Here is a 44,024-nt window from a genome sequence, read left to right as displayed (position 1 = left end):
TAAAGTTTCACTTTATTAGGGAAGGGAGTTTTGCATATATATTCGTTATAAATTGTTTTTATAATATGGTTTATATAGCTTTTTTTTGATAATGTAATGCAGGCGGTTATAGTGTTATTAAGTTATTAGGAACATTTAATGCTGTTTCATAACTGAAAGGGAATTGAAAAAAAACTGAAACTTTTCTCATAAAAATTCAATCTTACTTAAAAAATGAAAGGAAAATGAAATTTTCCAAAAGATATTCTTTGTTAAGATAAAAAGCATACATACAAAAAGTATTGACATATCTTAAAAATGTATTTTCAAGATATAGTGGGGGAAAAGATGAGAGTAGAAAAACAATTAATAAAAAAGATGTATTATGAAACATTCCTAATGGAGAATGAAACAAAACCACCGCTTGACGTGCTTGGAGAAGTTTATGTAAACGAAGAACGAAATGAGATTTCTGATGGATCTTATATTCGTTTTGCACAAGGTGAATTTTATTATCGCCATCAAGATTTTGAAGCAGCTATTTTTAAATGGGAGAAAGTTAATAATGAATTAATACCATGGGCACAAAAAAATATTGCGGATGCTTATTTCGAGCTTAATCAATTACCAGTTGCTGAAAATGTTTATACTTCCATTACTACTGATAATATAATATTGATGACAGAAATTAGACTACAATTACTTTCTCTTTACATAGAGCAAAATAATTTTGACTCTGCTTTCGCTGTTATTAAAGAAGCAGTTGCTTTAAATCCGGATTATCCAAATGTCACAAAAATTGCCCGTTCTTTTTATGAGGAGCAGCAAGATTTTGATAGTGCAGTAGAGCTTGCTGTGAATGAGTTAATCCGAACAGAATCTTATCCGTGGTTTGAAGTTTTAAAAGGATATATCGATAAAAGATTTACTAAACATATTTCACCAGATTATTTCTATGAAGTATTAGTTACGTTAAATAATGTAGATCAAGTACAATTTACGCAACTGGTTTCATCACTTTGGAATAGTTATAAAAATGAACAAAATTATTTATTATGGCTTAACACAATAAATGAATTTTTCTTACATATTGAAATAGAGTCGTCCGATATATGGGACAAAATTTCTTCTCTTTACGAAGAAACGTACTTTGAATTAATTCAAGGTCAATATATGCTTAAACAATTGCACGATATCATTCCAAACTTGTTAACAAATTGGCTAAAGGTAGTTAATCCGTCATATGCTGTATTTCCATCTGCCGCTGTATTGGCATGGGATGAGATCTTCCCATCCAAAATAGATTCAGTAAATATAAAACATGCGGAAAACCTGTTGTTATATTCTATTAATCATGTGAATGGCTTAGAGTATAGTTTGCATCTTTTTGAATCTATTACAGAGTGGGCACAAAAGCATAATATAGAAATGGGTCACCGATTTAGATGGTTAGTTGGCGAGCTCGCAGATTTAAGCACAAATCGTATTTTAGTAACGGGAACTTCAGGGAACGGAAAAACTACATTTATTAACTCGATATTAGGAGAAAATATAGTAGAAAAATCAATTTCAAACGTAGTAGTTTTAAAAAATGATAGTCATGCAAAAATTAACGCCATAACAGACTCTGCAATTACAACAACGGAAGATATCTCTGATTACCATAATATGATGTCTCAGCACCATCAAACATATAGAGATAGAGCATGTGTTGAATTTAAATTACCATGTAGATTTTTAAATGAAAATAAACTTACATTTGTAGTTACACCTGGATTTAATAGGAATAATGACACTAGGGATGAGGTATTTGAATATCTAAATTCAGTGGATGAATTATTGTTTGTATTGAATGCGGATTCACCGTTTACTGATAAAGAGCGTGATATTTTATTAAGCATTCAAGAACATACACCAAATTTACAAATTCATTTCTTATTAAATAAAATAGATAACATTTACAGTGAAGCAGAAGTGAAAAGAGTATTACAAGATACGGCAGCGAGAATAAACACATATTTCCCGCAAGCGAGAATTTTTCCTTATTCTTCGTTATATACAAGTAGTCAACAATTAAATGAGTTAACTGAGTTTATTCATTTTAACTTTAATCATAAAAATATTGATGCAGAACGTACTGAAAAGCTATTGTTCTTCATCCGAAAAACAATCACATATCTTTTAGATAAACGCGTTGAAAAAGAAAACAATCTCGTGGATGCTATTAAGTGGAATGAAGATATGCTAGTGAAACTAAACGGTAGTATTAATAATTTTACTGTATTTGAGAGGGAGAAAATTCATTTCATTACACAGTCATATCGTACAATGAAAACGGAAATTACAAATGATCTTACTGAAAATATACCGAAGATATTACAGAGCTGTTCTGATTTAATGAGTGAAGAAAGTGATTTCGGTCATATGGATACGGAACTAAATAAAGCAATGAATGAAAGAGTGCATAAATATTTAGAACAAACTGTATTACCTCATCTTGCTCTTTCTATGCAAAATTGGATTGCAACTTCTCATAATGAGCTCCTTCAAAGTCAGTCTTACTTAGAAGAACTTAGTGAAGGACTTAATTCTTTATTTGGAGAAAATCGAATCCAGTTAGAATGTGACTTTAAAGTGCTTGACGATTGGCGCAGAGATGCTGACAGAATGACGACTAGCATACAAATGGATGAAGTAAATATTTTACGTCGATTTACGCCAGCACAATTTTTACTGAAAAGTGCCGGTAAATTATTTGGAGTTCTTCCTAAAAATAAAACTATGCTGTATAACAAATACAAACAGCATGTAGAAAATGAAGATTATACCGAGGTAACGGATTCTATTATGAAGAAATTTTTCTTGCAATTTGAGCTATTTGAAAACACACAAGAGCGAGATATTCATATATTCTTTAGGAATCCATTTAACTGTTTGAAACAAACTGTAGAAAATATGCAATTAGAAATACAAGAAAAACAAGAGCTGTTACATAAGATGAAATCAAATCCTGAAGTCTATCATGACTCTATCATGCTCTTTGAACTGAGATTACGTCAATGTGAAGTGATTTTACATATAGGTGATGATTATACTTATGCAGATGTAACTTTAGAAGCAAGTGCAGAATAAAAGTAAAATATATGAGATTTTTTATTTGAAATGGCATCACGTGTTAGAAGAGAATAAAAGGGAGCAACTGTAATGAGTTGCTCCCTTTTCATATTTACATTATTTTTCTGTTTCTTTAATTTTAGTTTGTACTTCGCCAGTTTTCATTTTATTACTTTCTGAGAAACGTAATAAATCGCCTTCAATAATTTTGTCAGACATTCGTAATTCATTTTGTGCACGCTTAATGAGTGCTTGTGCTTCATTTTTGGGTAAATCTACAATTTCACCTGTTATGCGGTCATAGAAAGTATTGTTTGTATATGCATACTTGTCTGTAACGAAGCTACCATCACGTAAAACAACAAAACCAGTATATTTATCTGAAAACATATCATGACCAAAACGAATATCGTTCGTAGTATCAATCCCTAATAAATTGAGAATAGTAGGTTTTATATCGATTTGGCCCGTAGGTTTTGAAATCGTTTCACCTTCTGTTTGTCCAGGGATATGAATATATAAAGGTGTACGTTGTAAATTTAAAGTGTCAAATTCTGTTATTTGATCTTTTTCTAAAAACTGTGCCATTGCACGATTATGTTTTTCAGAAATGCCATAATGATCACCATATAAAACAATAATAGAATCATCATACATTCCCTCAGCTTTTAAACGCTCAATAAATTTTTTAATGGATTCGTCTAAGTAACGTGCTGTTACGATATAACGATCAAATACGCCATTACCAGAGTTGTATGGTTCAATGAATTTTGTATCTTCATCATACGTAAATGGATAATGGTTTGTTAAAGTAAGGAAACGAGCGTAAAATGGTTGATCAACAGTTTTTAATATATCTACTGATTGATCAAAGTACTCGATATCTTTTAAGCCCCAATTTAAATTTGTTTCAGGTGTAATTTTGTAATCAAGTTCATTATAGTAACGATCATAACCGAGAGCAGAGTACATAATGTTACGATTCCAAAATGTTGCATTATTCGCATGGAATACAGAAGTGAAATAACCTTGCTGACGTAAAATTTCTGGAGTCGCAGTATAATCATTGTTACCGTGTGTGAAAAATACAGCTCCTCGATTTAATGGATACAACGACGTATCGATTAGAAATTCAGAATCGGATGTTTTTCCTTGCCCAGTTTGGTGGAAAAAGTTATCAAAGTAATAGCTTTCATTTATGAATTCATTCAAAAATGGTGTAACTTCTTCTCCGTTCACTGTTGTGCCTATTAAAAAGGTTTGTAAGGATTCAAGAGTAACAACAATTACGTTTTTTTCTTTCGCTACACCAAACATGTTAGGATTCGGTTCACTTTCGTTTGCCTTCACGTAGTTTTCTGTTTCTTGTAATTTGCTACTATCAGCAAGTGCCTTTTGTGATCCTGCTTTTACTTGCAGTGTTAAATCATATACTTGATGAGTGTATAGTCCTAAATTTTTAACAAGCATAACTCGGTCAAATGATCTTGTTAACAGTTCAGGGCGTTCTTTTTCTGCAAGATGTAGATTTGCAAAAAATACACCAATCGTTAAGAGAAAATATAACAAACGTGCCGGATGAGTTACACGTCCTGTTTGGAAGACTAGTGCCTTCTTCTTTAACAAAATAAAGAAGAAAATAATGTCTACGAAAGCGAGTATAATTTTATAGTTCAATATTTCTAAAATACTGCCGCCTAATTGACCAAAGTTTGATGTTTGTCCAAGTACTGGTAACGTTACGAAATCACTATAAAAATCATAGAACATTACATTCCCAACGAGTACGATTGTTAATAAGAAATTAATACATAGCGCTATATAATTTCGCTTTTCACCGGTTGCAAATAATGCTAATCCGACAAAAGCTAATGATGTAGCGAGTGGGCTAATAAATAAAATAAGCTCTTGTGTAGAAGACTCAATTTTTAAATCAAAACTGAATCTTGTAATAAGATATGTTTTTAACCATACTGCTAAAGCAATTATTAAAACAAAGCTTATATTTTGCATTTGTAAATTAATTTTATTTTTCATTGTTACATCTTCTTTATACAATTTATTTAACTTATGTTATATATTATATTTTCATAACTATATGAGTATAATTAACCATTCAGCTTATGCTTTCTAAAGGTCATAATATGAAGTATTCATATACGTACAATGGGGAATTTTAAAGCATAAATCTATTTTTTAGAACAGAGCAGAAAAAGTCATGACTGTAGTAAAAAATACTTATAGACATCCTAACATAATAAACACTATGATGATGTTACAAAATATCGAACAAATGAAAGGTGAAATGAATAGAGGTTTTTAAAACTGTTGACATTCAATTTATTAGAATTGAATGTCAATAGTTATGTTAAATATGTATCGCGTAAAATCCTGATTCTTTGTGGGGAAATAGTAAGCTATTACTATGGAAATTAAATGTGAGATAAATATTTTCCAACATACAACCCACTTGCAGCAGCTTGAGATAAGGAATGAGTGACACCGGAACAATCTCCAACTAAAAATAGTCCATGTACACTTGTTTCAAAAAAGTTATTGATTTTTATCGTAGGAGCATAGAACTTTCCGTCAATTGCATATAACAAAGTATCTTTATCAATCGGTTCTTGGATAAATTGTTCTAAGCGTAATAAAAACTCTTTAAGCCCTTCAATATATAATGGAGGAATTTCTGCATGCAAATCGCCATAATCTCCTTGTAGTGTAGGATGTATACGGTTATGTTTCATGTTGTTCTCTGTTGTCGGTTGTTTATTTAGTAAGTCCTCTAAGCGCTGAATAACAATCCGATCTCGTCCTTGGTTAATGTTTTTAATAATTGAACTTGCGTATACATTTGCTTCTTTGAGAGTCGAAAAATAGCGCGGGATAAATAAAGTGAAATTTAAGTTAGGTGTGCCAGTTACTTTCTCGCGAAAATTTTGACCGTCAGGCATAACTAAACCTTCTTCGTACTTTCTAATAATGCGTCCTTTCGGATTCATACAGTACGTAGTTGCAGTGAAGTGTTCATGCTCATAAGAAAGTTTAGTCTCAAATGTATCTTTTAATATAGAACGTAATTGGTTTTCGTTCATCTCTACTCTAATCCCTAAATCTACACGAGTTTGTTCCTGAGAAATATTGAGAGAAGTGCACATTTCTTTTAGCCAATCCGCTCCGGAACGTCCAGTTGCAAATACTAGTTGCTTAGATTGAATGGTTCCTTCATTTGTCTCTATTGTAAAATGATCTTTCTGTTTCATAATATGATGTACATCTATATGAAATTGTATATTTATTTTCGTAAGTAAAAATTCGTAGAGCTGCTGAAAAATGTCACTTGAAAGGGTAGTACCAAGGTGCCTTACTTCTGTTGTTAGCATCTGTAAACCACACGCTTTAGCTCTCTTATTGAGAGTTGGATTTTCTGTAGAATATTTTGAAACAGAACTTCCTCCGAACTGACATAGAATTTCATCTACTTCAGTCATGAGTTGTATAAAGCCCTCTTTACCGACTTTTTGCTCGAGTTCTCCCCCAAATCCGTTTGTATAATTAAATTTCCCTTCAGATTTTCCTAAACCGCCAAACCCAAAATATTTATCACATGTAGTACAAGTACACACTTTTCCTTCGTCTAAAGGACAATGACGATCTTCTAGTGCTTTACCTTTATCAAGAAGTAAAACCTTTTTGTTACTTTTAGCTAGTGAATAAGCCATAAAAATGCTACTTACTCCAGCGCCGATAATTGTAACATCATACATATTCTTTCACCTGCTAACGAATAGTTTGTTTTTATTTCTTTAGTGTATAACAATTTTATGAAGTTAAGAAATAGCTTGTATTAATAAAGAGGGAGTTTTTGAACTCGATGCTTCTTTAATTTTTCGGAGTGATGAAGTAAATACAAATGTCTTTATTTAAAAGAAGAAATAGTTTTCAAAGATCACTATGTCATATGGTAAATAAACTCTTACATATAAAAAAACAGACCTTTTAAGTGAGAAGGCCTGTTTTTTATACGTTATTTAGCGAAGACGTGGTTACCGATTACTGCTACTGTTTGACGTGTCGTAATCCATTTGTCTGTTGATGTTTTCGGATTATAGAAATAAAGCCAGTCGGAATGTATTCCATTTGTGGAGATAGCCTCTTCTACTGCCATTTTTGCTTCTGGGCTTGCAGGATGATTAATTCTTCCATCTGTAACAGGAGTAAATGCATAGCCGTGTTTAATAGGTTCATAAATAACACCTGTTATTGTATTTGGAAAACCTTTTGCGTTTAAACGATTTAGTATAACCTTTGCTACAGCTACTTTACCTTTATAGGATTCGCCACCTGCTTCAGCGGTAACTAAGCGTGCCATTAAGTCTTTTTCTTTTTCTGAAATGCTTGAGTTAATTTTTAAATGTTGTCCTGTATAAAGCTTGTTTCCGATTGTATTGTTAATTTGTTTTATAGATTGAACGGTAACGTTGTAACGCTTTGCTATCGTTTCTAATGAATCTCCCTGTTGTACTTGATAAATAATTTGTTCAGAAATGTTCGTAGATTGTGCGTTTTGACGAACGGTGATTTCCTTTGAATTCGTGGACCCTGGAATATGTAACTGTTCACCAATAAAAGTTTGATCGTTTCCTTTATTGTTAGCCTGTTTAATGGATTGTATTGAAACCCCGTATTGTTTACTAATGCCCCAAAGTGTATCATTCTTTTTTACTGTATGAATGGTAGACGCCTCAGCTGTACTTTGATGACATACGAATGTAATTACAGCTGCAGATAAAGGGAGTATATGTTTTATTTTTAATAATTTCATTATAAATCCTCCTAGGAAAAATAAGGTGAAACTGTTAAGTAATGTAGTTCAGAACTCCTATATTTAATATCTTAATGTAAGTATATTAACACATAAGGAACAAACAATCATCATAAGCTTCTTATTTATGTAGTGTAGAGTCCGAATATGAAATATTGCATATGAAAATACATTGAAGTTCATATTGCTGATTACTATAATCTATTTAGTAGAAAGGGGATATGTTATATAAAAATCATAATAGATTAATATAATAATTAAATGTTATTAATAAGAGGAGTGATGTAATGAGTATATTTAAAAGAATATCTGTTTCAGCTGTAATCATTTCAACATTTTTAGGAATAGGGGAAACTGTCAATATTGTAAATGCTGATTCTATAGAACAACAGAGTAAATTAGGGATAGAACAAGAAACAGATAAGCAAATCATTGTAAAATTCAGAGCAGATTTGAAATTGCCATATGAAGATGGTATTGAAAAACAAATACAATCTCAAACGAACGATAAAGTACTAGAAGATTTTTTTGCAGAATATCCAGATGTAACATTTAATCGTTTATTCACATCTGTAAGCCCAGAACAAATACAAAACCTTGAAGTGAAAGCACCTAATAATGTATCTACAAGTTTATCAAACTACTATATTCTTCAAACTCAAAATGGTGAGCAGGAAGAAGAACTAGTAGATAAGTTAAAGATATCTTCTTTAATAGAAGATGTGTATGTGAAGAAACAAGAAAAAATAACGCCACCGGAAGTACAACCATTAAGTGTATCTTTTAATCCTAATAACAATCCTAGATATAAAAAACAAGGTTACCTTGATGCGGCACCATACGGTATTAATGCGCCTTTTGCCTGGGGAGTCCAAGGTGGTAATGGAAGTGATATAACCTTTGTTGATATGGAATATGGATGGCTATTAAATCATGAGGATTTAGTACATCAAAATATTGAATTAATGTCTGGAAGAAATATAGATCAGCATGTTGGACATGGAACGTCTGTACTAGGGATTGTATCCTCTGAGGATAATGAGGTTGGGAATATTGGGATTGCGCCAAAAGCGAAAACGAAAGTGATTTCTCAAATAAGAGATAACGGACAGTATAATACAGCTGATGCAATATTAAGTGCTGTAAATCAGTTAGAAGCTGGGGATGTTTTATTATTAGAGGCACAAGCTTCCTTTGATGGATATGGTGATAAATATTTACCTGTTGAAATACAACCAGATATCTTTGATGCGATTCGTGCTGGTACAGATAAAGGTGTTGTCATTATAGAAGCTGGAGCAAATGGGTGGAATGATTTAGATCAATTTAAAGATAGAAATGGTAAACAAGTCTTAAATCGAAATAGTAAAGATTTTAAAGATTCAGGTGCAATTATGGTAGGCGCGGGCTCTTCCTCTTTCCCTCATGAGCGTATGTGGTTTTCAAATTATGGAAGTCGGATTGATGTGTACGGTTGGGGAGAAAATGTAGATACAACTACAGCCGAGCAAAGTCGAAGTGCTGTAAATCTTTATACTTCAAGCTTTAGTGGAACATCTAGTGCTTCACCCATTATCGCAGGAGCAGCGACTTTAGTACAAAGCATTGCTAAAGAAAATTTAGGACAACCATATAGACCAAGTGAATTAAGAACGATATTAAGTAATCGTAACACTGGAACGAAATCTAAAGATCCATCTTCAGATAAAATTGGTGTTTTACCAGATTTGAAGTCTATACTAGTAGATTTAGGATATGAACGAAGAAAACCGAACGGTGGGAATGAGTTACAAGTAACAGAAAATGAAGCAAATAATGAACTCAGACAGGCAAATAAAGTCTCCTTTCATATACCAATGAAAGGAAAACTAGATAATCGTGATAAGGTAGATGTATTTACTTTCCAAATTGACTCACCAGAAAATATTAATATTTCTCTACTAAATGAACAAAACATTGGAATGACATGGGTACTTCATCATGAATCCGACTTAAACAACTATGTAGCATATGGTGAAAATGAAGGGAGTGTAGTTAAAGGAACTTATCATGCAAAGCCAGGTAAATATTATTTATATGTCTATAAGTATGAGAATAAAGATGGTTCATATGTATTGAACATAAAATAAACGAAAGGAACTTCAGATGAAGTTCCTTTAAATATTTCTAATTCAGTATATATGAATGCTTTTTTAACTTTACTTCTATGCAATATTTCATATTAATAAAATGTTATTTATTTTTTATGAACTAACTTATATTATATTCAATAAGTTTGATGTGAAAAAGAAAAAGGAGGAATAGTAGTGAGCAATAATAATTTTATTTTGAAATTATTCATATGCATTATGATATTTAGCACATCTTTATTTGCTTTACATGATAAGCGAGTTGTTGCAGCTAGCTCTGTTAATGAGCTTGAAAATTGGTCAAAATGGATGCAACCTATACCTGATAACATCTCATTGGCACGAATTTCAATTCCGGGAACACATGATAGTGGTACGTTCAAATTACAAAATCCAATTAAGCAAGTATGGGGAATGACGCAAGAAGATGATTTTCGTTACCAAATGGATCATGGAGCTCGTATCTTTGATATAAGAGGACGTTTAACAGATGATAATACGATAGTTCTTCATCATGGGCCATTATATCTTTATGTAACACTGCATGAATTCATAAACGAAGCGAAACAATTTTTAAAAGATAACCCAAGTGAAACGATTATTATGTCTTTAAAAAAAGAGTATGAGGATATGAAAGGAGCAGAAGGTTCCTTTAGTAATACGTTTGAAAAAAATTATTTTGTTGATCCTATCTTTTTAAAAACAGAAGGAAATATAAAACTTGGAGATGCTCGTGGGAAAATTGTGTTGTTAAAAAGGTATAGTAGTAATGAAAAAGGAGGATATAATAATTTTTATTGGCCAGATAATGAGACATTTACGACAACTGTAAATCAAAATGTAAATGTAACAGTGCAAGATAAATATAAAGTGAGTTATGATGAGAAAGTAAAATCTATTAAAGATACGATCAATGAAACGATGAACAATAGTGAGGATTTAAATCATCTATATATTAATTTTACAAGCTTGTCTTCTGGTGGTACAGCATGGAATAGTCCATATTACTACGCCTCTTATATAAATCCTGAAATTGCAAACTATATAAAACAAAAGAATCCTGCAAGAGTAGGCTGGATAATGCAAGACTACATAAATGAAAAGTGGTCACCATTATTGTATCAAGAAGTTATAAGAGCGAATAAGTCATTAATAAAAGAATAAAGATGATGAGAGTAAGAAGCGATAACATACGTCGATTCTTATTGAAAATACAGTGTATCTTGTAAACGGAACAATTATCGAGTTATTTCAATCGATGTTTCATTATGAAAAGACTAAACTTTTAAGTTGGATTAATTTCAAGTGAAAAATGCGTATAATTAACAATAAAAAAGCAACTGATCCTAAGTGATTAGTTGCTTTTTTATTGTTAAAGTGGATGAGCAAAAAAACACAAAAGTGGTTGGTCCGTTTTTTATAAACATCTATTATGATAAGAGAAGAAAGGTAGTATATTATCAACATTTTAAAGGGGAAGTTCATTATTAAAATAGATTGTCTGTAGAGAGGTGAAAATACAATGATTTTTGCAATTTCACTAGTCGTTATTATTGTAATTGGATCGCTGTTTGGGACCGTGCTAGTTGCACGAAATGTGGAGGAGAATTACGGCAAGTCTACAAAGAGAAATGTGAAAAATTTATCAACTATTTATATTCTCCTTCTTTTCGTACTACTAGTTGGGGTAATGTGGTATGCGGTAGTGATTTAATCGTTTTGAAAGAAAAAGGTTAATATTGTATATGATGGGAGCATTGCAAGTACATGCCTCTCAATTTGCGAAGAAAGTAATGGAACTGAAAAGAGAGTATGAAGATGGTGTACCAAAAACAGTCGAATGGTTAGAAGAAGAACCGTTTTGGATATATCCATTTAAGGATAAGAAAATGTGACTGATTCATACTATGATTACTTGACTAAGGGATAGTTCGTTTGAGGGGGGACAACAGGGTGGAATGGAAACCAAATCGTGCAGATAAGACGCCTGTATATAAACAAATAGCGGATTATATTGAAAGGGGTATTTCTTCAGGTGAGTTTCCTTCTGACAGTAAGTTACCTTCTGAGCGTATGTTAGCGAAAGAATTACAGGTGAATAGGAGTACGATAGTAGCTGCGTATGAAGAATTAAAATCACTTGGAGTAGTAGAACGGCAAAAAGGAAGCGGAACACGGGTGAATACAGACATATGGGGTGTTTCACATAAACGAATACCAAACTGGGGTAGGTACGTCGAGGATGGGTCGTTCTTACCTAACGTACCACTCGTTCAACAAATTAGAACGGAAACACAAAAAGACGACTTAATTAATTTAGCGAGTGGTGAATTGTCACTAGAATTGATTCCGAGCGATAGATTCCGAACGATTTTGTCGGAGAAAACATTTATGGAAAACCTCGGTTATGACCATCCACTTGGGAATGAAATGTTGAGAAAAACAATTGCAGCACATGTTCAGCAATATAAACAAATTGAAGCAGATTCAAATTCTATCCTTATTACATCTGGCGCACAACAGGCGCTTAACCTTATCGTGCAATGCTTATTAAAACCAGGAGACGCGATTGCAATTGAAGATCCGTCGTATTGTTTTTCATTGCCGATGTTTAAATCTGCTGGCTTAAAAATATTCCATCTACCTGTTGATCAGCATGGCATGAATCCAGATGACTTAATTGATTTGCATAAAAAGCATCGTATTCGCATGGTATTTTTGAATCCAGATTATCAAAATCCAACGGGAACTGTGCTGTCATTAGCAAGGCGTAAAAAGATTTTAGAACTGTCTTCTGAATTTGGTATACCGATTGTAGAAGATGATCCGTATAGTTTAACTTCATTTAATGGAGAAGTGAATCCTACATTAAAATCAATGGATCAAAACGGGAATGTTCTTTATATAAGTTCATTATCAAAAATTGTTGCATCAGGATTACGTATTGGCTGGGTAATTGGCCCTACGCGTGTAATAGAACGTTTAGCGGATGCAAAACAGCAAGTTGATTTTGGCCATAGTGTATTTACGCAGTGGGTGGCAAATCAATTTTTAGAATCAGAAGATTTTCATACACATATTACAATGCTCCGCAGACAATTGAAAGAAAGAAGAGATGTGTTAGTCAGAAAGCTTGAAGAAATATTAGGGGACCAGGTTGAATTTTTTGTTCCAGAGGGTGGAATACATTTATGGTGCAAAGTGCAAGGAACATTTGGTGAATATCACTTATTAGGCGAATCTATACGAAATGGTGTAGCGTTTGTCCCGGGAAGTGTTTTAGGTACTAAAAATGAATATATTCGTTTTACTTTTGGGAGAGTAGATGTCGAACAAATTCAACTGGGAATTACGAGGTTTGCGGAAACGTTACATGAGATCTCATGATAGTGATGCGTAATATTGAAATGAGGGAAAGAAATGAAGTACGTGGCGCTTTTACTGCAAGTAGGCGTGCTATATGTATTTAGCTTAGTTGGTACGTGGATTCAGGGAGTATTCCATCTATGACTTCTAGTTTTGTAGTTGTTGCAGGAATAACAGGTGCTATTATCGGACCAACAGTACTTAAGTTTTTCCGAATAACAAGTACGATCGGAAAAGGAGTAGGAATGGGCTGCGCATCACATATTATCGGTGTGAGTCGTCTCGTGAAGGAAGGCGAGAAAGAAGCGACAATCGGTTCGGTGACGATGATTGTAACTGGAATACTTATTAGTATATTCATACCGTATGGAACGAAATTTATATTTTAAATTATAATGGAGATGATGAAAATGACAACATGGTTTATAGTTACATTATTTATTTTTGGAGCTATTAAAGTACTTGTTTCTAGTATGCCGACTTCTGTTGTAGAATCAATTATTAGTAGATTTGAATTACATCAAAAACTTGAGGAAGAGAATACCTCTATATCGATAGATGGAAAGAATATAGAGGGAGAAATGAAACGACAAGTTATTCATGAATTTAATGAAGCTTTATTTTTAGATAAACATTATTTCCCACCACATGGTGAAGGAACACCACTTGTTATTGATACGAAGAAAGGGAATAAAGAGATTAGATTTTCTCTATATAGTCATGAGGAACATGTTGATGTAATCAAGCAATATAAGAAGAAAATCGTTGCTTATCGTTTACGTTCAAAAAGTCTTCAAAATCCTACATCATTAGCAATAACTGAAGATTATGCTTAGGAAGAGATCTATAATGGTCTCTTTATTTTTGTATGAAATGATATACTTTCCAAATAAAAGAAAAGAAAATCATATAGCCGAATAAAGAATATGTATGATTCCAATCTATACTATGAATAAAGAAACCGAAACTTTCAGCAACCTGTTCAAAAATGCTAGCACAAATACCTATTGAAATAATAAGTAGACTTCTAGAAATTGTAGATAATGTTTTGGAAATTTGTATAAAAACAGTTGTTAAAATCGGTAGTACAAACAAAGTAAAGCCAATGTTAACTGAAAATATGGATGAGAATGGTCTAACGGGAAAGGAATAGATTTGGTTCGCAACAAAGAAAGCATCTAAGCAAGTTCCGATAATAGAAGAGAGTAAGATTGTAACTGCTAATGCTAGAAAATCATTCTTCTTCTCGAAGGAGGACGTTTTTCTTTGCAAGAATGGCAAGTTCAATTTTTTCGAGTGTTTTACAGTAGTCTTCTGTAATTTGTCCATTTATATTTTCCTCCTTATCTACTAAGTAATTTACAACTTGCCAGTCCGTAAACCAATCTTCATTGTCAACTTCTTCATGCTTCATATCTCGCCATGCATAGATGAGTGCAGGACTGTATATACGATAAGCACCACTACGCAACTGGCATTTCTTTATTCGACGCTTATAAAAATCACGGGAAAAAGATTCATTGACACTTGAAAATAAATGAGGCCAGTAATCTTTCCTTGATCCTGTATGCGGATGGTGCTGGGCCCAGCTTATTATTTGAGATAAAACATGTGTGTCTCGAAATAATAATGAATACAACCTTTTTCCAATTAAGATTCGTTCGTGTAAGGAAGTGAAATGTTTCATTGTATCACCCAATAGTAATACTTTGTGTTTCTTATCATTTTCGTAGAATGGGAAAATAATATGATTAAATTGAAAGAAATCAAAGAGTTTAAATCCAATACTATTAAGTACAGTCTTTTTAAATTGTATATTTTGAATCACTCTTTTTTCTAAGTAGTTTTGTTCATTAATAATAGTTGCAATGGCTAATGTTTTTTTGTTACCTGTTTTCCAAAAATCGTTCCACATTGTTTCCATAAATGTAGAAACATTTAGGTGAGGGAGAAGGTGAAATAGCTTTTGTGCTCTTTTTACACTTTGTTCATAAAGCAGAAATTGAGGATATACATCTTGGAAAATAAGCCAATTCCCTCTTTCTAAAAAAGAAAAAAATGTGATTTGCTCTTTTTCTGATAAAATTTTCGTATATAAATCGCCCTTCAAATCAGTCATATTCCAACCGCCGTTACGTGATACCATATGCCCAAGTAGTGCCCAATGTATTTCTGGATATTGAATGTAAAATTGGTAGTATGCGCGTGTTCTTGTCACATTATTTTTATTTAGCTGTTCTGTTTGTATTTTTATGTTGTTGATGATGATTTGCTCCTCTTTCGTTAATTTATACATCGTGCCAGAATGAATGAGCTTGCTTTTTTGTTTCAATTCATTTTTTACATCGAATAGGGAGAGAGGCAGGGCTTGGGAAGGTCCGTTATATGTATGGTTTGAATTACTTCGGTACATTCCATTACCTCCCTTTTTCATAAAATTAAACAGGATTACTGGTTATGAATCATTCTATTTATTTTATTACGAGTATAAGAAATAAATGAGCGGTGTTTTTTACAAGAATTTAGCTATCATGCAAAAAGTATAAAAAATCTTACTGTTGTAAGGTGAAATAAAAAACAGAAACTATGTTTAATAGTTTCTGTTTTTTATTTTTGTCAATTAAATGTAACAAACGATGATTATGATTTAAATCAATTGAAAATAATTCAATAAATTTTATGGTGTGGTAGGAGGAAAAGAAATGCTAAATAAAATAATTTTAATTACTGGTGGTACAGGTTCGTGGGGACATGAACTTATAAAACAACTATTAGAAAAATCACCGAAAGAAATTAGGGTTTTTTCAAGAAATGAAACGATTCAGTTTGAAATGCAGCAACAGTTTATAAATGATGATAGATTAAAATTTATTATTGGAGATATTCGTGATAAAGATCAACTAGCATATGCTTGCCAAGGTGTACATTATGTATTCCATCTTGCAGCTTTAAAACATGTTCCAGTATGTGAGTATTATCCTTATGAAGCTATAAAAACCAATATAAATGGTACGCAAAATGTAATTGAAGCATCTATACAGATGCAAGTTGAGAAAGTTATATATGTTTCAACGGATAAAGCAGCTGACCCATCAAATACGTATGGGATGACAAAAGCAATTGGTGAGAAGTTAATGGTTCATGCGAATAGGCAAACGAAGAAAACAAAATTCATTTGTGTCCGTGGTGGAAATGTTTTGGGGACGAGCGGAAGCGTGGTACCACTTTTTAAAAAACAAATCAAAAAATCTTCACAAGTAGGGATTACCGATGCAAATATGACTCGATTTTTCTTAACGATTGAAGATGCTGTTGGATTGTTATTTAAAGCCTTATATCAGGGGAGAGGTGGAGAAATCTTTGTTATGAAAATGCCGGCATGTAAAATAACAGATTTAGCAGAAGTGTTAATTGAAGATTCGAAAAAGGGAAACGTGAAGGTAAAAGAAGTAGGGATAAGACCAGGGGAAAAATTAAGTGAAATGCTTTTATCTGAGGTGGAGAGTAAAACAAGTATAAGTTTTGATCAAAATTATTTTGTGGTACTACCGACTATTCCTATAGAAGGGCTTCAAGAATATTATGCTAGCTATCCGCTTGTGGATGTGAAGAGTTTTAGTTCTCAACAAGACTTACTTGCAAAACATGAGGTGAAACAAATGTTATTAAAAGGAGGGTTTTTACGATGAAAAAAAATGCGAGCCTTTTAATAACTGGTGCAAATGGTTTCACAGGACGCCATGCTTGCCAATATTTTTTAGAGCAGGGCTTTCATGTAATTCCTATGTTTCAAAATCGTGCACATAGAGAAAGCATTGGGAATGGTATTACTTGTAATTTAACTAATAAGAGCGAAGTAATGAGGATAATGAAACAAATAAAGCCAGATTATGTATTGCATTTAGCAGGAAGGAATTCGGTCATAGAGTCTTGGACAGCTGCTCTTGAATATGTAGAGGTTAATGTAATAGGAACATTATATTTATTAGAAGCAATTAAGCAAGAAGCACCTCATTGTAGAACATTGGTTATAGGATCTGCTTTGCAAGCAGATTGTATGAGCAACATAAAAATTTCAAATCCATATAGTTTAAGTAAAACGATGCAAGTCATTATTGCAGAGGCGTGGAGTGAATTCATGAATTCAAATATTATCATTGCAAAGCCCACGAATTTAATTGGTCCAGGAATATCGAATGGCATTTGTTCGATTCTCGCAAAAAAAATGATAGATATAGAATCAGGTAGAAGTAAAGCTGTTATTGAAGTAAACAGTTTAAAAGATAGTAGGGATTTTTTAGATGTACGTGATGCAGTTAAAGCGTATCATGTGTTATTACGAGATGGGATAAATGGAAAGCAATATAATATTGGTTCAGGAGTGAAACGATCTTTATTAGATGTACTAGAACAATATAAGGAATTAACACGATTGAATTTTTTTATAGATGAAACAGAGAAAAGTGGGAGCGAATCAAATGAGAGTTTAGTAATAGAGGATATAAGAAGGTTAGGGTGGATCCCAGAAATTCAATTTCATCAATCATTAAAAGATGTACTTGAGTATGTGAAGTGCAGTGACATTCGCATTCAATGAAAAATAAAAAGGGTGTAAGAAATATATGAATGGCTATAAAACAATAGATAATCAAAATACGCTAGTTCTTTTAATTGTTGATATGCTGGACTGGAAAAATGAAGAAGAGCATGTTTTGCGTATCTATGAGGCGATAAATAAATGTCGGGCTTATGTGGAAGGAAAAAAGGATGATAGGAAAAATCTAGTAATAAATACGGGAACTAGGCTTGTAATCCAAGTCTTTGCTCAGTATGAATGTAGTGAGTATGGAAATGATTTTTATGATCTCATTAAAGACTTTTTGCAAGATATAGGATTTGAATTAAATGTTTATATAAATAATAGTAAGTTTACTTACATTTAATAGATTAGTATAAAACAAGATTTTTAATGATAAAGGTGGATATAAATTATGAATAAAAAGATTCTCTTTACTGGGGGCGGTACAGCCGGACATGTAATGATTAATATGGTATTGATTCCTAAATTCATGGAAAAAGGATGGGGAGTTGAGTATATTGGATCTCAAAATGGAATTGAAAAACTATTAGTTCAAAATGTTAAATACAATAGTATTTCAACGGGGAAGCTTAGGAGATATTGGGATTGGGAGAACTTTAAAGATCCTTTTAAAATAATAAAAGGTTGCATACAAAGTTATAAATTAATGAAACGGATAAAACCAGATGTTATTTTTTCGGCAGGAGGATTTGTTTCCGTTCCTGTAGTAATAGGAGCGTGGATGAATAAAGTACCCGTAATAATACGTGAACCGGACAGTACGTTAGGATTAGCAAATAAAATAGCATTACCATTTACTACAAAACTATGCACAACATTTCCTCAGACAGGAGAAAATGTAAGTAATGAGAAAAAGGTTTATGTAGGACCAATTGTAAGAGAAGAAATTGAGAGGGGCAACGTATTGCGGGGAAGAAGCTATTGTAAATTTCAGCAAGATAAACCAGTATTGTTAATTATGGGTGGGAGTCAAGGTGCTCAATGGATAAATGATATGGTAAGGAGAAGTTTGGAAACATTACTATTAAATTTTAATATTGTTCATATGTGCGGTAAAGGGAAGGTTGATTCATCTATTGGCATGGAGGGCTATATACAATTTGAATATATAGGGGAAGAGTTGCCGCATATACTAAATATGGCGAGTGTTGTAGTTTCGAGAGCGGGTTCTACTGCTATCTTTGAATTGCTATTCTTGAAGAAACCGATGTTGCTTATCCCGTTAACTAACAGTTCCAGTAGGGGAGATCAAGTTTTAAATGCTGAATATTTTTCTCGGCAAGGATATGCGGAAGTTATACTCCAAGACAGAGTAAGTACGAATACATTTATCCATGCAGTAAATAAGTTGAATACAAATAAGGAGAGATACATTCAAAACATGAATGGCTATACGAAAACAAATGATGAGGGGATTCATCAATTAATAGATATAATAAATGAAGTGGTGAAGTAATAGAAATTTAAATAGAAAAAACAAAAGGAAAGAAGGTATCTTCTTTCCTTTTTACTATAGTTGTTCAAATTCATTATTACTTATCCCGATTAACTTGTACTATGGGTGAATCCCACTTTTTAATAGCTCAGTAAATGCATTAATATGAATAGGTTTACTATAATAGTAACCTTGAATAAACTGACATTTGTTTTTTTGAAGGAAATTTACGTGTTCTTTCGTTTCTACACCTTCAGCAATGACAGACATTCCTAATGTATTTGCTAATGTGATGATTGTTTTAATAATTTCCATTCCATCGTCACATGTTTCAGACATTGTAATAAATTCTCTTGGAATTTTTAACGTATCGATTGGATATAAAGGTAAGTAAGCTAGTGAAGAATAGCCTGTACCAAAGTCGTCGATTGAAATGTGAATCCCTAAACTTTTTAGTGTACGCAATTTTATCAATGTTTCTCGCTCATCCATCATCGCAATTCGCTCTGTTAGCTCAAGATCGAGAGAACTTGCTGGTAAACCTGTATTTGCTAATGTAGAAGAAATAGACTTTACAAAATCTTCTTGTTCAAATTCTTTAGCGGATAAGTTTACACCAATTTTTAAATGAGAATAGCCCAGTGTGTGCCAACGTTTCATTTGCTCACAAGCCTGCTCTAATGTCCATTTTCCTATTGGAATAATTTGTAGTGTTTCTTCTGCAATCGGAATAAACTCGTATGGAGAAATAACGCCTAATTCAGGATGATTCCACCTGATTAGAGCTTCTGCACCGATAATTTTATTAGATTCACTATCAACTTGAGGTTGATACAAAAGGAACAATTCTTCATTTTGTATTGCATTTGGTAAGTCTTTTTCTAATCGTAATCGTCTTTCAATTTTCTTAGCGATAACATCATCATAAATAGAGATGGAGTTAAGTTCTTTTGCTTTCGCATCATACATGGCAACATTAGCGTTTTTTAGAAGTGTAGCGGTATCGATTCCGGAATGTGGATAAATAGCGATGCCGATACTAAGTGATAAAGTTAATGTATGCTCATGTATGATAAACGGTTTTTCTATGCTTTCAAATAATTGGTTACATAACTCGAATAAGGAATCTTCGTCAGTATAATTTTCAATTAAGATAGTAAACTCATCACCACCGATTCTTGACAGATGAGTATGTGATGGAAGACAGGATTGGAATCGCTTTGCTACTTCTTCTAATATGTAATCTCCTGACGAATGTCCAAGTGTATCGTTAATTGCTTTAAAGCGATCTAAATCTAAGTATAATAATGCGAACTCACTATCTGTTGTTTTCGCATTTTTGATAACCCTTTTTAATTTCTTATGGAAAAAGGCACGGTTCCCAATTTTCGTTACAGTATCATGGAATGCTAAATATTTTATTTCTTCTTGCTGTTTTTTTAGTGCAGTAATATCTTTCACCATAATATAGCTTCCTGAAATTTGTCCGTCTATCATAATAGGGACGATGGTAACGTATAAAAAATAAGTAAAGCCATCTTTATATTGAGAACTAAGTTGTAAGGATGCCGATTCTTGTTGTTTCACTTTTTCTAATGCAGATGCTAGTTTATGTTTATCTTCTTCTAAAATAATCGAAAAACAAGTTTCACCGAGTAATTCATTCGTTGGTGCTCCCAGTAACATACTTCCAGCTTTATTTACATTTAAGAAGATTCCATTTAAATCAATTGTAAAAATAGGGTCAGGATGATATTCATATAGTGATTTGAATTTTTGTTGTTTTTGAGATAGAGCCTCTGATTTATAAACTAAATCGGAAGTTCGTAAAGTAACTTTTTCTTCTAGTTGAGCATTAAATGCCTGTAAACGTTTTGTTAGGGAATTGTTTTGCAGACGTACAATAGAATGACGAATGAGTACGAAAATAAAAGTCATACAATTTCCTGTAATGAGAGTTGAAGATGCTGTTTGTTCTTTTAATGTAAACCCGATTAGTATTGCAACAGCAAGATAGGGAAATACAACTAAAGCCTTTTTACCTAGTATAGGGTTTACAATGAAATAAATTTTATGGCTATTATGGTCTTCTGAAATAGATCCAGCTATTGCCATAAGTAATATAGGTATTCTATATAAAAGACGTAATAATGTTATCGTTTCAGTCGATAAATGATTATTTAAGTAAAAATAAATATAGTTAAAAGTTGCGGAACTTATTAAGACAAAAATAAAGATGTAAATTTTCCGTTTGGAATTAAAAATTGTTGGACGGAAAAAAAGACTAACACCTAGTAGAAGAAATAATAAATCTGCAATTGGATATAGAAATGAAAGGAAAACATCTCCTAGTGAAAGAGAGAATATATGTAAATTTGGTTGATTAAATAAATACCACTCCAATGTGAATATGGAAGTAAGTACGATGCATATATCACAAATAAAGAACGCTTTTTCCCATTTATCGCATTCTTTTAAAATTTTATAACAGAAAGCGATAAGACAGAAAAATAAGAAAAACATGTAAAACACATCAGAAATAGTAAATCGATGTATTGGAATTTCGAAGAAGCTATCCTCATATGTGTATACTATTTTCCCTAATAAAAAGCTACCAATTGCTATTGTGATACATACCCAAAACGGATTTGAACTAACTTTTTTAGAATATATAGAGTAAATGAGTGATACAAATGTAATGGCTTCAACGATAAGTGAAGCGAAGCGTACATCCGAATTTGAAAAATGAGTAGGGAACAGATAAAAACATATAAAATAGATGGAATAGCATATTAATGTTCCAATTAATATATATAGTTGTAAATTTTTATTTAATTTCAATAAAATCACCTTCTTTAATTATGCACTTTATTCGTAATATCTATACATAATAATATTATTTAAGAATTGTATCAGATTTCCTTATAAAAATCATGTTTATAAGGAAAGTACTGAAAAGTGTAATACTTCTTGAAATTAAAAAAGTATTGTTTTTAATAATATGTACTTCATCAAGATGTTAAATGGGAATTGTATATGTAGTCATCCTTTGAATTTTATAGATTTTTTAATAGTTCGCAAGTGAATATGCATAATTGCATGAAGATAATACATTCAATGTTATAAAGTATGAACTAAACTTTTGTATATATTTATTCTCATACTAATGAGGGATTTCAAAAAGATGTTGCGTATATACAATAATATGTAAGCATGTATAAAATTTTTAGTATGGGAGGAAGAGCATGAAGAACTGGGTAAAGTTTCGAATAGCGCGTCCAACTGATCAATTTGCAAAGGTTATAGAATTCTATGAAAAAGGATTAGGCTTAAAACGTATAGGTGAATTCTACAATCATGAAGGCTATGATGGGGTCATGTTTGGACTCCCAGATGAAGAGTATCATTTAGAATTTACAAGACATATAGATGGGAGCCCATGTCCAGCTCCGACAAAAGATAATTTACTCGTATTTTATATGCGTGAGGATGGTGAAATGAAAAAGGTAAGTAAAAGGCTACATGCATTGGGTTATGACGAGGTCGAACCTGAAAACCCATACTGGAAAGACAAGGGGATAACGATAGAGGATCCAGATGGTTGGAGAATGGTGTTGATGAAATTAGAGGAATAATGTGTAATGATGCTTGAAGTTCAAGTAGGAGGAAATAAGTAAGAGGGCTTTCTTTTGAGGGGATACACTCATGGAAAGCTCTTTTATTTATAATCTGAAAAATAAAATTTGAAATTATGTTCTGAAAAAATATAAAATAAGAACATATATTCCTTTTGGTTTGAGAGGAGTGTCTGTAAAGATGAAGAGAACACTAGGGGGGCTTTTTTATGATATGCCGGATTAAGGATGCAGAAATATATTATGAAACCATTGGCGAAGGAAAACCAGTCATTATTATACATGGCTGTGCACCTGATCATAGATTAATGAAGAAATGCATGGAATCAGTATTTCAAAAATATAAAGGTCACCAAAGAATATATATTGATTTACCTGGCATGGGGAAATCGAATGCTCCAGATTGGATAAATAGTTCAGATCATATGTTAGAACTGTTACTTGCATATATTGAAAAAATTATTCCAGCCAAAAACTTTTTATTAGTAGGGGAGTCCTATGGCGGATATTTAGCTCGAGGTATACTCACAAAGCTGTTTGAAAGAGTTAATGGATTACTATTAGTATGTCCTGTTGTTGTAGCGGAGCAAGAAAAAAGGACCCGCCCGAATAAACAGGTAATTGTACAAGATAAGGAGTTTTTAAATAAGCTTACTTCAACTGATAGAGAAGAATTTTGCGAGTTAGCAGTGGTCGCGAATGAATATACATATACGAGATTTAAAGAGGAGATTAAGCCGGGACTAGATATTGCTAATTATGAATTTATTGAAAGATTGCAACAGAATTATTCTCTTACTATGAATTTGCATCATAAGAAATATGAGAAACCGGTTCTTTTATTAGCTGGAAGACAAGATATATCGGTAGGTTATCAAGATATTATAGAATTTATTGATGGTTACCCAAGAGCGACATTAGCGGTGTTAGATAAGGCAGGGCATAATTTGCAAATTGAACAGCCTGAATTGTTCGAGAGTTTAGTAGGAGAATGGATTACACGAACAAATCAGCAAAGTTTATAAAAGACGAATGAATATTTTCAAGGAGGAATTATGAATACATATATTTATATGGTTAGGCATGGTGAATCACCAAAATTAGAAGGAGATGAAAGAACACGTGGGTTAACTGAGAAGGGAAGTTTAGATGCTCATAGAGTAACTGATATATTAAAAACAGAGGGAATCGATACTTTCATTTCAAGTCCGTATAAGAGGGCTGTGTTAACGATAGAAAAAGCAGCCAATTTCTATGAAAAAGAAATAGTAATATATGAAAATCTTAAAGAGTGTATGTTTTCCAGTGGAGATCAAGTTATATCAGATAAGGAAGTGTATCCACTTGTAAAGAAGATATTCGCTAATCCGGACTTTGCACGAACCGAAGGAGAGTCATATGCGGATTGCCAAAGAAGAGTAGTGAAAGTGTTAAAAGAAATATTAATGGATTTTCAAGGGCAAAAAATTGTAATTGGTACACATGGGCTTGTCATGACATTAATAATGAATTACTTTGATAATCAATATGGATTTGAATTTTTAATACATACATCGAAGCCAGACATATATAAGTTGGAGTTTAAAGATGAGCAATTAATGAATGTAGAGAGATTATGGAAAGCGGAATAAAATTGGTTGTATGGATTTTTTTGTGAAAGTTACTTTTATAGTAAAATATTCTTATTTGAATAGAATGTATTTTTATCAACTGTTTTTAGAATGTTAAATCAATAAGTAATTATTCAGTATTTGAATAAATTATGTGGAATTTGGTTTAGGGAAACAATTTTAAATGTGACAAAATTCCAAACAATGGATTTATATTCAATTGGAGAAAAAGATGTAGAATTTTGTCTTACGGTCTCCGTTTACTTTTCATTTCATTACATATAGGCTTTGTGGTGTAAAGGGAAAAATCGCCTTTACACAAAATCTATAAGGGGGACATTGTGATGAAGAAGATTAAAAAGTTTGCGGGAGTAGCTTTAGCGGGAATGATTGGATTAAGTGGACTACTGTTTTTAGAACCAAGTGTAAGCGCTGCGGAATCACAGCAAGTGAAAGAGGAGAATTTCAATGCAATTGATGTATCGATGAATCTAAATGAATTATATGTATTAAGTGGCAGAAGCATTGATGTTCTTTCTGGAGATAAAGAAGCAATTCAGCTAAATAAATACACAATTCGTTTTAGTAAACCCGGGAAGTACGTTATTAGGGTAAATGGTTGTATTTATAACGATGTATATACTTTTATTGTGAATGAGTAGCATATATTCTTAAATTGTGAGATGAAAAAGAAACACCCTATTTGCGGTGAGAATCGTAAATAGGGTGAATTTATTTGTATTAAACTGTACTTTAAATATGTTCACTAATTTTCTTTTTGCTATGTAAAGTATGTAAAAGTGTTTGAAACATCTTAAATGATTGCTGAAAGATTGGACTTTGAATAAAGGTGTATAGAAAAGTTACGATGAAAACAGGACCTCCTAGCATAAAACCGATTACTAGTACAACACATTCTACTATAATTCTAGCATGGCTAATAGATAGTCCTGTTTTGTCGGAAATAGTAAGCATGAATCCATCGCGAGGTCCAGCACCAATCCCAGCCGCAACATACATCCCTCCCCCAATACCTGTAATGGCAATACCAGAAAATAAAATGAGGAAGTTTATCCATAAATAATTACTAGCGTTTGGAAGCATATTTGATTGTAAGAAAAAGTCCATAATAGGACCGATAAGTAGTACGTTTAAAAATGTACCCACATTTATATATTTTCGATCTACTAGTAAAGAAATGAGAACGAGACATAATCCGCATATGACACTCCATGTACCGATGCTCCATCCAAATCTTTGGTAGAGAGCCATATTTAAAACTTCCCAAGGATGTAAACCGAGAAATTTTACTTTGACTGCAAGAGCATTTCCAAGGCCAAAGAAAATTAATCCTAAGAAAAAAAGAAAATAGCGAAAGAGAGTTAGCCTCATTTTTAAAACCTCCTATATTGTATAATTATGTATATTACATGTAAGAGTTTTAATGTACAAATATTACGACTTTTTATCTGTTATTTAAAATTTTAAAAATAAAAATGAAATATATATTAGCAGTCAAAAAAATTAAAATATTTCGTCTCAAGGATTATAATAGAGAGAGAAACATAAAAGGGAGTGGATAAATTTGAAACAGGAACTTATTGAAAGATTTACGAGATATGTAAAAATTGATACACAATCAAATGAAGAAAGTCATACAGTACCAACAACACCTGGACAAATTGAATTTGGTAAGTTATTAGTGGAAGAGTTAAAAGAGATTGGGTTAACAGAAGTGACGATGGATGATAACGGGTATGTAATGGCAACACTTCCTGCTAATACGGATAAGGATGTTCCAGTAATCGGCTTTTTAGCACATTTAGATACGGCAACAGATTTTACAGGGAAAAACGTAAAACCACAAATCCATGAAAACTTTGATGGAAATGCAATTACGTTAAATAAAGAGCTAAATGTTGTGTTAACACCAGAACAGTTCCCAGAGTTACCAACTTATAAAGGGCATACAATTATTACAACTGATGGTACGACACTTCTTGGGGCAGATGATAAAGCGGGTCTTACAGAAATTATGGTTGCAATGAATTATTTAATACATAATCCGCAAATTAAACATGGGAAAATTAGAGTTGCATTTACGCCGGATGAAGAAATTGGCCGTGGACCAGCGCATTTTGATGTAGAAGCGTTTGGTGCATCATTTGCTTATACGATGGATGGCGGTCCATTAGGTGGTTTAGAGTATGAAAACTTTAATGCTGCAGGTGCAAAGTTAACGTTTAATGGAACGAATACACATCCTGGAACAGCGAAAAATAAAATGCGTAACGCAACTAAACTTGCGATGGAGTTTAACGGACATTTACCAGTAGAAGAAGCACCGGAGTATACTGAAGGATACGAAGGATTCTACCATTTACTTTCTTTAAATGGTGATGTTGAACAAAGTAAAGCATATTATATTATTCGAGATTTTGATCGTGAAAACTTTGAAGCGCGTAAAAATACCATTGAAAATATTGTGAAACAAATGCAAGAGAAATATGGACAAGATGCAGTTGTTTTAGAAATGAATGATCAATACTATAACATGCTTGAAAAAATTGAACCAGTGAGAGAAATTGTTGATATTGCATATGAGGCAATGAAAAGTTTAAATATCGAACCAAACATTCATCCGATTCGCGGTGGAACAGACGGATCACAATTATCCTATATGGGATTACCAACGCCGAATATTTTCACAGGTGGTGAAAACTATCACGGGAAGTTTGAGTATGTTTCGGTAGATGTTATGGAAAAAGCTGTTCAAGTTATTATAGAAATTGCAAGACGATTCGAAGAACAAGCTTAAAAAGGAACCAAGTAGTGCAAATGCGCTACTTGGTTTTTTAGTATAATACTCGCCACAAATAAAAAGTTGCGTAAGACTCCCAGTTGGTCCAATTTGCCGCAAAATCTTTTATTTCCTGTTTAGTCGGTTTACTTTCAGAACCTGTTATATATTTAATTGCATTGTGTAAGCCAACATCGTCAATTGGAAAAGCGGAAGAAAATCGTAAACAGCGCATTAAAACATAGTTGGCAGTCCACGGTCCTATACCATGTATAGCAGTTAATCTTTTTTCAGCTTGTTTCACGTCTTGTATTTGCAGTAAAGATTCTTTTGATAGTTTTCCTTCTGTAATTAGCTTTGCAATACCGATTAAATATTCGCACTTTCTAGTCGTCATTTTTAAGTTTATGAGATCCTCTACATGTAAATTGGCAATCGTTTCAGGAGAAGGGAATATCCAATGTTTTCTATCATTCCACTCTACATAATTTCCAAAGTGTTCGACTAATCGTCTTTTTAGTGTATAAGCATATGTGAGGTTAATTTGCTGACCGATAATTCCCCAGGAAAGTGCTTCAAATAAGTCTGGAATACCTAAAGTACGAAGACCATAAAACTGTTCAATTGGTCTTTGAAGGAGTACATCATGTTTAGCTAATGTATAAAAGGGAGTTAAATCAGTAGTTAAATCAAACCACTCTTTCACATAGTTAGCTACAGCTTTGTGTACCGATTCTTCAGATGTATATAATTCTTCTAAAAAACGTATTTGAATATGTCCATCCGTATTCATACTAATTTCAACTAAAGGATTTACATCGTGAACAGGGATAACTTTATAAATTTTGTTATCTTCAATGTGGAACATACATTCATTGTTAGAACGCGATAGATAGCGTAAATTTTCTTGAAAACTAAATTCTGTTGGAACTGTTAAAGTTAATGAGCTAGTATGTTCTGCTGTCATATACATTTTACCCGCGACTTTTCTACTGTAAGCAATTCTTTCTTCATTTCTAATCCACCTCTAAATCCGGTTAGTTTACCATTCTTTCCAATAACACGGTGGCAAGGAATCGTAATAAGAATGGGGTTAGCGGCAATAGCAGTAGCAACAGCACGTACAGCAGTAGGTTTTTGTATTCTTTTGGCAATTTCTGAATAAGAATATGTCTTCCCATAAGGAATTTCACGTACCGCATTCCAAACAGATAATTGAAAGTCAGTTCCGTAAGCATCGATAGGGAATGTAAAAGTTTCTCGCTTACTTTCTAAATACTGGATAACTTCTTTCGTATATGTTTGTAGATAATCTGGATTACAGGTTAATATATGTCGTGGCAATTTTTTTCTAGCCCATGCATTTAATTCTTCTAAGCTTTCGTCTTGAGATCCAATGAAACATAGTCCATTTTCAGTTGCAGCAATATGAAATTGCCAATTCTTATGTGTAAGTAGCATCCAATATATAAATTTATTTTTGTAGGAATTCATTATTGTATCCCTCTTTCATTTCGTTCTTTTTTCGATATTCAGTAGGCGTAAATCCGGTTTTCTTTTTAAATAAAGTTGCAAAATACTCGGGATTTTCTACTCCGATAGCAGTACTAATTTCTTTAATGGATTGATTTGTTTGTAATAGCTGTTCTGCCGCTTTAACAATCCGGAATTGTTGTATATATTCTATTGGGCTTATTCCTGTCATTTTTTTGAAAGTACGTTGTAAATGAAATGGGCTACCATGGCACATTTCAGCAAGTATGTCGAGAGTTAATAACTCATCAAAGTGTTTCTCGATATAATCTTTAATTTGTTCTACCCACTCTTCATTAGGTAAAGTGATTCCGTTTGGCTTACAACGTTTGCACGGGCGAAAGTTTTCGCTTAATGCTTGCTCTGCATGATGAAAAATTCGTACATTGTTTCTATTCGGTATTCTTGATTTGCATGACGGCCTGCAAAAGATTCCGGTTGATTTCACAGCATAAAAGAATTTGCTATCATAGGAAGAATCATTAAGAATAATTGCTTGCCAATGCTCATTTGTTAACATAACTTCTTCATTTTGCAAAGAACATCACCTCTGAAATTAGTATAACCTGAATAAAGTACGTATGTATGTATTCACAAATGTAAGAGCAAGATTACAAAGGTGAAAATATGATTGTTTTTCTATTTTGTGATAGCATGAAATTTGGAAATAAACATCAAGAGGAGGACTATAAGTGAAGTTAATTTCATGGAATGTAAATGGTTTGCGAGCAGTTATCGCAAAAGGTGGATTTTTAGAATATCTTGAGGAATCCAATGCTGATATATTTTGTTTACAAGAGATTAAATTACAAGATGGGCAAATTGATTTAAAGCTAGAAGGATATTATACATACTGGAATTATGCTGTGAAAAAAGGCTATTCAGGAACGGCTATTTTCACGAAAAAAGAACCACTTTCTGTTACATGCGGTTTAGGTATTGAAGAGCATGATCAAGAAGGACGAGTTATTACTTTAGAGTTCGAAGATTTTTATATGATAACGTTATATACGCCAAATTCAAAACGTGGATTAGAACGATTAGATTACAGAATGGAATGGGAAGATGATTTCAGGGCTTATATTAAGCAATTAGATGAAAAAAAACCTGTTGTTTTTTGCGGTGATTTAAACGTCGCTCATAAAGAAATCGATTTAAAAAATCCAAAAAGTAATCGTAAAAATCCTGGATTCTCTGATGAGGAACGAGAGAAATTTACACGTATTTTAGAAGAAGGATTTATTGATACGTATCGTTATCTGTATCCTGATCAGGAAGGCGCATACTCATGGTGGTCGTATCGTATGGGAGCGAGAGGAAAAAATATTGGATGGCGTTTAGATTATTTTGTTGTTTCTGAAAGAATGAAAGACCGAATAACAGAGGCGAAAATTAATAGTGAAGTGATGGGATCAGACCATTGCCCAGTTGAATTACATATAAATTTCTAAAAAAAGAAGTATCTCCCTAACATTAGGCGGGTACTTCTTTTTTTATTCAGTTTGTTAAAATTTTTCAAATCTTTCTTGAAATAATTGCATATTAAATATATACTTAGTAACGATAATCATTATCATTGAAAAAGGTTATCAATGGATGAGGTGTAAAAGAATTATAGTTTAGGGGAAGTGAACGAGAATGAGTTCTGGATAGGATTATTAATCTAATGAAATATATATGTAAGACAAGTTTCATATAGTTAAACTTTATTAAAAATTCGAGAGGAGTTATATAAATATGAATAAGAAGTTATTTACATTAGGGATGGTTACAGTTTTAAGTGTAGGGCTAGCAGCATGCAATAGTGCGGATAAAACTTCAGGAGAGCAAAAGCAACAGACAAAAGCTACGGAAACGAAAAAAGACGAAAAAAGAAAAATTACTTATTTAGGTAAAGAATATACAGTGCCAGCAAAAGTAGATAAAATTGCGACAGCTAGTTTAGAGTCAATGGAAGATGCAGCAGTACTTGGTATTAAGCCAGTCGGTGCTATTACTGTAGGTGGTAAATTACCGAAGTATCTTGAGAAAGACTTAGAGGGTGCGAAATCTGTTGGTGAGAAAATGCAACCGAATTTCGAAACATTACTTCAATTAAAACCAGATGTTATTACATCAAGTACGAAATTCCCAGCAGAAACAGCTGAAAAGTTTACGAAAGTAGCTCCTACATTCCCGGTATCACACGTTTCAACAAATTGGGAAGATAACTTAAAGTTAATGGGAGAATTAACTGGTAAAAAGGATAAAGCAGAAAAAATTATTAAAGATTATAATGCAGATGCTGAAAAAGCAAAAGCAAAACTAGGAGATAAGTTAAAAGACAAAAAAGTTCTTGTTATTAGACTAAGGGCAAACGAATTATTCCTATATCCAGAAGGAGTATACTTCAATCCTGTAATTTATAAGGATCTTGGATTAACTGCCCCAGAACAACTTAAATCTGTAAAAGCACAAGAGAAAATTTCGTTTGAAAAACTTGCTGAACTTAACCCGGATTATATTTTCTTACAATATGAGACAACTGAAAATAAAAATCCGAAAGTGTTAGAAGAAATTGAAAACAATCCAATTTGGCAAAGTATGAATGCTGCGAAAGAAAAGAAAGTATTTGTAAACGTTGTAGACCCAATGGCACAAGGTGGTACAGCTTGGAGTAAAACAGCATTCTTAAAAGAAGCAGTGAAAAATTTATCTAAATAATACAATAAGTAAGGTGCGTTGAATGATATGCAGAAAACAAATGCAGTACCAGTGACTATATTATGTATAGCACCCATACTCATCTTGTTTACAGTTATACTTTCTATTTTGTATGGGGCTAAAAGTATTGATGCTGAAACAGTGTGGAACGCATTATTTCATTTTGATTCAAGTGATGTAAATCATAATATTATTACTACTTCACGTTTACCAAGGGTAGTTGCAGCTCTTTTAGTCGGAGCATTTCTAGCCATATCAGGAGCACTTATGCAGGGGATGACAAGAAACTATCTTGCATCCCCTTCTATTATGGGTGTGACAGATGGGGCAGCCTTTGTTATTACACTTTGTATGATTGTTCTTCCGGGCATGTCATCCGTTGGTATGGTTTTATGTTCAATGATTGGTTCTGCACTAGGAGCAGGTATCGTGTTTGGTTTTGGTTCACTCCTCCAAAATGGTTTATCACCAGTTAGGTTAGCAATTATCGGAACAGTTATCGGAACATTTTTAAGTAGTGTATCGGCTGCAATGGCTTCGTATTTTCAAATCTCTCAAAATGTTAGTTTTTGGTTTAATGCAAAGTTAGACCAAGTGGATCCGAATATTATTAAAATTACGATACCGTTTGGGATAATTGGTATAGTTTTAGCACTGTTAGTATCAAAATCTATTACGATTCTTTCTTTAGGAGAAGAAGTGTCTATTAATTTAGGGCAGCGTACAAAACTAGTTAAAGCGATGGCTATTTTATCAGTTATTTTCTTAACAGGAACGGCAGTTGCTTTAGTGGGGAAAGTTGGTTTTGTAGGTTTAATTATTCCGCACATTACCCGCTTTATAATTGGAGTAGATTATAAATGGATATTGCCATGTGCAGGCGTTATTGGTGGGGTTTTCTTAGCGTTATGTGATGTTTTAAGTAGATTTGTAAATTATCCATTTGAAACGCCAATTGGAGTCGTAACATCTTTAATTGGAATTCCTTTCTTCCTTTATTTAATCCGTACAAGAGGAGGAGAGAGACATGCTTAAAAGTTCAAGCCAACGTTTTGGAATGACGATGGGGATTATTTTATTTTTAATACTATGTGCTATTTATATTAGTTTAACGAATGGTACGTTTGATATTACGATTACAGATGTATGTAAAACACTCTTTAGAATAGATCCAGTACCAGACCATGATTTAGTTATTTTTGAGTTTCGTCTTCCGCGCATTGTAATCGCTGGATTAGTAGGATTAGGCTTAGGTGTTGCAGGTGCTGTAATTCAAGGAATTACGAGAAACGGACTGGCAGACCCAGGTATTTTAGGAGTAAATGCCGGAGCAGGAACAGCAATCGTCATCTTTATGTTTTTCTTTCAAGGACAATTAAAGAGCACAGACTGGGTTTCTATTATGATGATGCCAATGTTTGGTTTAGTCGGCGGATTAGGTGCAGCTATCATCATTTATCTATTTTCTTGGAAAAACGGTAAGTTAGATTCGCAGCGTCTTTTATTAACAGGGATTGCAATTGGATCAGGATTTGGAGCATTTTCTATGTACCTATCACTCAAAATGAAGTCAACTGATTTCGAGATGGCTGCAGTTTGGGTGTCGGGAAGTATATATAATGCAAACTGGAAGTATATTATTGCAATGTTGCCGTGGCTTATCATATTAATTCCGCTTATACAAAAGAAGGCTTATTTATTAGATTTATTTCAATTGGAAGAAACGAGTATTACAAGTTTAGGAGTTTCAGTAGAAAGAGAGAAATCTATTTTACTATTAAGTAGTATCGGACTTGTGAGCGCTTGTGTTGCAGTTTCAGGAAGTATCGGTTTCATTGGACTAATGGCACCGCATATAGCGAAAAGACTTGTCGGTATTCAGCATAAGCATATTATTCCTACGTGCGGGGTAATCGGAATGTTCCTTGTAATTGCTTCAGACTTTATTGCAAAAACAGTTTTCATACCTGTAGAGTTACCAGTTGGAATCGTTATTTCTATTGTCGGTGTACCGTATTTCTTATATTTACTTTATAAGGCGAAAGCGTAAGAGGAGGAATAAAAGTGAGTATTTTAAGTGCAAAAAATTTAGAAACGAGTTATGAAAAACTTACAGTGTTTCGCGATTTAAATGTGGAAATACAAGAAGGAAAAGTAACGACAATTATAGGACCAAACGGGTGCGGTAAATCGACATTGTTAAAAACAATGGGAAGAATTTTAAAACAAAAGAGCGGTAAAGTCTATTTACAAGGACAGGATTTAAATACAATTCCAACGAAAGAAATTGCGAAGCAGCTAGCTTTACTTCCGCAAACCCCAATTGCGCCAGGAGAGCTGAAAGTAGAAGAATTAATTTCTTATGGACGCTATCCCCATCGAAATAACGTAAATAAGTTAACTTCAAAAGATAAAGAGATGATTGATTGGGCCTTAGATATAACGAAAACATCTGAATTTAGAACGAGACAAATAGCAAATCTATCTGGTGGTCAAAGGCAAAAGGTATGGTTAGCGATGGCTTTAGCACAAGAGACAGAAGTGTTACTACTAGATGAACCAACAACATATCTTGATATGTCTCATCAATTAGATGTATTACAAATTGTCGAGAGGTTAAATAAAGAACATAACTGTACGGTCGTAATGGTACTACACGATATTAACCATGCAGCAAGGTTTTCAGATGAGATTATTGCAATGAAGGAAGGGGAAATCGTTACAACTGGCATCCCAGAAGAAATCATTACAAATGAAGTGTTAAAAGAAGTATTTCATATTGATGCGCGTGTCATGATTGATCCGTATAATGGGTCTCCTGTTTGTTTTGGATACGATAGCGTTGCACTTCAAGAAGAGAAAGTTGAAATATATGTAACGAGTTAAAAAGGGGGGATATAAGATGAATACTACGATTGAAAAACAGCAGATTATAACATCTAATACGGAACAGTGGAAAATGTATTCGAAAATAGAAAGTAAGGAATATCAGATTTATATTTCAAAACCGAGGCAGCCAGCACCAGAGTCAGGCTATCCTGTTATATACGTATTAGATGGCAATGCCTTTTTTCAAACATTCCATGAAGCGGTTAAAATACAATCAGTTAGAGCAGAAAAAACAGGTGTTTCACCAGCCATTATAGTAGGTATTGGTTATCCAATTGAAGGGGCATTTTCAGGTGAAGAGAGATGCTATGATTTTACGCCTAGCGTAATTTCAAAAGATGCGCCTTTAAAACCAGACGGTAAACCGTGGCCTAAAACAGGAGGAGCACATAATTTCTTTACTTTTATTAAAGAAGAATTAAAGCCGCAGATTGAAAAGAATTATGAGATTGATATAAGAAAACAAACGTTATTTGGGCATTCACTAGGTGGTTTATTTGCTTTACATATACTATTCACAAACGTAAATGCTTTTCAAAATTATTTTATTAGTAGTCCGTCTATTTGGTGGAATAATCAATCTGTTCTTGAAAAAGAAGAGAATTTTATAAATGAATTAAACAGTGCCAAGTTTGAAACGGGAGTGTTCCTTACCGTTGGATCATTAGAACGAGAGCATATGGTTGTAGGGGCAAACGAATTATCAGAGCGCCTTTTCCAAGTGAAACATGATCAGTTTAGATTTACGTTTTATGAAGCTGAAGGGGAGAATCACGCGTCTGTTGTGCCGACTTCTTTAAGTAAAGGGTTAAGATTTATTAGTCACGTATAATTTGGAATGATTGTCTAATAAAATGCAAACGAAAGGCTATGGGGAAATTCTCCATAGCCTTTCGTTTGTTCAAGTAGAATTGTCCTTTTTGAAAGTTTTGTTTCAACTTTTCGTCTAAAGAGACAAAAAGTTGTCACAATTCGGTCACAATTAGCATAAACATAAAATAGACGAAATGAACTTATTTTCAAAAAGGCTTAGTTCATTCCATTTATGATTAGTGAAGCTAAAAAGAACGGATTAAAAGTTCACTATATTCTCAAGGAGGTAGATCGTATGAAAACTATTCTTGCTATCGCTGGGCTTATTTGGGTTTTATCACATGGCATTCCAATCTATGAGGGAGAACAAATTCGCAGTGCTCTAAATAAAAATTTTAATGAATATCACGTTATTGATCGGCAAGATAATGTTGTGACAGTTCGTGTAAATGACTGTTTTCATACGGTAACCGTTGAAGGCACTTCAGTAGTGAATGATACAAAAGTATGTGATCAGCAATAATTATATATAGGAAGAAAGAGGTCTCAATTTATACGTGTGAATTGAGACTTTTATATTTGTGATTGAAGTTTTTTTCATAAACAATTATTGACATAACGAGTTTATGTTGATAAAATTCAATTCATAAAATATAGATAATTTAATAGATTTTGAATCAGATGAAAATTAAATCTGATTTCTCTTATCCAGAGAGGTGGAGGGACTGTGCCCTGTGAAACCCAGCAACCATCAATTTTTACATTGAAATGGTGCTAATTCCTGCAAAGCAAATGCTTTGAGAGATGAGAGAAAGGGATAGTATCGATATATGCATACAAACCTTTCTGCTCATTCTAAGGGCAGAAAGGTTTTTTTATTGTTCTCGACTGTGAGTAAAGACTATTCTGAGGGAAAATAGAGAGATTTATACAGTCCGTGTGCAGGAGGAATAACGATGTGAAAATCAATGAACCAATTTGTGCATGTCCTAGTGTTGTTCTAATAAAATGGATTATTGATTTGTTACAGCGTGAATTAATAAATAAATACATAAAAGAAGAAGGGTGTTTACAACATGAAAAAACTATTACTATCAGGACTTATTACAACGACAATTTTTGGTTTAGCTGCTTGTGGAGGAAAAAGTGAAGATAAGCTTGTTGTTGGTGCTTCTAATGTACCTCATGCAGTTATTTTGGAAAAAGCAAAACCATTACTTGAGAAAAAAGGTGTAGAACTAGAAATTAAAAAATTCCAAGACTACGTATTACCAAATAAATCATTGGCGAATAAAGAATTAGATGCAAACTATTTCCAAGGTATCCCGTACTTAGAGAAAGAAATGAAAGACAAAAAATATGATTTTGAAGTAGCTGGAAAAATACATATTGAACCAATCGGTTTATATTCTCAAAAATATAAAAATCTAAAAGAGCTTCCAGATGGTGCAACAATTATTATGAGTAATGCAATTACTGATCATGGACGTGGTTTAGCAATTTTACAAAAAGAAGGTATTTTAAAAATTAAAGATGGTATAGATCCTGTAAAAGCAACCGTAAAAGATATTGCAGATAATCCGAAAAATTTGAAATTCAAAACAGACATCGAGCCTGGTTTATTAACACAAATGTATAAAAATAAAGAAGGTGATGCTATTTTAATTAATGCTAACTATGCAATTGATGCAAAGTTAAATCCAAGAAAAGATGCAATTGCGCTTGAAGGTAAGGATTCTCCATATGTAAACGTAGTTGCAGTTCGTAAAGGTGACAAAGATAAGAAAGAAATTAAAGCACTTGTAGAAGTATTGCATTCGAAAGAAATTGAAGATTTTATTAATAAGGAATATAACGGTGCAGTTATTCCTGTAAAAGAATAATTTTGAAAACTAAGGAATTGTACTCTTTACAACTACGTATTTTATAACTGATGAAAATTAATTATTTTATTAAGGGCTACTAAGGTAGCCCTTTTATATTTGCAACGAGAAATTGTTAGGGAATGTACATTAATGGAGGCTTTAGTTGAAGAACATAGCACAAAAGTGATTAAACATTTTACTTTATTAAGTTCTGATGGAGAATGTAATGTTTTTTTGAAAAAGGAAAGGGTATCATGAAAATTGAGACTGAGAAGCTAATAAATTGTTAAGAATAAGCTTAGAGCGGAAATATACTCATATGGGGTATCATACATAGATAATTAATGCTATAATTGGTATACTCGTAAAAGCAATTGTTTTATTGGATGAAGAGAAACTTTAAGAAGGTGATAATATGGGTCATAAAGAGCATGAAGCGGTAACACATAGATCAGAAAAAGAAAAAGAACAAATTATAAATAGATTAAAGAGAATTGAAGGACAGGTCCGCGGTATTCAAAATATGATTGAAAATGATCGCTATTGTGTGGATATTTTAGTGCAAATTTCAGCGATTAATGCAGCGATGAAAAAAGTAGGAATGGGTGTATTAAAAAACCATACAAGTCATTGTGTTTCAGGCGCTATTAAAGATGGCAATGGTGACGAAGCGATTGAAGAATTAATGACTGTATTTGAACGTTTTTCAAAAGCGTAAAACAAGCTAGTATGTAACTGGCTTGTTTTTTTGTTTACTTTCATATAAGGTTTCGGGGTATTGATGTGAAAAAGTGTATGTAAAATAAACTTTTAGAAAATAATTGAAAAATCATGATACAAAACCATTGATTACCTTAGGGGGGTATGGTAAGATGTAATTGTGATTAAGAAACAATGAAGAAACAAGAGGAGGATTTTAAATGGAACAGTTAACATTAAAAGTTGAAGGTATGTCTTGTGGACATTGTGTAAATGCTATCGAAAGCAGTGTGAAAGAGCTAAGCGGTGTTGAACAAGTGAAAGTTCAATTAGCAGAAGGAACTGTTGAAGTTACTATCGACTCATCAGTTGTAACGTTAAAAGATATCGTTGCTGTAATTGAAGATCAAGGATACGATGTTCAATAATTATTTTTAAATATGGAAATAAATCGTACTTTATAGGAAGTACGATTTATTTTGCTAATAATTATACCTCATAAGGGTATATAGAGGTGAGAGACATGAATGAACAGAAAGAGGTCAATCTTCAAATATCAGGAATGACATGTGCCGCATGTGCGAATAGAATTGAAAAAGGCTTGAAAAAAGTAGAAGGTGTTCATGATGCAAATGTAAATTTTGCACTTGAAAAAACAAAAATAATGTATGATCCTCAAAAAACAAATCCGCAACAATTTAAGGAAAAAGTTGAATCGTTAGGATATGGAATTGTAAGTGATAAGGCTGAGTTTACTGTTTCAGGGATGACATGCGCAGCATGTGCGAATAGAGTAGAAAAGCGTTTAAATAAGTTAGAAGGTGTGAACGGAGCGACAGTAAATTTCGCTTTGGAATCGGCTACAGTAGATTTTAATCCTGATGAAATTAATGTAACTGAAATGAAGAGTGCGATTACGAAATTAGGATATAAATTAGAAGTGAAATCAGATGAGCAGGATGGATCAACTGATCATCGCTTACAGGAAATTGAGCGACAGAAAAAGAAATTTATCATTTCGTTTATTTTATCATTCCCGTTATTGTGGGCAATGGTAAGTCATTTCTCATTTACATCGTTTATTTATTTACCTGATGTGCTTATGAACCCTTGGGTGCAGCTAGCTCTTGCAACGCCAGTTCAATTTATCATTGGTGGACAGTTTTATGTTGGGGCTTATAAAGCGTTACGTAATAAAAGCGCCAATATGGATGTTCTCGTGGCACTTGGAACGTCTGCGGCATATTTCTACAGTGTGTATTTAAGTATTAGGTCGATTGGTTCTTCGGAACATATGACAGACTTGTATTTTGAAACGAGTGCAGTACTTATTACACTAATTATTTTAGGTAAATTATTTGAAGCGAAAGCAAAGGGACGTTCATCAGAAGCAATTAAAAAGTTGATGGGTTTACAAGCAAAGACAGCTACAGTTGTGCGAGATGGAACAGAAATGAAAATATTAATTGAAGAAGTAGTAGCTGGTGATATCGTTTATGTAAAGCCTGGTGAAAAAATTCCGGTAGATGGGGAAATTGTAGAAGGAAAGTCAGCAATAGATGAATCGATGTTAACAGGTGAAAGCATTCCAGTTGATAAAACAATTGGGGATGTAGTAATCGGTTCTACAATGAATAAAAATGGATTTTTGAAAGTGAAAGCAACTAAGGTAGGAAGAGATACTGCATTAGCTCAAATTATTAAAGTAGTAGAAGAGGCTCAAGGTTCAAAAGCTCCTATTCAAAGGGTAGCAGATCAAATTTCAGGTATTTTCGTACCTGTTGTAGTTGTGATTGCTATTATCACATTTGCAGTGTGGATGATATTTGTTACACCAGGTGATTTTGGCGGAGCACTTGAGAAAATGATAGCCGTACTTGTTATTGCTTGTCCGTGTGCATTAGGTCTTGCAACACCTACGTCTATTATGGCGGGATCAGGAAGGTCGGCTGAGTATGGCATTTTATTTAAAGGTGGAGAGCATTTAGAAGCAACGCATCGATTAGATACAGTTATTCTAGATAAAACAGGTACTGTGACAAATGGGAAACCGGTGTTAACAGATGTAATGGTAGCAGATGGATTCCATGAAGCAGAGATACTACGTTTAGTAGGTGCGGCAGAAAAAAATTCTGAACACCCACTTGCAGAAGCAATTGTAGAAGGAATTAAAGAAAAGAAAATTGATATCCCAAGCTCAGAAACGTTTGAAGCGATTCCGGGATTCGGTATCGAATCCGTTGTAGAAGGGAAACAATTATTAATTGGTACACGTCGATTAATGAAGAAATTCGATATTAATATTGAAGAAGTTTCTAAATCGATGGAAGCGCTAGAACGAGAAGGAAAAACAGCGATGCTTATTGCGATCAATAAAGAATATGCTGGTATAGTGGCCGTTGCAGATACTGTAAAAGATACTTCAAAAGCAGCTATCGCAAGACTTAAGAAAATGGGTCTAGACGTTGTTATGATTACAGGAGATAATACACAAACTGCTCAGGCAATTGCGGGGCAAGTTGGTATTGATCACGTAATTGCAGAAGTATTACCAGAAGGAAAAGCAGAAGAAGTGAAAAAACTCCAAGCACAAGGTAAGAAAGTAGCAATGGTTGGAGATGGAATAAATGATGCTCCTGCTCTTGCTACGGCGGATATCGGTATGGCAATTGGAACAGGTACGGATGTAGCGATGGAAGCGGCAGACATTACGTTAATCCGTGGTGATTTAAATAGTATTGCTGATGCAATCTTTATGAGTAAGATGACGATAAGAAATATTAAGCAAAATTTATTCTGGGCACTAGCTTATAACGGCTTAGGCATCCCGATTGCAGCGTTCGGTTTCTTAGCGCCTTGGGTTGCAGGGGCGGCTATGGCATTTAGTTCTGTATCGGTCGTATTAAATGCATTACGATTGCAAAGAGTGAAATTAAAAAAATAAAAATCTATAGAGTAATTGCATAGGCTTTTAGACAAAAACAATACTTTGAAATAAGTATTGTTTTTGTCTATATAGAAAGAAAAAAGATATAATAAAGAAGAAATATTGAATACTAGATGGTAGACAAGTTAAATGATAGTGTAGTAAGGAGGTTCATATATGTTAAAAGGTGCGATCATTAGAACATTCCATAAAGAGGATTTAGAACAAGTATTACAGTTGTTCTATGAAACAGTTCATACAATTAATGCAAAAGATTATAACGTATTACAGCTACAGGCATGGGCACCAGAGCGACTAGATAGAGAAAGTTGGTTACATTCTTTAGAAAAGAATATTAGTTATGTAGCGGATCATAACGGTGTGATAGTGGGATTTGGCGATTATAATAATGATCATTACGTAGATCGTTTATTTACACATAAAGAGTATCAAGGGAAAAGGATAGCTTCATACATACTACAGAAGTTAGAAAAAGAAGCAGTGAACTTGGGGCATAGGGAAATATATACAGAAGCGAGTATTACAGCAAAATCTTTCTTTGAAAGGAAAGGTTTTATTTGCATAAAGGAACAAAAGAAACAGCATAACGGTCAGATTTTTATTAATTATGTAATGAAAAAAATAGCCCTCTCTTAAACGAGAAGGCTATTTTTCATTATTTTACAGCTTCTTTTAGTTCTTTACCAGCTTTGAAAGCAGGTACTTTAGAAGCTGCGATTTGCATTTCTTCACCAGTTTGTGGGTTACGGCCTGTACGAGCAGCTCTTTCGCGAACTTCGAATGTACCGAATCCGATAAGTTGTACTTTTTCACCAGCAGCTAAAGTGTTAGTGATTGATTCTACTACAGTTTGTACAACTACAGTAGCTTCTTTTTGAGAAATCTCAGCATTTTGTGCTACGTTTTTAATTAATTCTGTTTTGTTCATGTTTTTCACCTCATATGTAAATAATGCTATTTAAGTTGTTATTATAACGTATAAAGCATTCGAGAACAAGTGTACGTACATATATTCGTAAAAAAAATGAAATTTGTAATACTTTTTAGAGCCACTGTTAAGCGGATACAGATTTTTTCTTTAATTCGGTTTGCTCTTTATTGGAAGGCAGTTTTTTATTATAAGATATGAAATAAGGTAATGCTACAAATAACATACCTCCTACTAAGTTTCCGAAGAAAACAAAAATGAAGTTTGGAAAATATTCGATCCAAGTTAAATGACCAGCAAAAATTGCAGCTGGAATGACAAACATATTAGCTACAACGTGTTGAAATCCAATCGCAACAAAAGTCATAACTGGGAACCAAATACCGATAATCTTTCCGATAAATTCTTTACTTCCCATACTAAGCCAAACAGCTAAACAAACGAGCCAATTACATCCGATTGCAGAAATAAAGGCTTGTAGTGGTGTATCTTGAAGTTTAGCTTGCGCAATAGAAACTGTTTTCGCTAAAAAAGCGCCCTCTGTTAATCCGACGATATGACCGAAAAAATAAGCCACGAATACAGCACCTATGAAGTTGCTAAACGTAACAATAATTAAATTTCGTATGAAATGAAATAGATTAATTTTCTTTTGGATCCAAGCCATAGAAACTGTCATCATGTTACCAGTTACTAGTTCACCGCCTGCAAGAATAACGAGTATAAGACCGATAGGGAATACAGCGGCACCTAGAAAGCTAGTAAATGATCCCCAAGACTTTGGCATTGTTCCAATAACATGAATATCGAGTAAATACCCTAATGCTATGAAAGCACCACCAAAAAAGCCGAGAATTAACATAGGGAGTAATGATAAATAAGCCTTTTTTCTTCCGGAATTCGCAGCAAGTTCCGTAATTTCTTCTGGTATAAATACAGACATGAATAACCTCTCCTTAATAAAATGATAGAATAAATAGAAGGAACATTTCTAAGAATCTATGTATTATAAAAACATGTTATGACTTCTGTATAAATTTGTCAAAGTGAGTAGGGTGAAATTGGATATAACAACATTGTTTATGTTGTCACACTAATGTAACAATAAGGCTTTAAAGTACTTCTAGAGGTGAGAACATGAATACGCATCATGTAAAAAAAGAACAAAAAAAATCAAGCGTCAAGATATTTATACTTAGTTTCATAAGTATAGTAATGATTTCACTCAGTTTGTATTTCTATGCGACAGAAATAGAGCGAAAGTTAGTAACAGTTACGTGGAATGAGATAGAAGCTTCTACAATTCCTAAGGAGTTTAATAATAAGAAGATATTACAATTCTCAGATGTGCATTTAGGGCCAAAATTTACATTGAAACAACTAGAAAATTTGGTAGAGAAGATGAATGCGTTACATCCAGATATAGTAGTTTTTACAGGGGATTTAATAGATAAGTTTGGATCGTATAAAGCCGAAAGAGAAGAGGCAAAAGGTATTTTACAGAAAATACATGCGCCATTAGGGAAATATGCAGTGTTTGGGAATCATGATAGGGGCGGGGGAGGTAGTTTATTTTATAAAAAGTATATGGAGGAAGCTGGTTTCTCTGTGTTAGTAAATGAAGTGCAGAAAATTAAAGCGGAAAATGGCAAATATATTACAATATCAGGTTTGGATGATTTTTTATTAGGGAAGCCGCAAATAGACACGACTTTAAAACAAGTAAGGCAACAAGATTTCAATATGCTCTTAGTACATGAGCCGGATGTTGTAGACAAAGTAGCTCGTTACCCAGTTGATTTTCAAATGTCAGGACATAGTCATGGAGGACAAGTTCAAATTCCTTTTATAGGTCCATTAATTACGACAAAACTAGCTGAAAGTCATGTGGAGGGTATGTATGAATTAGAAGGGAAGAATAAGCTGTTACATTTATACGTAAATCGTGGTATTGGGACAACCCGAATGCCTGTTAGATTTTGGAGTGTACCTGAACTTTCAGTATTTGTATTGAAGCAAAATAGTAACTAGACTACTTTAGATTAGTAGGAGGGCTTTCAAAGAAAGTCAGAGTGATGGAAAACCTTTAGGGGTTCCCATCACTCTGAATAAAAAACAACAATAGGTTACATAACCTATTGTTGTTTTTTA

General features: G+C 33.2%; 40 protein-coding genes, 4 pseudogenes and 1 riboswitch. Of the genes and pseudogenes, 32 read left to right on the top strand and 12 right to left on the bottom strand.

Annotated elements, in window-relative coordinates:
* Positions 1 to 297: 297 nt before the first annotated feature.
* Complete coding sequence (locus COL05_RS06295) at positions 298 to 3,111, top strand: dynamin family protein (RefSeq protein ID WP_142337373.1); 2,814 nt, start codon at positions 298 to 300, stop codon at positions 3,109 to 3,111.
* 99 nt (positions 3,112 to 3,210) lie between these two features.
* Here COL05_RS06295 and COL05_RS06290 read toward each other — a convergent pair whose 3' ends face one another.
* The 3 genes from COL05_RS06290 to COL05_RS06280 all read right to left on the bottom strand — a co-directional run bounded on the left by COL05_RS06290 (position 3,211) and on the right by COL05_RS06280 (position 7,921).
* Complete coding sequence (locus COL05_RS06290) at positions 3,211 to 5,130, bottom strand: LTA synthase family protein (RefSeq protein WP_098667979.1); 1,920 nt, start codon at positions 5,128 to 5,130, stop codon at positions 3,211 to 3,213.
* Between the two features lie 395 nt (positions 5,131 to 5,525).
* Positions 5,526 to 6,863 carry an NAD(P)/FAD-dependent oxidoreductase gene (locus tag COL05_RS06285; RefSeq protein ID WP_098667978.1) on the bottom strand — a complete coding sequence of 446 codons (1,338 nt, stop codon included), beginning with the start codon at positions 6,861 to 6,863 and terminating at the stop codon, positions 5,526 to 5,528.
* Positions 6,864 to 7,123: 260 nt separating this feature from the next.
* Entirely contained in the window at positions 7,124 to 7,921 is a 798-nt protein-coding gene (locus COL05_RS06280) for a cell wall hydrolase (protein ID WP_098667977.1), read from the bottom strand.
* A gap of 287 nt (positions 7,922 to 8,208) precedes the next feature.
* On the opposite strand from COL05_RS06280, the gene COL05_RS06275 reads away from it, so the two are divergent.
* The 9 genes and pseudogenes from COL05_RS06275 to COL05_RS06235 all read left to right on the top strand — a co-directional run bounded on the left by COL05_RS06275 (position 8,209) and on the right by COL05_RS06235 (position 14,252).
* On the top strand, positions 8,209 to 10,050 hold the full coding sequence (locus COL05_RS06275) for a S8 family peptidase (protein ID WP_098667976.1): 1,842 nt from the start codon (positions 8,209 to 8,211) through the stop codon (positions 10,048 to 10,050).
* A 177-nt stretch (positions 10,051 to 10,227) separates the two neighbouring features.
* Positions 10,228 to 11,214 carry a phosphatidylinositol-specific phospholipase C gene (locus COL05_RS06270; RefSeq protein WP_098667975.1) on the top strand — a complete coding sequence of 329 codons (987 nt, stop codon included), beginning with the start codon at positions 10,228 to 10,230 and terminating at the stop codon, positions 11,212 to 11,214.
* A 31-nt stretch (positions 11,215 to 11,245) separates the two neighbouring features.
* Positions 11,246 to 11,359: pseudogene (locus COL05_RS06265) on the top strand (GntR family transcriptional regulator); the annotation flags it as partial.
* A gap of 213 nt (positions 11,360 to 11,572) precedes the next feature.
* Positions 11,573 to 11,764, top strand: a complete 192-nt coding sequence (locus COL05_RS06260) for a hypothetical protein (protein WP_098667974.1) — start codon at positions 11,573 to 11,575, stop codon at positions 11,762 to 11,764.
* Between the two features lie 37 nt (positions 11,765 to 11,801).
* A pseudogene (locus tag COL05_RS06255) lies at positions 11,802 to 11,945 on the top strand (bacillithiol biosynthesis deacetylase BshB2); the annotation flags it as partial.
* A gap of 58 nt (positions 11,946 to 12,003) precedes the next feature.
* Positions 12,004 to 13,437, top strand: coding sequence for a MocR-like pyridoxine biosynthesis transcription factor PdxR (pdxR, locus tag COL05_RS06250; protein WP_098667973.1), 1,434 nt, complete (start codon positions 12,004 to 12,006; stop codon positions 13,435 to 13,437).
* A gap of 33 nt (positions 13,438 to 13,470) precedes the next feature.
* Positions 13,471 to 13,557: pseudogene (locus tag COL05_RS06245) on the top strand (holin); the annotation flags it as partial.
* A pseudogene (locus COL05_RS06240) lies at positions 13,542 to 13,805 on the top strand (LrgB family protein); the annotation flags it as partial. The pseudogenes COL05_RS06245 and COL05_RS06240, both read left to right, overlap by 16 nt.
* A 21-nt stretch (positions 13,806 to 13,826) precedes the next feature.
* Positions 13,827 to 14,252 carry a YfmQ family protein gene (locus tag COL05_RS06235; protein WP_098667972.1) on the top strand — a complete coding sequence of 142 codons (426 nt, stop codon included), beginning with the start codon at positions 13,827 to 13,829 and terminating at the stop codon, positions 14,250 to 14,252.
* A gap of 22 nt (positions 14,253 to 14,274) precedes the next feature.
* Here the strand turns inward: COL05_RS06235 and COL05_RS06230 are convergent, their stop codons facing one another.
* On the bottom strand, positions 14,275 to 14,688 hold the full coding sequence (locus COL05_RS06230) for a CBO0543 family protein (protein WP_142337374.1): 414 nt from the start codon (positions 14,686 to 14,688) through the stop codon (positions 14,275 to 14,277).
* Complete coding sequence (locus tag COL05_RS06225; RefSeq protein ID WP_098667971.1) at positions 14,651 to 15,829, bottom strand: DUF2515 domain-containing protein; 1,179 nt, start codon at positions 15,827 to 15,829, stop codon at positions 14,651 to 14,653. Before COL05_RS06225 ends, COL05_RS06230 begins: the two co-directional genes overlap by 38 nt.
* A gap of 289 nt (positions 15,830 to 16,118) precedes the next feature.
* Here COL05_RS06225 and COL05_RS06220 point away from each other — a divergent pair, with 289 nt between their 5' ends.
* Genes COL05_RS06220 through COL05_RS06205 form a run of 4 tightly spaced genes read left to right on the top strand, consistent with a single transcriptional unit; the run spans position 16,119 to position 19,472 of the window.
* Positions 16,119 to 17,105 carry a UDP-N-acetylglucosamine 4,6-dehydratase family protein gene (locus COL05_RS06220; protein WP_000932596.1) on the top strand — a complete coding sequence of 329 codons (987 nt, stop codon included), beginning with the start codon at positions 16,119 to 16,121 and terminating at the stop codon, positions 17,103 to 17,105.
* Positions 17,102 to 18,013 (top strand): SDR family oxidoreductase, encoded by a 912-nt coding sequence (locus COL05_RS06215; protein ID WP_098667970.1) that lies wholly within the window; start codon positions 17,102 to 17,104, stop codon positions 18,011 to 18,013. The genes COL05_RS06220 and COL05_RS06215 overlap by 4 nt, the downstream gene beginning before the upstream one ends.
* A gap of 25 nt (positions 18,014 to 18,038) precedes the next feature.
* Positions 18,039 to 18,359 carry a DUF6572 domain-containing protein gene (locus COL05_RS06210; RefSeq protein ID WP_098667969.1) on the top strand — a complete coding sequence of 107 codons (321 nt, stop codon included), beginning with the start codon at positions 18,039 to 18,041 and terminating at the stop codon, positions 18,357 to 18,359.
* Between the two features lie 48 nt (positions 18,360 to 18,407).
* Positions 18,408 to 19,472 (top strand): undecaprenyldiphospho-muramoylpentapeptide beta-N-acetylglucosaminyltransferase, encoded by a 1,065-nt coding sequence (locus COL05_RS06205; RefSeq protein WP_098667968.1) that lies wholly within the window; start codon positions 18,408 to 18,410, stop codon positions 19,470 to 19,472.
* A gap of 99 nt (positions 19,473 to 19,571) precedes the next feature.
* Here the strand turns inward: COL05_RS06205 and COL05_RS06200 are convergent, their stop codons facing one another.
* A complete protein-coding gene (locus COL05_RS06200; protein ID WP_142337372.1) occupies positions 19,572 to 22,292 on the bottom strand; it encodes a sensor domain-containing phosphodiesterase in 2,721 nt (906 codons plus the stop codon).
* Positions 22,293 to 22,696: 404 nt separating this feature from the next.
* On the opposite strand from COL05_RS06200, the gene COL05_RS06195 reads away from it, so the two are divergent.
* The 4 genes from COL05_RS06195 to COL05_RS06180 all read left to right on the top strand — a co-directional run bounded on the left by COL05_RS06195 (position 22,697) and on the right by COL05_RS06180 (position 25,358).
* Complete coding sequence (locus COL05_RS06195; RefSeq protein WP_098667966.1) at positions 22,697 to 23,086, top strand: VOC family protein; 390 nt, start codon at positions 22,697 to 22,699, stop codon at positions 23,084 to 23,086.
* A 209-nt stretch (positions 23,087 to 23,295) separates the two neighbouring features.
* A complete protein-coding gene (locus tag COL05_RS06190; RefSeq protein ID WP_098667965.1) occupies positions 23,296 to 24,111 on the top strand; it encodes an alpha/beta fold hydrolase in 816 nt (271 codons plus the stop codon).
* A gap of 30 nt (positions 24,112 to 24,141) precedes the next feature.
* Positions 24,142 to 24,717: a histidine phosphatase family protein gene (locus tag COL05_RS06185; protein WP_098667964.1), complete on the top strand. Its 576-nt coding sequence runs from the start codon at positions 24,142 to 24,144 to the stop codon at positions 24,715 to 24,717.
* A gap of 323 nt (positions 24,718 to 25,040) precedes the next feature.
* On the top strand, positions 25,041 to 25,358 hold the full coding sequence (locus tag COL05_RS06180) for a hypothetical protein (protein ID WP_098667963.1): 318 nt from the start codon (positions 25,041 to 25,043) through the stop codon (positions 25,356 to 25,358).
* A gap of 91 nt (positions 25,359 to 25,449) precedes the next feature.
* On the opposite strand, the gene COL05_RS06175 is transcribed toward COL05_RS06180, so the two are convergent.
* Positions 25,450 to 26,088, bottom strand: a complete 639-nt coding sequence (locus COL05_RS06175; RefSeq protein ID WP_098667962.1) for a YczE/YyaS/YitT family protein — start codon at positions 26,086 to 26,088, stop codon at positions 25,450 to 25,452.
* Between the two features lie 193 nt (positions 26,089 to 26,281).
* Here COL05_RS06175 and pepT point away from each other — a divergent pair, with 193 nt between their 5' ends.
* Positions 26,282 to 27,514: a peptidase T gene (gene pepT, locus COL05_RS06170; protein ID WP_098667961.1), complete on the top strand. Its 1,233-nt coding sequence runs from the start codon at positions 26,282 to 26,284 to the stop codon at positions 27,512 to 27,514.
* Between the two features lie 37 nt (positions 27,515 to 27,551).
* On the opposite strand, the gene COL05_RS06165 is transcribed toward pepT, so the two are convergent.
* Genes COL05_RS06165 through COL05_RS06155 form a run of 3 tightly spaced genes read right to left on the bottom strand, consistent with a single transcriptional unit; the run spans position 27,552 to position 29,567 of the window.
* Positions 27,552 to 28,463 carry a DNA-3-methyladenine glycosylase family protein gene (locus COL05_RS06165; protein WP_098667960.1) on the bottom strand — a complete coding sequence of 304 codons (912 nt, stop codon included), beginning with the start codon at positions 28,461 to 28,463 and terminating at the stop codon, positions 27,552 to 27,554.
* Positions 28,460 to 28,990 carry a methylated-DNA--[protein]-cysteine S-methyltransferase gene (locus COL05_RS06160; protein ID WP_098667959.1) on the bottom strand — a complete coding sequence of 177 codons (531 nt, stop codon included), beginning with the start codon at positions 28,988 to 28,990 and terminating at the stop codon, positions 28,460 to 28,462. The genes COL05_RS06165 and COL05_RS06160 overlap by 4 nt, the downstream gene beginning before the upstream one ends.
* Positions 28,971 to 29,567 carry a bifunctional transcriptional activator/DNA repair enzyme AdaA gene (locus COL05_RS06155; protein WP_098667958.1) on the bottom strand — a complete coding sequence of 199 codons (597 nt, stop codon included), beginning with the start codon at positions 29,565 to 29,567 and terminating at the stop codon, positions 28,971 to 28,973. Before COL05_RS06155 ends, COL05_RS06160 begins: the two co-directional genes overlap by 20 nt.
* A gap of 154 nt (positions 29,568 to 29,721) precedes the next feature.
* On the opposite strand from COL05_RS06155, the gene COL05_RS06150 reads away from it, so the two are divergent.
* The 12 genes from COL05_RS06150 to COL05_RS06095 all read left to right on the top strand — a co-directional run bounded on the left by COL05_RS06150 (position 29,722) and on the right by COL05_RS06095 (position 41,581).
* Complete coding sequence (locus tag COL05_RS06150) at positions 29,722 to 30,480, top strand: exodeoxyribonuclease III (protein ID WP_098667957.1); 759 nt, start codon at positions 29,722 to 29,724, stop codon at positions 30,478 to 30,480.
* A 286-nt stretch (positions 30,481 to 30,766) separates the two neighbouring features.
* Positions 30,767 to 31,732 (top strand): iron-hydroxamate ABC transporter substrate-binding protein, encoded by a 966-nt coding sequence (locus COL05_RS06145; protein WP_098667956.1) that lies wholly within the window; start codon positions 30,767 to 30,769, stop codon positions 31,730 to 31,732.
* 27 nt (positions 31,733 to 31,759) lie between these two features.
* Positions 31,760 to 32,767 carry a FecCD family ABC transporter permease gene (locus COL05_RS06140; RefSeq protein WP_098667955.1) on the top strand — a complete coding sequence of 336 codons (1,008 nt, stop codon included), beginning with the start codon at positions 31,760 to 31,762 and terminating at the stop codon, positions 32,765 to 32,767.
* A complete protein-coding gene (locus tag COL05_RS06135) occupies positions 32,760 to 33,782 on the top strand; it encodes a FecCD family ABC transporter permease (RefSeq protein WP_098667954.1) in 1,023 nt (340 codons plus the stop codon). The genes COL05_RS06140 and COL05_RS06135 overlap by 8 nt, the downstream gene beginning before the upstream one ends.
* Before the next feature lie 14 nt (positions 33,783 to 33,796).
* On the top strand, positions 33,797 to 34,618 hold the full coding sequence (locus COL05_RS06130) for an ABC transporter ATP-binding protein (RefSeq protein ID WP_098667953.1): 822 nt from the start codon (positions 33,797 to 33,799) through the stop codon (positions 34,616 to 34,618).
* 16 nt (positions 34,619 to 34,634) lie between these two features.
* On the top strand, positions 34,635 to 35,453 hold the full coding sequence (locus COL05_RS06125; RefSeq protein ID WP_098667952.1) for an alpha/beta hydrolase: 819 nt from the start codon (positions 34,635 to 34,637) through the stop codon (positions 35,451 to 35,453).
* A gap of 276 nt (positions 35,454 to 35,729) precedes the next feature.
* A complete protein-coding gene (locus COL05_RS06120) occupies positions 35,730 to 35,957 on the top strand; it encodes a hypothetical protein (RefSeq protein WP_000849106.1) in 228 nt (75 codons plus the stop codon).
* 178 nt (positions 35,958 to 36,135) lie between these two features.
* A riboswitch (SAM riboswitch) is annotated at positions 36,136 to 36,245 on the top strand.
* A gap of 265 nt (positions 36,246 to 36,510) precedes the next feature.
* Positions 36,511 to 37,317, top strand: coding sequence for a methionine ABC transporter substrate-binding lipoprotein MetQ (gene metQ / locus COL05_RS06115; protein WP_098667951.1), 807 nt, complete (start codon positions 36,511 to 36,513; stop codon positions 37,315 to 37,317).
* 397 nt (positions 37,318 to 37,714) lie between these two features.
* The gene (locus COL05_RS06110) at positions 37,715 to 38,017 is read left to right on the top strand and encodes a metal-sensing transcriptional repressor (protein WP_000509876.1); all 303 of its coding nucleotides are present in this window, start codon (positions 37,715 to 37,717) and stop codon (positions 38,015 to 38,017) included.
* A gap of 202 nt (positions 38,018 to 38,219) precedes the next feature.
* Entirely contained in the window at positions 38,220 to 38,426 is a 207-nt protein-coding gene (gene copZ / locus COL05_RS06105) for a copper chaperone CopZ (RefSeq protein ID WP_098667950.1), read from the top strand.
* Between the two features lie 95 nt (positions 38,427 to 38,521).
* Complete coding sequence (locus tag COL05_RS06100; protein ID WP_098667949.1) at positions 38,522 to 40,942, top strand: heavy metal translocating P-type ATPase; 2,421 nt, start codon at positions 38,522 to 38,524, stop codon at positions 40,940 to 40,942.
* Positions 40,943 to 41,101: 159 nt separating this feature from the next.
* Entirely contained in the window at positions 41,102 to 41,581 is a 480-nt protein-coding gene (locus COL05_RS06095) for a GNAT family N-acetyltransferase (protein WP_098667948.1), read from the top strand.
* A 19-nt stretch (positions 41,582 to 41,600) separates the two neighbouring features.
* Here COL05_RS06095 and COL05_RS06090 read toward each other — a convergent pair whose 3' ends face one another.
* Complete coding sequence (locus COL05_RS06090) at positions 41,601 to 41,873, bottom strand: HU family DNA-binding protein (protein WP_001043904.1); 273 nt, start codon at positions 41,871 to 41,873, stop codon at positions 41,601 to 41,603.
* A gap of 127 nt (positions 41,874 to 42,000) precedes the next feature.
* Positions 42,001 to 42,816 carry a formate/nitrite transporter family protein gene (locus COL05_RS06085; protein ID WP_098667947.1) on the bottom strand — a complete coding sequence of 272 codons (816 nt, stop codon included), beginning with the start codon at positions 42,814 to 42,816 and terminating at the stop codon, positions 42,001 to 42,003.
* A 194-nt stretch (positions 42,817 to 43,010) separates the two neighbouring features.
* Here COL05_RS06085 and COL05_RS06080 point away from each other — a divergent pair, with 194 nt between their 5' ends.
* A complete protein-coding gene (locus COL05_RS06080) occupies positions 43,011 to 43,904 on the top strand; it encodes a metallophosphoesterase (RefSeq protein WP_098667946.1) in 894 nt (297 codons plus the stop codon).
* Positions 43,905 to 44,024: the final 120 nt, after the last annotated feature.

Source organism: Bacillus sp. AFS059628, assembly GCF_002571225.1.
Taxonomy (GTDB): Bacteria; Bacillota; Bacilli; order Bacillales; family Bacillaceae_G; genus Bacillus_A.
Note: the sequence above shows the minus strand (reverse complement) of the source record. Positions and strands in the feature narration are given on the sequence as shown.

Excerpts from the sequence above, each read along its gene's own strand:
- COL05_RS06090 (WP_001043904.1), bottom strand. The coding sequence starts at position 41,873 with ATGAACAAAACAGAATTAATTAAAAACGTAGCACAAAATGCTGAGATT.
- COL05_RS06295 (WP_142337373.1), top strand. The coding sequence starts at position 298 with ATGTATTTTCAAGATATAGTGGGGGAAAAGATGAGAGTAGAAAAACAA.
- COL05_RS06080 (WP_098667946.1), top strand. The coding sequence starts at position 43,011 with ATGAATACGCATCATGTAAAAAAAGAACAAAAAAAATCAAGCGTCAAG.
- COL05_RS06160 (WP_098667959.1), bottom strand. The coding sequence starts at position 28,990 with ATGAATTCCTACAAAAATAAATTTATATATTGGATGCTACTTACACAT.
- COL05_RS06195 (WP_098667966.1), top strand. The coding sequence starts at position 22,697 with ATGAAGAACTGGGTAAAGTTTCGAATAGCGCGTCCAACTGATCAATTT.
- COL05_RS06120 (WP_000849106.1), top strand. The coding sequence starts at position 35,730 with ATGAAAACTATTCTTGCTATCGCTGGGCTTATTTGGGTTTTATCACAT.
- COL05_RS06165 (WP_098667960.1), bottom strand. The coding sequence starts at position 28,463 with ATGACAGCAGAACATACTAGCTCATTAACTTTAACAGTTCCAACAGAA.
- COL05_RS06140 (WP_098667955.1), top strand. The coding sequence starts at position 31,760 with ATGCAGAAAACAAATGCAGTACCAGTGACTATATTATGTATAGCACCC.
- COL05_RS06210 (WP_098667969.1), top strand. The coding sequence starts at position 18,039 with ATGAATGGCTATAAAACAATAGATAATCAAAATACGCTAGTTCTTTTA.
- COL05_RS06100 (WP_098667949.1), top strand. The coding sequence starts at position 38,522 with ATGAATGAACAGAAAGAGGTCAATCTTCAAATATCAGGAATGACATGT.
- COL05_RS06190 (WP_098667965.1), top strand. The coding sequence starts at position 23,296 with ATGATATGCCGGATTAAGGATGCAGAAATATATTATGAAACCATTGGC.
- COL05_RS06185 (WP_098667964.1), top strand. The coding sequence starts at position 24,142 with ATGAATACATATATTTATATGGTTAGGCATGGTGAATCACCAAAATTA.
- COL05_RS06110 (WP_000509876.1), top strand. The coding sequence starts at position 37,715 with ATGGGTCATAAAGAGCATGAAGCGGTAACACATAGATCAGAAAAAGAA.
- COL05_RS06235 (WP_098667972.1), top strand. The coding sequence starts at position 13,827 with ATGACAACATGGTTTATAGTTACATTATTTATTTTTGGAGCTATTAAA.
- COL05_RS06180 (WP_098667963.1), top strand. The coding sequence starts at position 25,041 with ATGAAGAAGATTAAAAAGTTTGCGGGAGTAGCTTTAGCGGGAATGATT.
- copZ (WP_098667950.1), top strand. The coding sequence starts at position 38,220 with ATGGAACAGTTAACATTAAAAGTTGAAGGTATGTCTTGTGGACATTGT.
- COL05_RS06175 (WP_098667962.1), bottom strand. The coding sequence starts at position 26,088 with ATGAGGCTAACTCTCTTTCGCTATTTTCTTTTTTTCTTAGGATTAATT.
- COL05_RS06145 (WP_098667956.1), top strand. The coding sequence starts at position 30,767 with ATGAATAAGAAGTTATTTACATTAGGGATGGTTACAGTTTTAAGTGTA.
- COL05_RS06220 (WP_000932596.1), top strand. The coding sequence starts at position 16,119 with ATGCTAAATAAAATAATTTTAATTACTGGTGGTACAGGTTCGTGGGGA.
- COL05_RS06225 (WP_098667971.1), bottom strand. The coding sequence starts at position 15,829 with ATGTACCGAAGTAATTCAAACCATACATATAACGGACCTTCCCAAGCC.
- COL05_RS06135 (WP_098667954.1), top strand. The coding sequence starts at position 32,760 with ATGCTTAAAAGTTCAAGCCAACGTTTTGGAATGACGATGGGGATTATT.
- COL05_RS06095 (WP_098667948.1), top strand. The coding sequence starts at position 41,102 with ATGTTAAAAGGTGCGATCATTAGAACATTCCATAAAGAGGATTTAGAA.
- COL05_RS06285 (WP_098667978.1), bottom strand. The coding sequence starts at position 6,863 with ATGTATGATGTTACAATTATCGGCGCTGGAGTAAGTAGCATTTTTATG.
- metQ (WP_098667951.1), top strand. The coding sequence starts at position 36,511 with ATGAAAAAACTATTACTATCAGGACTTATTACAACGACAATTTTTGGT.
- COL05_RS06205 (WP_098667968.1), top strand. The coding sequence starts at position 18,408 with ATGAATAAAAAGATTCTCTTTACTGGGGGCGGTACAGCCGGACATGTA.
- COL05_RS06085 (WP_098667947.1), bottom strand. The coding sequence starts at position 42,816 with ATGTCTGTATTTATACCAGAAGAAATTACGGAACTTGCTGCGAATTCC.
- COL05_RS06290 (WP_098667979.1), bottom strand. The coding sequence starts at position 5,130 with ATGAAAAATAAAATTAATTTACAAATGCAAAATATAAGCTTTGTTTTA.
- COL05_RS06280 (WP_098667977.1), bottom strand. The coding sequence starts at position 7,921 with ATGAAATTATTAAAAATAAAACATATACTCCCTTTATCTGCAGCTGTA.
- COL05_RS06275 (WP_098667976.1), top strand. The coding sequence starts at position 8,209 with ATGAGTATATTTAAAAGAATATCTGTTTCAGCTGTAATCATTTCAACA.
- COL05_RS06215 (WP_098667970.1), top strand. The coding sequence starts at position 17,102 with ATGAAAAAAAATGCGAGCCTTTTAATAACTGGTGCAAATGGTTTCACA.
- COL05_RS06125 (WP_098667952.1), top strand. The coding sequence starts at position 34,635 with ATGAATACTACGATTGAAAAACAGCAGATTATAACATCTAATACGGAA.
- COL05_RS06260 (WP_098667974.1), top strand. The coding sequence starts at position 11,573 with ATGATTTTTGCAATTTCACTAGTCGTTATTATTGTAATTGGATCGCTG.